This is a genomic window from Caballeronia sp. LZ034LL (assembly GCF_031451215.1).
Lineage (GTDB): Bacteria > Pseudomonadota > Gammaproteobacteria > Burkholderiales > Burkholderiaceae > Caballeronia.
The window spans coordinates 2,493,177-2,550,847 of record NZ_JARUXR010000001.1; the positions used below are offsets into that span (position 1 = coordinate 2,493,177).

The following is a 57,671-nucleotide window of genomic DNA, read 5'->3' on the forward strand; positions in this document are numbered from 1 at the left end:
CTGGAAATACTTCGTGCCTGTCGTCGCGAGACTGTTGATCGAGTTGACCGCGTTGCTGATGTCGGTCGAGTTCTGATCGATCGCCTGGTTCGAAGCGAACAGTTGTGAGCCGTTCACTGCGTCGGTCGAGGTGCCGGAAAGACGTCCCGCCGCGACGTTGGTGATCGTGCGCTCCGCGCCTGGTGCGCCCACCGATACCGTGCTCGCCGCATTCGTGCCCGCGAACGTGTACGTGTTGCCGCCGATCGTCGCGTTCGGCGTGTTCACGACCGCAGCTGTCGTCGAAGCAGAACCAAGGGCGACGTCGTTTGCGTTGGTGGCCTTTGCATTCGCGCCAAGAGCGGTCGTGCCCACAGCAGAACCACTCGCGAATGCGCCCAGCGCCGTCGCGCCGTCTGCCGAGGCCGTCGCGAGGGGGCCATATGCACTTGCCCCGATGCCGCTCGCGCTGGACTGCGTGCCGATCGCCGTCGCGCCCTGTCCCGCAGCCGACGCTTGAGAGCCGTACGCACTCGCACCGGTGCCGCTTGCGCTGGACTGCGTGCCAATCGATGTCGCACCGACATCAGCCGCGTTCGCGGCGAAGCCCACTGCCGTCGCGCCATTGGCTGAAGCGGTCGCCTGACTGCCGTATGCGCTCGCGCCCTGGCTGCTCGCCACTGTGCCCCCGCCCGCAGCCACGGAGTCCGTGCCCGTCGCGGCCGACGCCGGGCCAGTGCTGTTGGCGTGGAAGTAGGTCGAACCGGCGGACGCGAGACTGTTGATCGAGTTGAGCGCGTTGCTGATGTCAGTCGAGTTCTGATTGATCGCCTGATTCGAGGCGAACAGTTGCGAGCCGTTCACCGCGTCGGTCGACGTGCCGGAAAGACGCCCCGCCGCGACGTTCGTGATCGTGCGCTCCGCGCCCGGCGCACCGACCGACACGGTTCTCGTCGCGTTAGTGCCCGCGAACGTGTAGGTGTTGCCGCCGATCGTCGCGCTCGGGGTATTCACGGTGGCCGCTGTCGTCGAACCGGTACCGAGTGCAACGTCGCCGGCATTAATCGCAGTTGCACCTACGCCCAGCGCCAGTGAACCTTGTCCTGCGGCGCTGGCCAGCACACCCATGGCTCCGGAGAGGTCACCGCTCGCATTTGCGCCGGTTCCGATCGCGATCGAACTATTTCCGGTGGCGGTCGACAGCGACCCCAATGCAGTTGCCGAAGCGTTCGATGCTGTGGCGAGGGCGCCATAGGCGACAGCATCATTGCCGTTCGCCGTCGCCAGCGAACCGATCGCGAGCGCGGGTGCCGTTCCCGCGACGTTGCCGCTCGCAATGGACCCTTGACCCATTGCGATCGATGCCGGAGTCAACGCCTGAGCCCCGTTCGATATCGCGACCGTATTCAACCCCGCAGCCGTTGCGTTCGGGCCGAGCGCAACGGCTGACCCCGCGCCAGATGCGATCGCCTGATTCCCGAACGCGATCGAGTTCGGCGCCGACGCTGAAGCGCTCGGTCCGATGGCCGTGGAACTCGCCCCGGCCGAAACCGCGCCCGTACCGATCGCCACCGAGTTGACGCCCGTGGCCGTCGAATCCGCCCCCGTGCTGTTGGCGTGAAAATACTGCGTGCCTGCGGTCGCAAGGCTGTTGATCGAGTTGAGCGCGTTGCTGATGTCAGTCGAGTTCTGATTGATCGCCTGATTCGAGGCGAACAATTGCGAGCCGTTCACCGCGTCGGTCGAGGTGCCGGAAAGACGCCCCGCCGCGACGTTCGTGATCGTGCGCTCCACGCCCGGCACGCCCACGGATACCGTGCTTGTCGCACCCGTGCCGGCGAACGTGTAGGTGTTGCCGCCAATCGTCGCGTTCGGCGTGTTGACGACCGGCGCCGTCGTCGAACCCACGCCGAGCGCGACATCACCGGCGTTGCCGGCCGTCGCGTGCACGCCCAGCGCGATCGCCCCCGCTCCGCTAGCCGTCGCCTGATAACCCAGGACGCCCGACAAATCGCCGCTCGCCGTCGCGCCCGCGCCGAGCGCGGTGGCGCCGATGCCCGTCGCGCTTGCACTGCTTCCCAATGCCATCGCCGCGCTGTTCGACGCCGTAGCGCCAGCGCCATAGGCGACCGCACTGCCGCCATTCGCCGTCGCGTGCGAGCCGATCGCGAGCGCGGGTTGCGCCCCCGCAACGTCGCCACTCGCAAAGGCCTGTTGACCCATCGCCATCGATGTCTGAGTCAATGCCTGCGCCCCCGTCGATATCGCGACCGTGTTCAACCCTGAGGCCGTCGTGTTCAAGCCGAGCGCGATGGCGTTGCCCGCGCCGGACGCGGTAGCTTGACTCCCGAAGGCGATCGAACTCGGCGCCAACGCCGTCGCATTCGGCCCGATCGACGTGGAATTGTTACCGGTCGAAACGGCGCTCGTGCCCAGCGCGAGCGAATTCGTCCCAGCGGCATTCGCGCTGAAACCCATTGCTGCCGAGGTAGCGCCGCTCGCCGTCGCGCCGATGCCGACTGCGGTGGCTTCAAAGCCCGAAGCGGTTGCACTGCCTCCCAGTGCCATCGCCCCGGTGTTCGAAGCCGACGTAGCGGTGCCCAATGCGATCGAACCAAGGCCGCTTGCCGTTGTGTTCGAGCCGATCGCGAGCGCGGGTGCGTTCCCTGCAGCGTCGCCGCTCGCGAAAGTTTTTGGACCGATCGCTATCGAGCCTGTCGTCAGCGCCTGCGCAAGATTCGATATCGCAACGGCATCCCCGCCGGACGCGGTCGCTTGCTTGCCAAGCGCGAGCGAGTTCAGTGCCGATGCCGTCGCGCCATTTCCCAAAGCCACAGCGTCGGTTCCCGATGCAAGCGTATGATTCGTCCCGGTCCCCCCCGCATTGCCCATGGCGATGGCGCCCACACCGCTCGATGTCGAAGCATTGCCAACCGCGATGGCGCCGTTGAAGCCAATAGCCGTCCCGCCATCGACCGAACCGGCATTGGCCGTATCCGCCATCGACAGCACTCCTCCCAGCAGCACCACCACCGCACAAGCCGCTGCAATCTTGCTGCTCGCTTTCTTTCCCCGTGCCTTTGCCGATTCCGCCACCGCGACCCACGTGCCGGTGGTCTCGTTCCACACTGTCCGATATGTCTTATTCATTTGTATGCCTAAGTCTTCAATAATGTTGCTGATACTTCATATCCGCAACGCGAGGTTCTTCAATGTCCAGGCGCTTCCCACCGGAATCACCTGACGCATCAAGCAATCGATGCCAATGCGCCGCGGTCACTGGCGCGCCATGTCGGCATTTCGGCATCACTGATTACGCAAGCTTCCACTCTTGCTTTCGGGCTTCACCCACCCTCCCCCATAGCGACTGCAGCGTTGCGGATCGACGGCGATGTCCAGGAATCCGGTCTGACCGAAACCGGCTTTCCTGGTGATGCCGCCCGTGAAATCACTCGCGTCCTTGGAGCGTCATGTGCGAAGAGACGGCTCGCCACGCGCCGTCGCGGCGCACGAACACGTCGGTGAAAGAGAACAGGAGCGCCGCCGGCTGACCGGACTGACTGAACCGGTTGGTCCCCGTGACGATCGCCGTGTCGCCGTAGGTCCTGACCTTCATGTCCTGCAATTGCTGTGTGGAACCCACGGGCGGCGGCGCTGCGCTCAACGCCGCGGCCTTGTCGCGGCGGCGCCCGTTGCTGAGCGTCTCGACGAACGAAGGGTCGAGAATGCGGTCGAGCGTCGCGATATCCCGGCTCGCGGTGGCCTGCGCCCAGGCGTTCTCGAGCGATTCGAGCGACGCGGAATCGCCCGGCATTTGCGCCATGCATTGCATGCTGGCCAATACGAGCGACATCGAGATAAACCATTTATTGCGCGCGACACAAGGTTTCATGACGTGGACTCCTATACAGCCGTTACTGCGAACAAGCGATAAAAACGCTCGTTCTGGAAATGACCTCGAGATTCGCAATCAAGCTTTCGGCAATAGCTCGCCCGCGCCGCCAAACGAGTGAAATCGTCGGCTGCGTGCGTGCAAGCGCGTTGCGTTCAAAGCGGCGGTCGCGTCACCAGAAGAAAGGGATGCGACGGATGGCAATTCCCCTGAATCGCCATATGATTGGGTATCCGAAATTTATATGCGAATATTTACCTAAGATCCGTTTAGCGTTATCAACGCGGTGGTTTCTCCCCGGGTGTCTTCCGCTTTTATCGCAGCGAAAAGATTCAGCAGGAAACGTCATGGGTCAACATCGTGTTGACCTCGGTTTTCGATGGAGTATTCGGTTGCAAGCGAAGTGCGCAGTGCTCACGCCACATGAGTTGAAACGCACGCTCCATACCCCGTGCAAAGCGCGCGCCATCCATTAATGCAGAACGCTCCATGACCGTTCTAAGTTCAGACCGAAGCTTGCGCAAGCCGCTCAGATCGCGAGCCGCCTCCACCGCCTTTTCAATGAAGCTCTCTTCCGAATCCGCGATCCAATCCGGCATGCTCAGATTGGACAGCAACGCGTGTCCCGCGCGGCTTGCCGGCGTCTGGCCGGTCATCGTGAGAACCGGCACGCCCATCCACAGGGCGTCGAGGCTCGTGGTGTGGCCGTTATATGGAAACGTATCGAGCACGATGTCGATCTCGAGATACGTATCCATATAACGCTCGCGCGGGCGGTAATCGACGAAGTAGAGACGCGATGCCTCGATCCCCGCCGCTTCGAACTTCGCCACCACCTCCTCCCGCGCACGTCCCCAGGCCAGCAGAAGCATCAAGGTTGAGCCTGGAATGCGCCGCATCGCCTCGGCCCAGAGTGCAAAAGTCCGGTCAGTGAGCTTGCACGGATTGTTCAGGCATCCGAACGTGATATGTCCCTTGTCGTCTGCCGGAAGCGCATTCACGTGGTGCGACAGATTAAGCGGCGCGTAGCACCAGAAGGTATCGGGCAGGCGAATCGATGTTTCGCTGTAGCAGTCATCCCGGTTCGAATCGGCCGGATCGAGCCATGGATCGGTGAGCCGATACTCGATTGCGCTGCTTCCCGTCGTCCCCGGATACGCCAGCCAGGCCACCTGAACCGGCGCGGGCTTTCGCGCAAAGAGCTGGGGACGCCCGCCCGCCATGTGCATGGTCAGATCGACCAGAATGTCGATGCGATCGTCCCTGATCTGCCGGGCGAGTTGTTCGTCGTCGAGAGTGTGGGCATCACGCCACGCATCCGCGAGATGCGCGATCTCGTCGGTGATGCGATCACGGATTTCGACGCTCGAATAACAAAAGACCTCGACCGCGCGATGATCGTGATTTCGCAACAGCGGCAGCATGAACAACGACTGGCAATGGTCGCGAAAGTCCGGCGAGACGTAGCCGATGCGCAAGCGCCGTTCGGGTGCCGGATCGTTCCGATACTGCACCGCCGCAGCGGCAAGCGGGGCTTCGAACCGGGCGGCGAAGCGGCGGCCTTCTTCGAGCACGTCGTAACCCGCCTCGCTGACGAAGCTGAGCGCGTAGACCAGATTCGAGTGAGCAATCAGACAGTCCGGATCGATCTCGATGGCGCTGCGAAAGCAGTTCAACGCCTCCCCGATGTTTCCCGAGTTCTTCGCCAGCAACACGGTGCCCAACCCGACGTGCGCAGCAGCGAGACGCGGCTGCAATTCGAGCACCCGGCGCGTGAGCACTTCGGCCTCGTCGAGCTTGCGCAGATTTTTCAGGAAAGCCCCGAAGTTGAAGAGCGCGCCCCAATGATTCGGGTCCACGTCGAGCGCGTGCCGGTACGCGGCTTCAGCGGCTTCGGTGCGGCGCGTCTCCGCCAGAATGTTGGCGAGATTGATCAGCGCGAGCACGAAACGCGGGCTCAATTCGAGCGCGCGACGCAACAGCATTTCCGCTTCTTCGAAACGGCGTTTTTCCGCCAGCAGACTGCCCAGCGCATTCAACGTACCGACATTGTTCGGCGACAGTTGCAGCGACATCCGGAATGTATCGATTGCCTCATTTGAACGTCCGAGCTCGTTCAAGAGCCTTGCAAGCATTTCGCTTGCACCTGCGAATTGCGGATCGGCCCGAAGTGAGTGACGCAGGGCCTGCTCCGCTTCCACTTTTCGACCCGTGTCTTTGAAAAGGGAACCGAGATTGCACAGCGCCTGTGCAAAGCCAGGTCGAATTTCCAGCGCATGACGAAATGCAGATTCGGCATCGTCGAACATTCTTTGCTCGGCCAGTACCGATCCCAGACTATTGAGTGCTTCAGGCCAATTGGGACGCAGCATGATTGCGCGGCGCAGTTGCTCGAGCGCATCGGCGCCATTACCGAGCCTCGAAAGCAATCTGCCGAAATTGAAGCGGTAATCCGCCGAGTTCGGATCGAGCTCGACAGCGCGGTGAAATGCGGCTCTCGCTTGCTCGAGCTGATTCTGTTCCTCGTGCAGCCGCGCGAGATTGGAATACGCGATGGCGAAACCGGGATCGATATCCAGTGCGCGACGCTGCGCACTCATCGCTTCCTCATAGCGCTTCTGTGCTCTCAACGCCAGCCCGAGATCGGATTCTCCAGCCGCGGTTTGAGTAATGGAGAGCGAAACCTGAATAAGCAATTCCGCTTTGGAGGGATCGCCATCCAGCAAATGAAGCACTCCCAGAAGATGATTCGCTTCGCAATGATTCGGTACTTCACTCAGGATGCCTCTGCATCGGATAGCCGACTGCATGCGGTCGCCCGCGCGAAAGCATTCCAATGCAGATTCGAAAGATTGTGAGGTGGCGAGTGCGGTGGCTTGCACGTCGGGCTTCCCTATATTGATTTGTATTGCGATCGCGCAGCGGAACAGCTGGTCCGCCGAATTGCGCTTGCACTAGTGAGGTGCGGGATGCACGCAATGTTACAACAATCAACTTATTGTTAGGAAGACGATTCAAGTCCTATTTAGGCCTTCCCTTCTATTTTCCCTGGACTCAATTGAAACAATGCACTAACCCATTTCATTAAGCTGAATCGTGAGTACGCAACCACTTTTCTGTTTATTCTGAAAACACGCGATTCGGATTTTCAGATTGATGTGTTGCCCATTATCTTGATCAGTCTCGAATTTCACACGAGGTAAGTGAAAGCATATTGGCGAAAGTATTGTTTGAATAACAGGCTTCAAACAGTGAAGTAAATCGGGTTTGTAAAAAGCAGTCGGGCGGCGTGCGCCGCCCGACTGCATTCAGCCTCGCATCATTACCACTGGTAGGAAGCGCCCCCGCCCACCGCCGTTCCTGCGGCACTGACGCCGGCGCCGAGTTTCAGCTTGACGTTCGCCGTCACGCGTGCCGAAGCGCCCAGTGCAGTCGCCTGATAGCCCTTGTAGTTGGCGGTGCCAATACCGACCGCAATGGTCTTGCCGGGATCGACATCCGGAATCATCGACAAGGCCGTCGCCGCTGCCACGCCGGCATAGGCGCCGCGCGCAACGGAACTCACCTGGCTGCCGAGCGCGGTGATCTTTTGATCCGTATAGGCGTTCGCCTGGTTCACGCCCTGCGAGAAGCTCTGGTTCAGCTGGTTCAGATTCACGGCGTCGGTGCCCTGGGTGCCGGCTGCGACGTTCGTGATCTGGCGCTCTTCACCCGCGGAGCCCACCGATACGGTGTTCTCCCGATCCGCGACCGATCTCGCGCCCAGCGCCACCGAATTCGCCGCCGACGCGTTCGCGCCGGAGCCGATCGCCGTCGCGCGCGCTCCGCTGGCGCTGGCAAGCGCGCCCATCGCGGTCGAATGCGTGCCGGTTGCGGCGGCGCCTTCCGTGTCGCGATTACCCTCGGCGGCCATGAACGGATTGTTGGCCGCGTTCGCCACGTTGGTCACGGCGCCGATCACCTCGTTCAGCTGACTCACGTTCACGGCATCGCCGCCATTGACGCCGTACGCCACGTTGTGGATGGCGGTGCCGCCGGTGTGCGTCGCGCTGTCGTAGGCGTCGCCGCTCAACGTGATGCTGCTGGTATCCGGCGTGCCGTCCGCGCGGGTGTCGTATTTCACGGAGGCATTGTTGAGCGCGTTGACGTCGGTCGAGATGTTCGAGACTTCCGTCTGCAGGCTGCTGACTGCCTGATTCGTCGCGTGGAGCTGCGAGCCGTTCACGGCGTCCGTCGAGGTGGCCGAAATGCGGCCGGCCGCCACGTTTGTGATGGTGCGTTCCGCGCCCGCCGAGCCGACGCTCAACGTGCCGACCGGAGCCGAACCCGCGAACGCGTAGTTGATGCCGTTGATGGCGATGCCCGCCGTCGCGACAGCCTCCGACGTGATCGAGTTCGAACCAAGCGCGATGCTGTTGGCATGAGTCGCCGCTGCGCCCTGACCGATGGCGATGGCATCGAGACCGGTGGCCGTCGAATCGTCTCCGGTGCTGTTCGCGTGGAAGTACTTCGTGCCCGTGGCGACGATGGTGTTGATCGAGTTGACCGTATTGCTGATGTCGGCGGTGTTCTGATCGACGGCCTGATTGGTCGCGAAGAGTTGCGAGCCGTTCACGGCATCGGTCGAACTGGCGGAGAGGCGGCCCGCGGCGACATTCGTGATGGTGCGTTCCGCGCCCACCGAACCCACCGACAACGTGCTTTCCGCATGACTGCCCGCGAAGGTGTAGTCCTTGCCGCCGATCGTCGCGCCGGCGGTGTTCTCAACGGCCTCCGTGGTCGAGTTCGAACCGAGCGCGATGTCGTTGGCGTTGGCCGCGACCGCGCCCTGCCCGATTGCGACCGAGTCCAGACCGAGGGCCGTCGAGTCATCTCCCGTGCTGTTCGTGTGGAAATACTTCGTGCCGGTGGCGACGATGGTGTTGATCGAGTTGACCGTGTTGCTGATATCAGCGGTGTTCTGATCCACGGCCCGGTTCGTCGCGAAGAGTTGCGAACCGTTCACGGCATCAGTCGAGCTGGCGGAGAGGCGGCCTGCGGCGACGTTCGTCACGGTGCGTTCCGCGCCCAGCGAACCCACCGACAACGTGCTCTGCGCATTGCTGCCCGCGAACGTGTAGTCCTTGCCGCCGATCGTCGCGCCGGCGGTATTCACCACGTCCGCCGTGATCGAGTTCGACCCGAGCGCGATGTCGTTTGCGTTCGTCGCCACCGCGCCCTGACCGATCGCGACCGCGTCCTGACCCATGGCCGACGAATCCGCGCCCGTGCTGTTCGCGTGGAAGTACTTCGTGCCCGTGGCGACGATGGTGTTGATCGAGTTGACTGCGTTGTTGATGTCGGCGGCGTTCTGGTTGATCGCCTGATCGGCCGCGAAGAGTTGCGAGCCGTTCACGGCATCGGTGGAGCTGGCGGACAGACGGCCGGCGGCGACGTTCGTCACCGTGCGTTCCGCGCCCGCCGAACCCACGGATACCGTGCTCCCCGCGTTGCTGCCCGCGAACACGTAGTCCTTGCCGCCGAGCGTCGCGTTGGCGGTGTTCACCACGTTCGCTGTCGTCGAGTTGGAGCCGAGCGCGATGTCGTTGGCGTTGCTTGCCTTGGCGCCCGACCCCAGCGCGACGGACTTCGCACCGGCCGCGTTGCTGTTGCCGCCGAGCGCTGTCGCGCCGTTGGTCGCCGACGCGCCGTAGCCCATTGCCACGGCGAACTGTCCGTTGACGCCTCCTCCCGTTGCACTGGCATAGCCACCCACAGCGGTATCACCGGTACTTCCGGACTTGGCGTGATTGCCGAATGCCGACGAGAAACTGCCGTTCGCGTTTGCATTCACGCCGACTGCCGTTGCGCCGTCGCTGCCGGTTCCGGTTGCCTTGGCCATGCCGCCGATCGCCAGGTCTCCATTGACTGACGTGCTGGATTGGTATCCGATCGCCACGTTATGACCGCCCAGGGCGGTGGCGCTGGATCCGATCGCGATCGCTTCGGAACCCGACGCCACCGAATCCGCGCCCGTGCTGTTCGTGTGGAAATACTTCGTGCCCGTGGCGACGATGGTGTTGATCGAGTTGACCGCGTTGCTGATGTCGGCGGTGTTCTGGTCGATCGCCTGATCCGCCGCGTAGAGTTGCGAGCCGTTGACGGCATCGGTGGAGGTCGCCGACAAGCGGCCCGCCGCGACGTTCGTCACTGTGCGTTCCGAACCTGCCGAACCCACGGATACCGTGCTTCCCGCATTGCTGCCGGCGAACGTGTAGGCTTTGCCGCCGATGGTCGCGCCGGCCGTGTTCGTGACTGCGGCAGTGGTGGAAAACGCACCCAACGCCACCGAGTTGTTCGTTGACGCGGTGGCTCCATAGCCAAGCGCCTCCGAGAAGCTTCCTGACGAATTCGCATGTTCTCCGATCGCCACGCCGCCATTGTCAGCCGAAACACGCGATGCCACACCGATTGCCACGCCATTCATCCCGCTCGCCGTGGCCACCGCGCCAATCACGGTGTTGTTGCCATACGCAGCGCTGTTTGCATTGGCCGACATGCCGATGGCAATGCTGCGGCCGGTTTGAAAGTCGCCGGCGGACGTCGCGGTCAGCGCCTGCGCGCCCGCGCCGATGGCGATGTTGCTGGGACCGGACGCTCCGCCCGCGCTGGCGCCGTTGCCCATCGCAATCGTGTCCTTCGCATCGGACAACGCACCCTGCCCGATGGCAATCGCATTCGAGCCTGACGCCACCGAATCCGCGCCCGTGCTGTTCGCGTGGAAGTACATCGAACCCGCGCTCTTGACGTTGTTGATCGCGGTGAAAGCGTTGGCGATATCCGTGGTGTTCTGGTTCACGGCCTGATCGGTGGCGAAGATCTGGGAGCCGTTCACGGCATCCGTCGACGTCGCCGACAACTGGCCGGCCGCGACATTCGTCACCGTGCGCTCGGCGCCCGCCGAGCCTACAGATACCGTGCTTCCCGCATTGCTGCCGGCGAACGTATAGGACTTGCCGCCGATCGTCGCACCTGTGGTGCTCACAACAGCCGCCGTGGTGGAATTGGCGCCCAGTGCGACGCTATTGGCGTCGCTTGCTTTGGCGCCGTAGCCGAGCGCCGTTGCGTTGCTTGCGGAGGCCGTCGCTTTCCCCCCGACGGCCGACGTACCGGCGGCCGTTGCGAAGGTGTTCGCGCCGAGCGCAAGCGCGTGCTCGCCTGATGAGGTCGAGTCGTAACCCAGCACGATCGCTGCATTGACGTTGGCCAAGGCATTCACGCCCAGCGCCATGGTGCCGGTCGCGGTGGCTTGCGCATTTCTTCCTATCGCCATGGCGGGATAGGTCATCGCGCCGCTCGTCGTCGCGTTCAAGCCGATCGCGATGTCTCCTGTGTATCCCGCTGTCGCCGCCTGCCCGATGGCAATCGCATTCGTACCCGAGGCCGTCGAATCCGCGCCCGTGCTGTTGGCGTGGAAGTACATCGAACCCGCGCTCTTGACGTTGTTGATCGCGGTGAATGCGTTGGTGATATCCGTCGTGTTCTGATTCACCGCCTGATCGGTGGCGAAGACCTGGGAGCCGTTTACTGCATCCGTCGAAGTCGCCGACAGCCGGCCGGCCGCGACATTCGTCACCGTGCGCTCTGCGCCTGCCGAACCCACGGAGACCGTGCTCCCTGCATTGCTGCCGGCGAACGTATAGGCCTTGCCGCCGATGGTTGCACCGGTGGTGTTGGTGACTGCGTCGGTGGTGGAGAAAGAACCGAGAGCGACCGATTTGTTCATTGATGCGATAGCCCCGTAGCCAAGGGCGGTTGCGAAGGTTCCCGACGACGTCGAATGTTCGCCGATCGTCACGCCGCCATTGTCAGCCGTCACAATCGACTCCAGACCGATGGCCACGCCATTCATTCCGCTAGCCGTGGCAGCCGCGCCGATCACGGTGTTATTGCCGTACACGGCGCTGTTTGCATTGGCCTGCGCACCGATGGCAATACTGCGGCCGGTACGAATGCCATCGTCGCCGTTCGTCGCAGTCAGCGCCTGTGCGCCCGCACCGATGGCGATGCTGCTCTTGCCGGCCGCTCCGCCCGCACTCGCTCCGTTGCCCATCGCGAGCGTGTTCTGGGCATCCGACAATGCGCCCTGCCCGATGGCGACCGCATTCGCACCCGACGCCACCGAATCCGCGCCCGTGCTGTTCGCGTGGAAGTACATCGTGCCCGTGGCAACGACAGCGTTGATCGTGTTGACGGTGTTGCTGATGTCGGTCGTGTTCTGGTTGATCGCCTGATCCGCCGCGTAGAGTTGCGAGCCATTGACGGCATCCGTCGAGTTCGACGACACGCGGCCTGCCGCGACGTTCGTCACCGTGCGCTCGGCGCCCGCCGAACCCACCGAAACAGTGCTAGTCGCGTTGCGGCCGGCATACGTGTAAGCGGTTCCGCCGATGGTCGCGCCGGTAGTGCTCACCGGAGCTTCCGTCGTTGAATTGGCACCCAGCGCAACAGAGCCTTGAATCGACGCATTCGCGCCCTTGCCAATGGCGGTGGCGTTGCCGGCCGATACGGTTGCGAAAGCGCCGAGCGCAGTACTGCCGGCGGGCACGGCATTCGCCGAATCGCCCAACGCAACGCTTGCATTGCCGTACCCCGGATTTCCAACGACGGTGTTCTTGCCAATTGCGACATTGGCATCACCTGAAGCAGACGCGTTCGTTCCGATTGCAATCAAATTGCCGTCGTGGTCGTACGTCGTACCCGTTTCCGCCTGCGCCTGATACCCCAATGCGATCGAGTTAGGCCTGTAGGCATGGCTATCCGTACCAATCGCGATCACGTTGGTCTGCCCGTCCGCATATCTGCCTGCCGTTCCCGCTAACGCACCGTCACCGATCGCGACCGCGCCCGCTCCGTATGCCATCGCGGACTGACCGAACGCCGTAGCCGATGCAGCCGACGCCACGGAGTTCGTTCCGATCGCGATCGCATCTACACCCGAAGCCGTCGAATCCGCCCCCGTGCTGTTGGCGTGGAAATACGTGGTCCCGGCGGACTTCAGGTTATTGATCGACTGGTTCGTCGCGAACAGCTGCGAACCATTCACCGCATCCTGACTCGACGTCGTGAGATCGCCCGCTGCGAGGCCTTTGATCTTGTGCGCCGTTCCCGTGCCGCCCAGCACGTTGTTCGCGCCGTTCATGTACAGGTCGCTCCACGAGTACACACCGTTCTGGCCGTACATCGTCACGTAGCCCTGCTTCACGCCGGTGATGAACGCTGGTTCGCTGGTGGTAAAGCCCGCGCCGTTGTTGGTGAAGAGGCCCCAGCCGTTCTGCACGCCGCCGGAACTCGGCAGCGCACAGTTACTGCTGTTGATGCCGTTGTCCGTGCCGTTCTCGCAGATCTCGAGTCCCGCCGCGCCACCGGCTGCCTCCGCCGGCAGGCTGCCGCCGCCCAGCGCCATCGCCAGCGAGCTCACCGCCGCCGAGATCGCCTTCTGAGTGCGCCTGGTTTTTCCCTTGGCGGTTTCAGGAGCCGCCACCCAGTTCCCGGTAGCCTCAGACCAAACAGTGCGGTGTGCCTTATTCATTTTCTGATCCTTATTGATTTGTCCATGGACACGACGCGGAGAAGGCGACATGAATCACATCGCCCGGATGACGAAGGACCTGTGCTTTGTCTGTTTCCGCTCGCGTGCGGGAACTCGTGTCAGCCGGATCGGATTCCGTCTGGAGTTCGTGCTGGAACATTAAGGTTCAGGACTATTCCCTGAAATGGCACGACTCTTAAAACCTTGCGATACGTAGGCGGCGTCTGATGGCGCTACTGTGGGGTGCGCCCGATTCCGCGAAAGCGGCGGCGCTTTGGGAAGACTGTCAAGAACTGTGCTGGAAGACTGCGATGAGGAAGAAATGAATAACGGACGCCGCAGCGCTCAGAAACCCCGCAGCTAAAAAAAACGCGGCGGAAAAATCCGCCGCGCTCTATACCGCCGTCATGCGCCTGAAGCGCTCAACTCACCTCATCTCACCGCGCCGCCGACGCATCCGCCACCAGCAGCGCCGTCATGTTGACGATCCGCCGCACCGTCGCCGACGAAGTCAGCACATGCACCGGCTGGGCCGCGCCGAGCAAAATCGGCCCGATCGCGATGCCGCTGCCCGCCGCCGTCTTCAGCAGGTTGTAGGAGATGTTCGCGGCATCGATGTTCGGCAGCACCAGCAGATTCGCATCGCCTTCGAGCGTCGATTCCGGCAGCACTTCCTTGCGCAGACGCGCATCCAGCGCGACGTCGCCATGCATCTCGCCGTCCACTTCCAGATCCGGCGCGCGTTCCTTCAGCAGCGCCAGCACGTCGCGCATCTTCTGCGCCGTCGGCGCGTTGCTCGTGCCGAAGTTCGAGTGCGACAGCAGCGCGATCTTCGGCACGATGCCGAAACGCCGCACTTCTTCCGCCGCCATGATCGTGATTTCGGCGAGCTGCTCCGGCGTCGGGTCCACGTTGACGTGGGTATCCACCAGGAAGATCTGCCGGCCCGGCAGCACCAGCGCATTCATCGCCGCATAGACGTTCGCGCCTTCCTTCTTGCCGATCACCTGATCGATGAAGTGCAGATGCCGGTGCGTCGTGCTCACCGTGCCGCAGATCATGCCGTCGGCTTCGCCCTTCTTGACGAGCATCGATCCGATCAGCGTCGTGCGCCGGCGCATCTCCAGCTTGGCCATCTGGTCGCTGATGCCCTTGCGCGCCATCATCTTCGCGTAGGTCTGCCAGAAGTCGCGATAGCGCTCGTCGTGATCCGTATCGACCACCGTGAAGTCCACGCCCGGCGTCAGGCGCAGGCCGAACTTCTGGATGCGCTGCTCGATCACCGCCGGCCGGCCGATCAGAATCGGCTTGGCGATCTTCTCGTCCACCGCGATCTGCACCGCGCGCAGCACGCGCTCTTCCTCGCCCTCGGCGAACACGATGCGCTTCTTCTCCGGCTCCACGCTGCGCGCCAGCTGGAACACCGGCTTCATGGTCGTGCCGCTGTGATACACGAACTGCTGCAAGTGCTGTTCGTAGGCGTCCATGTCCTCGATCGGACGCGTCGCCACGCCGCATTCCATCGCGGCCTTCGCCACCGCCGGCGCGATCTTCACGATCAGGCGTGGGTCGAACGGCTTCGGAATCAGGTATTCCGGACCGAACGAAAGATCCTGGATGCCGTACGCGGTCGCGACGATATCGCTCTGCTCCTGACGCGCCAGTTCCGCAATCGCGTTCACCGCTGCGACTTCCATCTCCTTCGTGATGACGGTCGCGCCGACATCCAGCGCGCCGCGGAAGATGAACGGGAAGCACAGCACGTTGTTGACCTGGTTCGGATAATCGGTGCGGCCCGTGGCCAGCACCGCGTCCGGACGCACTTCCAGCGCGAGTTCCGGCAGGATCTCGGGCGTCGGATTGGCGAGCGCGAGAATCAGCGGCTTCGCGGCCATTCCCTTGACCATGTCCTGCTTGAGCACGCCGCCAGCTGAAAGACCGAGGAACACGTCGGCGCCTTCAATCACTTCGGCCAGCGTGCGCGCGCTGGTTTCGCGTGCGAACAGTTCCTTGTCCGGGTCCATCAGTTCCGTGCGGCCCTTGTAGACCACGCCGGCCAGGTCCGTCACGAAAATGTTCTCGCGCTTCATGCCGAGATCGACGAGCAGGTTCAGGCAGGCCAGCGCCGCCGCGCCCGCGCCGGACGCCACCAGCTTCACTTCGCCGATGTCCTTGCCGACCACTTTCAGGCCGTTGGTGATCGCCGCCGCGACGACGATGGCCGTGCCGTGCTGGTCGTCGTGAAAGACCGGAATCTTCATGCGCTTGCGGCACTCGCGCTCGACGATGAAGCAGTCCGGCGCCTTGATGTCCTCGAGATTGATGCCGCCGAAGGTCGGCTCGAGCGCGGCGATCACGTCAACGAGCTTGTGCGGATCGCTTTCGTTCAGCTCGATGTCGAACACGTCGATGCCGGCGAACTTCTTGAACAGCACGGCCTTGCCTTCCATCACCGGCTTGGACGCGAGCGGTCCGATGTTCCCGAGGCCGAGCACGGCCGTGCCGTTCGACACGACGCCGACGAGGTTGCTGCGCGCGGTGAAGCGCGCGGCGTTCAGCGGATCCTCGACGATGGCCTCACACGCGAACGCGACGCCCGGCGAGTACGCGAGCGCGAGGTCGCGCTGGTTGATCATCTGCTTGGTCGGGGCGATGGCGATCTTCCCCGGGACGGGGAATTCGTGATAGTCGAGCGCTGCTTCGCGCAACTTGGTATTGGCGGGAGTCGTCATAAGGCGGGCCAGTGGTGCGGGATTTAGAATGGAAGTTCGAACGCATTGTAGCGCCAATCAGTGGGCGTTTCGGGCAGCGGCCCGTGCATTTCGGCTACAACTGCCATGACCGGAAAAGGTCTGATCGCCCGGCCAGGCAAGGCTTGCCGCCTGTCGTTCGATTTTTTTGAGACGTGCCGCGGGCGCTTTGAGGCGACGGCGGGCGCGCCTCGCTCCGTTCTTGCAGCGCACAAAAAACCCTTCACGGCAGACCATGCTTTCCGAGTTTTCACTGATCGACCGATACTTTGCCCGCCGCGCGACGGCGCCCGCACCGCGTCATGACGATGCCGCCGCGACGCCACTCGGCATCGGCGACGACTGTGCGCTGATCGCGCCGCCTGCCGGCAGCCAGCTGGCCATTTCGACGGACATGCTGGTGGAAGGCCGCCATTTCTTCGCCGATGTCGATCCGGCCGCGCTGGGGCACAAGGCGCTCGCCGTGAATCTCTCCGACCTGGCCGCGATGGGCGCGCAGCCGCATGCGTTCACGCTGGCGCTGGCCTTGCCGCGCGCCGACGAAGCGTGGCTCGCCGCGTTCAGCGACGGGCTGTTCGCGCTGGCGTCACGGCACGGCTGCGCGCTGGTCGGCGGCGACACCACCAGCGGGCCGCTCAATCTCTGCATCACCGTGTTCGGCGACGTGCCGCACGGCGTGGCCCTGCGCCGCGATGCCGCACGTCCCGGCGACGACATCTGGGTGTCGGGCACGCTTGGCGACGCGCGCGCCGGTCTCGGTCTGCTGCGCGGCGAGTGGCAGGCGCCCGACGACGACGCGGCTGAAAACTGGCGCCGCGCGCTGGAGCGGCCCGAGCCGCGCATCGCGGTGGGGCTGGCGCTGCGAGGCGTGGCGCATGCGGCGCTCGACATCTCCGACGGCCTCGCCGGCGACCTGATGCACATCCTGCGACGCTCGCGGGTGCGCGCCGTCGTCGATGCCGATGCGGTGCCGTGCTCCGACGCGCTGCGTACGATGCCCGATGCCGTGCGCCGCCAGTGCGCGCTTGCCGGCGGCGACGACTACGAGCTCTGCTTCACCGCGCCGCAAGCGGCGCGCGACGCGCTCGCGGCCATCGCGCAGCGTGTGCAGGTGCCGCTGACGCGCATCGGTACAATCGAATGCCCGGTTGGATCCGGAGATGCGCCCGCCCTCGCCTGGCGCGATGCCTCCGGCGCCCCGCTCTCCCTGACGTTGCAAGGCTTCGATCATTTCCATGCAGACTGACCCGACCCTCGCGGGCGAAACCGCGGCGCCGCGCCGCGCCAGCGCGCGCTTCATGCTCACGCACCCGCTGCACATCCTGTCGCTCGGCTTCGGCAGCGGGCTGTCGCCGGTCGCGCCCGGCACCGTCGGCACGTTGTTCGCGTGGCTGTCGTTCGTCGTGCTCAATCCGCACCTGACGGTGGCGGATTGGGGCGCGCTGATCGTCGTGGGCTTTATCGCCGGATGCTGGTTCACCGGCTTTACTGCGACCAAAATGGGCATCGCGGATCCGTCGCCGGTGGTATGGGACGAGATCGTCGCGTTCTGGCTCGTGCTGCTGCTCGTGACGCCCGCCACCTTCACCGGCCAGATGTGGGCGTTCGTCGTGTTCCGCTTCTTCGACATGGTGAAGCCGCCGCCCATCCGCTATTTCGATCGCCATCTGAAAGGCGGCTTCGGCATCATGTTCGATGACCTCGTGGCGGCGTTCTTCACGCTGCTCGTGATCGCGCTGTGGCGCATGACCGTCTGACTTCCCCTTTCACCTTCGGAACCCCGCCATGCCAACCGACACCGTCGTACACCAACTTGCGATCCGCGTCGGCAATGCCCTGCGCGACGAGCGGCTGATGCTCGCCACCGCCGAATCCTGCACCGGCGGCATGGTCGCAGCCGCGATCACGGATATTTCGGGCAGCAGCGCCTGGTTCGAGCGCGGTTTCGTCACCTATTCGAATCTGGCGAAGACGGAAATGATCGGCGTGCCGGCCGGGCTGATCGAGCAGCACGGCGCGGTGAGCGAGCCGGTCGCGAAGGCCATGGCCGAAGGCGCGCTGCGCAACAGCCGCGCGCAGGTTTCGGTGTCGATCACGGGGGTGGCGGGCCCGGCGGGCGGCAGCGAGGCGAAGCCGGTGGGCACGGTGTGCTTCGGCTGGAGCAACCGGCTGCACACGACGGTCGAAACCCTGTTGTTCAAGGGCGACCGCGATCAGGTGCGGACCCAGGCAGCGGCGCACGCGCTGCGCACGCTGCTGGAGTTCATCGATCAGCGCGAGCGTTGAGACACACGTTCATCGTATGAGCAAAGCACGCAGCGACGCGCCCCGTCCCGTCCGTTTCACGCGCGACCAGGTGGCCCGCTGGATGGGTCCCAAGACGTTCGACAAGGCGCTCGGCTACGTCCGCGCCGTCGCCGACATCAGTTGGGAGGGAAACATCCTGCGCGCGCAGGTCAAGGGCACGCAGGCGCGGCCCTACGCGGTCGAAATCTCGCTTCACCAGGAGCCTCCCAAGGGCTATTGCTCGTGTCCCGTCGGCTATGCATGCAAGCATGTCGCGGCGACGCTGCTCGCCTGCCTGGAACGCGAGGACGAAGCTACGCGGAACGGCGTGAGCCATGAAGTCGGGCAATGGCTTGCGCGTTTTCGCGCGAGCGTTCAGGCGACCCGTCTGATGCAGGCGAAAGCGTCGAAACCCGCGACGGGTGCGACACACCAGATTCTCTATGTGCTCACGCTGTCGTCTTCCGCGACAGCCAGTCTCGACCTGACGATACTGAAAGCGCGGCTCGGCGTCGACGGCGGCATTCGCGCAGCCGAACCGTGGTACCCGAACTACGCCGCGTGGAACAGCCCGCCCAAATTCGTGACCTCTGAAGACGACGCCATCGTTCGCGCGCTGCGCTCCGAGCGTCAAGCGGCGAACCGTGGCTACGCATTGTGGGGCGCGCGCGGCGCGACACTCTGGCACATGATGCTGACGACCGGCCGCCTTTACTTCGAAGCGAATCCCGGCGCCATGCAACTGCTCGAGCCGCTGCGAGAAGGCGCAAGCCGCCGCGCGAACATCGAATGGAATCCGCATGGCGACGACATGATCTTCGCATCGCTCGAAACCGAGCCCGAATCCAACGTCGTGCTGCCGACCGAGCCGGCCTGGTACATCGACCTCGTCACGAGCGAAACCGGCGTCATCGACGCCCCGATGCCCGACGCGCTGCTCGCCGATTACTTGTCCATGCCCGCGCTGACCCCGCAGGAAGCGAACGTGGTACGCGCTGCGCTCGCCGAATGCGCGCCTGAACTGCCCGCCCCGCCGGAGGACGGTGACATGGGTATGCGCGTGATCGAGACCGAGCCGGTTCCGGTGCTGACGCTCGACACGCTTCTGCTCGACGCGCCCGGCAGGCTCGACATGCCTCCGACCGAACTCGACCTCGCGCGCCTCGAATTCGACTACGACGGCCTCGTGATCGCGGCGAACAGTCCCGACCTGCTCGTGCGGCTCGCGGGCGGCGAACTGGCCCGCATTGCGCGTCGGCGCGCTGCGGAAGACAGCAGCGTCCAGCGCCTGCTCGACAGCGGGCTGAAGCCGATCTCCGGCGCGCCCGTCAGCCACGACGATTCACCGTATGCGGGCTCCTTCTTCATGCCGGGCCGGGACGCGTGGCCGGGCTTCGTCGGGCAGGACGTGCCCGCGCTGCGTGCAGCGGGCTGGCGCGTGGTGATCGCGCCCAACTCGCGCTTCGACATCGTCGAGATCGACGAAATCGATGCCACCGCGCGCGCCTCCGAAGACGGCTGGTTCGATCTCGAACTGGGCATCATCGTGGAGGCGGAGCGCGTGCGTCTCGAACCGCTGCTCGCCGAACTCTTCGCGCGCGACCGTCGCTGGCTCAATGGTTCGATCGACACGATCGACGACCGCCATGCCATCGAATTCCGCACGCAGACGGGCCGCCGCTTCGAGTTGCGCGCAGCCCGGATCAAGCCGCTCGTGCATGCCCTGCTCGACCTGTTCGACCGTACCGCGTCCGGCGCTGCGGAGCCCTTGCGGCTTTCAGCGCTGGAGGTCGGCCGCCTCTCCGGAGCGAACCTCTTTGGAACGAATGACAAACAGCGTTGGCAATTCGCTGGCGACGCGTCGCTCGTCGAGCTCGCGCGCAAGCTGGGCAGCGCCGCCAGGCCGCGCCGCATCGAGGCCCCGCGCGGCCTGCACACCACGCTGCGCGACTACCAGCGCGACGGCCTCGACTGGATGCAGTTCCTGCGCGAGCACGACCTCGCCGGCGTGCTCGCCGACGACATGGGCCTCGGCAAGACTGTTCAGACGCTCGCTCACATCCTCGTCGAGAAGGAAGCGGGCCGGCTCGCGTGCCCGGCACTGATCGTCGTGCCGACGACGCTCGTCCACAACTGGATCGAAGAAGCGCGGCGTTTCGCGCCCGCGCTGAAAGTGCTGGATCTGCATGGGCCGCGGCGCCATGAGCGTTTTGCGGAAATCGCCGCACACGATTTCGTCGTGACGACGTATCCGCTCGTCTGGCGCGATCAAGACACATTGGCGCAGCACGACTTTCATCTGCTGATCCTCGACGAAGCCCAGCAGGTCAAGAACGCGTCGAGCAAGGCGGCGGGCGCGCTGCGCACCTTGCGCGCCCGGCATCGGCTGTGCGTCACCGGCACGCCGCTCGAGAATCATCTGGGCGAACTCTGGTCGCAATTCGATTTTCTGTTGCCCGGGTTTCTCGGCACGCAGAAGGAGTTCTCCTCCCGCTGGCGCAGGCCGATCGAAAAGCTGAACGACACCACGCGCCGCGCTCTGCTTGCCCGCCGGATCCGACCGTTCATGCTTCGTCGCCGCAAGGACGAAGTCGCGACCGAACTGCCGCCCAAGTCGACGATCGTGCGCCGCGTCGAACTGGAAGGGCCGCAACGCGACCTCTACGAAACCGTGCGCGCCGCGATGCAGAAGAAAGTGCGCGACGCCGTTGCAAAACAGGGCGTCGCGCGCAGCCATATCCTGATGCTCGACGCGTTGCTCAAGCTGCGGCAGGTCTGCTGCGACCCGTCGCTCGTGAAAATGCCCGGCGCGAAGAAGGGTCAAGGTTCGGCGAAGCTCGCCCTGCTGCTGGAGATGCTGCCGAAACTCATTGAAGAGGGACGGCGCGTGCTGGTGTTCTCGCAGTTCACGGGAATGCTCGCGATCATCGCGCATGCGCTCGATCAGGCGGGCCTCGCCCACGTGACGCTGACAGGCGAGAGCGTCGACCGGAAGACGCCGGTGCGGCGTTTCCAGGCGGGCGAGGTACCGATCTTCCTGATCAGCCTGAAGGCGGGCGGCGTGGGCCTGAACCTGACGGCGGCGGACACCGTCATTCATTACGATCCGTGGTGGAATCCGGCCGCCGAGAATCAGGCGACGGATCGCGCGCACCGCATCGGACAGGACAAGCCGGTGTTCGTGTACAAGCTCGTCGCGGCCGGAAGCATCGAAGAAAGGATTCTGGCGATGCAGGAGAGCAAGGCGGCGCTTGCGGCGGGAATCTTGTCGGAAAACACGAGCCTGACGCAGATGTTTTCCGCCGAGGATCTCGAAGCGCTGTTCGAATCTATCCCCGGCGAATGAGGCGTCGCGTTACCGATACTGATTGATGCTGTCGCGCGTCTTCTTCGCCGCATCGGCCGCGGCCTGCGCGTAGTCATCGCCCTTGCCGGCATAGATGATCGCGCGCGACGAGTTGATCAGCATGCCCGCGCCGTTCGCGGTGCGACCGGCGCGCACGGTTGCCTCGACATTGCCGCCCTGCGCGCCGATGCCCGGAATCAGCAGCGGCATGTCGCCGACGATGCCCCGCACCGTTTCGATTTCCTTCGGGAAGGTCGCGCCGACCACGAGCCCGAGCTGCCCGCTCGCGTTCCACTTCTCGGCCGCAAGCCGGGCGACGACCTGATACAGCGGCTGGCCGTCGGTGGTGAGGAATTGCAGGTCGGAGCCGCCCGGATTCGACGTGCGGCACAGCACGATCACGCCCCGGCCTTCGTGTTCGAGATACGGCTGGATGGAATCGAAACCCATGTACGGATTGACCGTCACGGCATCGGCGCGATAGCGCTCGAAGGCTTCCTTCGCGTACTGCTCGGCGGTGCTGCCGATATCGCCGCGCTTCGCATCGAGAATCACGGGAATGCCGGGATGGCGCTCGTGAATGTGCGCGATCAGGGCTTCGAGCTGGTCTTCTGCGCGATGCGCGGCGAAGTAGGCGATCTGCGGCTTGAACGACGACGCATACGGCGCGGTGGCATCGGCGATGGTCTTGCAGAACTCGAAGATCGCGTCGGGGCGGCCGTTGAGCGCGCCGGGAAACTTCGCGGGCTCGGGATCGAGGCCGACGCACAGCAGCGATTGCGTCCGCGACCACGCGGCCTGGAGGGTCTGGAGAAAGGACATGGCGGGAATTTCGTTGAACGTCGATGCGCCGCATTTTAACGTGCGGCGCAGCGCTTCCCCTTCCGCTTCATGGCACGTTCAGCGCGCGGCGGCCGTGCGCGTTCTTGCCTTGGCTCCGGCCCGGGTTTTCGGACGGCCGCGGCGCGTGGCTTCGCCGGTCCGTTCGACGGTGAAGCGGAAGGTCCGTGTCAGCCGTTCGCCCGGTCCGAGCGCGGTCATGCCGTGCGCTTCGGCGCCGCCGGGCAGGTTCACTGCGTTGATCGGGTGATCGACCGGTTCGAAGCAGAAGAAATCCTCGCCGGGCGGCGCGTAGAGCACGTAGTAGTCGGTGTCGGCGGCGATGGTCAGCGACAGCCGACGCTTCGGCCACAGCACGCTGGTGCGGCCGCTCCAGCCGGTGAAGGCGTTGTTCACCATGGCGGTGGGCATCGGATAGGCGACGCCGAATTGCCATGCGGGCGGCGCCGGCACGTGCCGCACGGGAAGCCAGTCGTCGCCGCACAGCCAGAGGCCGCCTGCCGCCGCCGAGAGTTCGGTGTCGGTCTCGCGCATCAGGAACGGATGCAGGCCGAGCCCGAAGGGCAAGGCGGCGTCGCCGGCGTTCTCGATCTCGAGCGTGACGATGAGGCTCGCTTCTTCCAGCGCAACCGTCTGCGCCGCGCGAAAGGCGTACGGCTTGCCGTCGCTGCGATCGAGCGTCAGCCGCACGCGTCCGCCGTCCTTACCGTCCTCACAGTCCGCGCGCCCCTCGTTTTCGACGTCCCACGCGCCGAGCCAGCCGTCGCCGTGCAGCGGCAGCGGTTCGCCGGCGCGGTTGCAGGGCACGTCGATCGCGCGGCCCGAGAACTGGAAGCGCCCGTTGCCAATGCGGTTCGAATACGGCAGGAGCGGATAGCACGCGAGCTGGTTTGGATCGGTGTCGGGTCCGGGCTCGATGCACGGCCGGAAGATCGGCACGAGCGCGCCTTCGTCGCGCCAGTCGAAGCGCGTGATGCCGCCGCCCAGCGCGGGCGCCAGTTCGAGCCGCAGATGCGCATTGGAGAGCGTGATGCAGCCTTCGGTGCGCGTGCCGCCCATGGCGATCACGGCCGTGGCCGGACCCGGCCGGACGGGCGGTTCGGTGGCGGCGGCCAGACGCGAGCGGCGCGCCTGGGCTTGCAGCTGGGACGTCGATGCAGGATTCGGTCTTGGTTCTGTGCGGGCAACAGTCATGACGCGTGCTCCATCGAGAGGCGAAAAACCCGGCGCGGCCGGGACGGGTCGGGCGGTGCGTCATCGCGCGCCGCCTCGAATGCTGATGTCAGGCGCGGCCCGCGAACGCCGTTTCCGCGAGACCGCGCACGCCGGGCGTCGCGACGAACACGCCGCCTGCGTGGGCATCGCGCCGCAGGGCGTCGTCGTCGAGACCGATGCGCGCGCTCGTCACGAACAGCGTGGCGAAATCCGCGCCGCCGAACGCGGTGCAGCTTGGCTGCGTGGTGGGCACGTCGATGCGTGCCGTCTCGCGGCCGTCGGGTCCGTAGCGGACGACGCGCGCGCCGCCCCATTGTGCGTTCCACAGGCCGCCGTCGGCGTCGACGATGGAACCGTCCGGCACGCCGGTCATGTCGGTCAGTTCGACGAACACGCGGTCGCCGGTGAAATCAGGATAGTTGCACGCGCGAATCTGGCGCGTCGGTGAATCGCAGTAGTACAGCGTCTTGCCGTCGGGCGCGAACCCGATGCTGTTCGAGATCGCGCACGCGCCGAGCGGCAGTCGCTCCAGCGAAAGATCCGAGTTGAGCCGATAGAACCCGCCTAAGGCTTGCGCGTCTTCGACGTCGTGCTTGGTGCCGAACACGAAGCGTCCGTCGCGGTCGCAGCGGCCGTCGTTGAGACGGGTGGGCAGACCGGCTTCGACTTCCATGATGGTGTCGATGCGGCCGGTTGCGATCTCGTAGAACGCGAGCCGCGACGCGAGGCCGAGCAGCAGAAAGCGCGAATCGGCACAGGGCGTGAAGCACGCGAGCCGCTCGGGCATGTCGAACGACTCGCTAGAACCGTCGAGCGGATTACAGCGCCATAGCCGGGCGCCTTCGATGTCGGTCCACCAGAAGCGGTGGCTGGCCGCGCACCAGGTTGCGCCTTCGCCGAGGGCGCACTGGCTGTCGATCAGGAGCCGGGCATGGGAGGTGTCCATCAGGCCCAGCCTCCGTCGACGATGATGTCCTGTGCGGTGATCATGGCGCTGTCGTCGGAGGCGAGGAAGAGCGCGGCGCGTGCGAGGTGTTCGGGCAGCAGTTCCCCGCCGATGCATTGGCCTTGCTTGATGGCTTCGCGGCCAGCGTCGTCGAGCCAGAGGCGTTTTTGCTTTTCGGTCATGACCCAGCCTGGCACGAGCGTGTTGACGCGGATGCCGAACTTGCCGAGATCGCGGGCGAGGCCGCGTGTCATGCCTTGCACTGCCGATTTGGCGGTGGTGTAGACGGGGAAGTTGCCTTGCTTGAGCATCCAGCTGACGGAGCCCAGGTTGATGATGGAGCCGCCGCCGAGTTGCTTCATGTCGTCGATGACGGCTTGTGCGGCGAAGAACTGATGACGGATGTTGACGGCGATGCCTGCGTCGTAGGATTCGGGGGTGACGTCCTCGATGGCGTGGCGTTTGTCGTTGGCGGCGTTGTTGACGAGCACGCCGATGGGGCCGAGGGTGCTGCGGACATCGGCGATGCCTTTGCGCAAGGCGTCAATATCGGTGAGATCGACGTTCAGGAACGTCGGGCGGGTTTGGTCTTTTTGCAATGCCGCGCCGAGGCGGTCGGCGAGTGCTTCGCCTGCTTCTGTGTCGATGTCGAAGAAGGCGACTTTCGCGCCTTGGGTGAAGAAGTGTTCGACGAAACCCTCGCCGATGCCGGTCGCGCCACCGGTGATCAGGATTGTTTTGCCTGACAGGCTGGGGTAGGTGGCAAGTTGTCGTTCGGGTTGGGGCATGGTTTTGAGGTCAGTGGTTGGGTTGGGTTGGGTTTGGTTTGCCCCTCGCCGGGGGGTTGGTCTTCGCTTGGCGGTTTGTCTTTCGCCCGCGCTTCCATGGACTTCCCGTTTTCGCGTCGGTCTATAAACACTGCCCCTCCCCGGGGCGGGGGTAACTTTCTTTGCTGCTGCAAAGAAAGTCACCAAAGAAAGCAGCTTTTCTTCCCGCCCAGCGTCACCTAGCGGCACGACACAGAACTGCCTTGCTGGCCCGGCAGTAGAGAGTGCCCTCATAGGCCCCACCGGGCGTGGATCGCGGACCCACTGTGAAATCGCACCCTCAAACAAACTGGTACAGCTCCTCAAAGCTCCGGCGCCGCGCTACGCGCCGCCGTCCGGTCAATCGGGGCTGGGCTGCCCGTGTTTCCTTGCTAAAGCATCCATCTCATAGCTCTTGCCTCCCACCGGTTTCCCTTGCATACCCTCCGGCAGCGCGTAGCGCTTGGCCGGCGCTTTCAATGGCTGCACCAGTTCGTTAAATGGCGCGTTGTCACGGTGGGTCCGCGATCCACGCCCGGTTAGGCCTATGAGGGCACTCTCTACTGCCGGGCCAGAAACGGGGTTCTGTGTCGTGCCGTTAAGTGACGCTGGGCGGTAAAAAAGCTGCTTTCTTTGGTGACTTTCTTTGCAGCAGCAAAGAAAGTTACCCCCGCCCCGGGGAGGGGCAGTGCTAATAGACCGACGCGAAAACGGGAAGTCCATAGAAGCGCAGGCGAAAGTTATAAAACCACGCGAAGGCCAGAGCGAAGAACCCCGCCCCGGGGAGGGGCAGTGCTAGTAGACCGACGCGAATACGGGAAGTCCATAGAAGCGCAAGCAGAGAACCAAGCGCAAGCAGAAGAAAAAACATCAATCCCTGGAACCGCGATTCTTCAACTGATCGAGCAAGACTGCAGCAAGCAAAATCGCCCCTCTCACCAGATACTGATAAAACGCATCGATATTGAGAAGATTCATCACATTCTCAACCGTGCCCATAATGAGCACGCCAATCACGACGCCGGAGATCGTCGCTCTCCCGCCGAGCAGCGACACTCCCCCCAACACACAAGCCGAGATCACATTGAGCTCGAACCCTTGAGCAGCATTCGGCTGCCCCGACGTAATCCGCGATGCGAGAATCACCCCCGCCAGCGCCGTCACCGCACCTTGAATCAAAAAGATCCAAACCCGCGTCCGCTCAACGTTAATCCCCGCAAGCCGCGACGCCTCCGGATTACCGCCAATCGCCAGCGTGTTACGCCCATACACAGTCTGGTTGAGCAATACGCCAAAAACGATGAAACACGCAAGCGTGACCCAGATCGGCAGGGAAATCCCGAACATCGCCAGCCCGCCAAGCGCAATGAACGTATCCGACGACACCCCCACCGCCTGCCCGTGCGACACGATGAAACCCAGTCCTCGCACGATCTCCATCGTGGCCAGCGTCGTAATCAGCGCGTTGATCCGCAAGTACGCAATCACCGCCCCATTGACGAAGCCAATCACCGCGCCCGCCGCCACCGCCGCAACAATCGCAATGGCCGTGTTATCCGTCGCGTTCAACACCATCGCGCACAACACACCCGCAAACGCGATCGTCGAACCCACCGAAAGGTCGAAGTCCCGCGACGCAAGACAGAACATCATCGTGCACGCGACCATGCCGATCTGCGAAATCGACAACGCCAGACCCAGCATGTTCTCGATCGAAAAGAAGTGATCGACCGTCGCCGACATCGTCACGAACATCACGACGAAAATCACGATCAAACTGTATTCCGTGATCTGCTGCCACCACTTCTGCTTGTCACTCTTCTGCGGGATCAGCGTGTTCGCCACCGTCTCGGCCGCCTGCCCCACAATGTTTTCTCTAGCTTCCATGTCTGACTCCTCTCTTGTCCTGTCCGTCGTCGTCCGCCCGGCTCACGCCGCCTGCGCAACGCTGTCCGACTGCGGCAGCGCCAGACTCAGCACCGCCTGTTCATTCGCCTTCTCACGCGGCAGTTCGCCCGCAATGCGCCCCTGCCGCATCACCACGATACGATCCGACACACCCAAGACCTCCGGCAACTCCGACGAAATCATCACGATCGCGCAGCCACGCTCCGCAAGCTGATAGATGACGTTGTAGATCTCATGCTTCGCGCCGACATCGATGCCGCGCGTCGGCTCATCGAGAATCACCACCTTGAGATCCGGCTCCGCCAGCCAGCGCGACAGAATCGCCTTCTGCTGATTGCCGCCCGACAAAAAGCGGATGCGCTGCCGGCGGCTCGGCGTCTTGATCTTCAGCAAGTCGATGAAACGATCCGCCGTCTGCGCTTCCTTCTTGCGGTCGAGAAACAGGCCGCCGCGCAGATAGTGCCGCCGGCACGAGATGTTGATGTTCTCGGCAACCGTCGCCATCGCGACAATGCCCTCTTCCTTGCGGTCCTCCGGACACAGCACGATGCCGTGACGTATCGCCTCGCCGGTGCTGCGCACCTTGATCGGCTGGCCGTCGAGCGCAATCGCGCCATCCTTCTTCTTGTCCGCGCCGTAGACGAGATGCATCAGTTCGCTCCGGCCCGCACCCACCAGCCCGAAGAACCCGACAATCTCGCCACGCTTCACCTCGAAGCTCGCCGGCGCGCTCAAGGCAGCGCCCTGCACGTTCTTCACCGAGAACCGCACGTCGCCGAGCGGGCGCGCGCGGTAGTTGTAGATATCGCTGATCTCGCGGCCGACCATCTCCTGCACCAGCGTGTCGCGCGGCACGTCGGCGAGCGACAGATGCGAGGCGATCTTGCGGCCGTCGCGGAAAATCGTGCACGCGTTGCACAGCTCGTAGATCTCGTCCATGCGGTGCGAGATGTAAATCAGCGCACGGTTGTCAGCCTGGAGATCGCGCACCAGCTTGAACAGCACCTCGGTCTCGCGATGCGAAAGCGAACTGGTCGGCTCATCCAGCGCAATCACGCGCGCATTGCGCAGCAGCGCCTTGCAGATTTCCACCATCTGCCGCTGCGCAATGGAAAGCTTGCGCAGCTTCGCGTTCGGATCGAGATCGACGCCCATCGCCGCGAGCCGTTCGGCCACGTGCTTCCGCGCCGCGCGCTTGTTGACCCAGCCGAGCCGGTTCGGCAGCGCGCCGAGCAACAGGTTCTCGGACACCGTCAGGTCCGGCACGTACTGCAATTCCTGGTGGATCACCGCGATGCCCGAGGCGATCGACGCCGCCGCGCTCGCGAAATGCACTTCCTTTTCATCGATGAGCACGCGCCCCGAATCGGGCTGGTACTCGCCGCCGAGAATCTTGAGCAAGGTCGATTTGCCCGCGCCGTTCTCGCCCATCAAACCGTGAACTTCGCCGGCGTTGACGTCGAACGACACGCCGTCGAGCGCGCGCACGCCTGGAAACACCTTGCCGATACTGTCAAACCGCAGCGTCGCTGACACATCGCCTCCTGATTTCATCGGCGGGCCACGCTCGCGCGGCCCGCTTGCTGCACGAAAGTCTTAGTTCGATGCCAGACCCATTTGCTGACGCACCGACGCAACGTTGTCACGCGTCGCCAGCATGCCGGTGGTGAGCGTCAGCGGCGGCGGCGCCTTGCCGTCCTTGATCCATGCGTACATCAGTTCGGAGGTCTCTTCGCCGTGACGCTTCGGGCTGATGATGACGGTGCCGAAGAAGCCGGTCGGGTTCGGCTTCTTGAACTCGTTCAACGCCGAGTCCGAACCGCCAATGCCGATGCCAATCATGTTGTCCGCCTTGAAGCCCCGGCCTTCCGCCGCGCGCACCGCGCCCAGCACGCCTTCGTCGTTCAGCGCATAGGCCACCCAGTGCTTGAACTGCGGGTTCTTCGTCAGCGCGATGTTGGCCGCGTTGAAGGCGTTCTCGGTGTCGGTCTTCGCCTGCGGCGCCATCACGATGTTGGCCTTCGGGAAACCGGCGGCGACCAGCGCGTCGGTCGCGCCCGAGGTGCGGTCATGCGCGGTCGGCAGCTGTTCGTAAGTCACGTCGATCGCGCCGACATCCTTCATGTCCCAGCCGCGCTTCTTGATCTCGGCGGCAATGCCGTCGCCCACCTGCTTGCCGATGTTGTAAGCCGAAATGCCCATGTGCGGCACGGATTCGATCGGCTTGCCCGAGCCATCGACGAGACGGTCGTCCACGGTCATCATCTTGAGCTTGTCGGCCTTTGCCTTCGCGACGATGCCCGGCCCGAGTTTCACATCGGGCGTGCAGATGATGAAGCCCTGCGCCTTCTGCGCGGCGAGGTTGTCGATCGCGCTCATCACCTTCTCACCGGACGGCGCGCCGATCTTCACCAGCGTGAAGCCCTTCTCCTTCGCGGCCATTTCGGCGAACTTCCACTCGTCCTGGAACCACGGCTCTTCCGGCTGCTTCACGAGGAAGCCGATCTTGACGTCGTCGGCGGCCTGCGCGACCGGCGCCGCGATCATGGAGGCGCTCGTGGCCGTGGCGGCAGCGATCAGCGTGAGGAACAGTCTGCGTTTCATCTTGTGTCTCCTGACTTTGTCCGTTATTTCAAAGATGCCCGCGTGCGGGCGCTACGAAGCTACGAAGGTGTGTGGCCGCTTTTTCTCATGTGTGATGTCGCACAGCGGCCAGTGCGTCATTCGTCTCGATCCGTCTTCTGCATCAGTCGTGATACAGGGCGCTGCGCCCGCCATCCACCGTGATGCAGCTCGCGTTGATGAACGGCGCCTCGTCCGATGCCAGGAACACCGCCGTCATCGCCACTTCGCGCGGCTGGCCGATGCGCTTCATCGGCTGCAGGTCGAGCGTCGCCTGGCGCGCGGCCCGCGGATCGTCCTGCGCATCCCACCAGTCCAGCGTCAGCTGCGTCTCGATGTAACCCGGCGCAATCGCATTTACGCGCACGTTGTTCGGCGCGTACTCGATGCCGAGCGCACGCGTCAGGCCGATCACGCCGTGCTTCGCCACCGGATACGGAAAGCAGCCCGGAATGATCTTGAAACTGTGCGTCGACGCGATGTTCACGATGCTCCCGCGCCCGCGTTCGACCATGCCCGGCAGCACCGCGCGGCAGCCGTTCCAGACGCCGTCGAGATCGACGGCGAAGCAGCGGCGCCAGTCGTCGTCGGTCATGGTGAGCGGATCGCAGAACACGTTGATGCCCGCGTTGTTCACCAGTACGTCGAGCGGACCGAGCCGCGCTTGCGCCTGCTCCACCGCGTTCTTCACCGACGCGCTCTGCGTCACGTCCGTGCGCAGCGCGATCACGCGCGCGTTATTCGTTTCCGCGACGATGCGTTCGGCCGTGGCCTGCGCGGTGTCGATGTCGAGTTCCGCCAGCACCACCGCGGCGCCCTCGCGCGCGAAGGCCAGCGCGATCGCCGCGCCAATGCCGCGTCCCGCGCCGGTGACCATCGCCACCTTGCCGGCGAGGCGGCTCATTTCTTCTCGCCTCCGTGTTCACGTCGCGCCAGCGCCAGTCCGTCGATGAAGGCCTTCGCGTGATGCGCGGTCACCTCGGCGCTCTGACCCGGCTTGTACAGCGCCGAACCCAGACCAAAACCGTTCGCACCGGCCGTCAGGAACGGCCCCATGTTGTCGGGCGAAATGCCGCCGACCGGCACCAGCGGCACCTCTTTCGAGATCACCGCGCGCCAGGCCTTCGTCACGGTCGGATCGAGCTGCTCGGCGGGAAACATCTTCAGCACGTCCGCGCCCGCCTTCAGCGCGAGAAACGCCTCGTTCGGCGTCGCGACGCCCGGCGCGCACGCCATGCCCTGCGCCTTCGCGGCACGGATCACGTCGGCGTCGCTGTGCGGCATCACGATCAGTTCACCGCCCGCCGCCTTCACGTTGTCGACGTAGCTCGGATGCAGCACGGTGCCCGCGCCGACGATCGCGTCGTCCGGCAGCGCCTGGCGGATGGCCGCGATGCTGTCGAACGGCTGCGGCGAATTGAGCGGCACCTCGATGAGGCGAAAGCCCGCCGCATACAGCGCGCGGCCGTGATCGGCGGCTTCGGCCGGCGTGATGCCGCGCAGGATCGCGATCAGCGGACAGGCGGCGAACGCTTTGGCCAGACCGCCGTGCATGCCGTACGGCGCGGGCAGGTTGATGGGAGGCTGCATGTCTCGTGACTCCATCTCAGGCCGCGCGCGACGGCGCGGACACCAGCCCGGCCTGCGCGGCAATTCGGTAAAGACCGCGCTCGGTGGCGTGCGCGACCGTTCGTGCCTCGTGGCAACCGTAGCGCGCCAGTGCGGCGCGATACCGGTCGCACAGCGCGTCGTTGCCGATCAGGCGCAATGTCTTGCCCGCCAGCGCGCCCTGTTCGCGCATCAGCACTTCGTTGAGGCCGCGCAGCTCGTGTCCGATCAGCAAGCCCGACAGATAGTCCGACTGCTGTTCGGCCGTCAACTGGCCGGTGAGGCCGAGCGTGCGTGTGCTGAAGATCGTCGCGAGCACGCCCGGATGACCGGCGTCGCGCGCCGTATCGACGCCGCGCAGGAACGCCGCTTCATCGTGCGTCGCGCTCGGATGCATGGTGCGGCCGAGGATCGTGTGGTCGCGCAGTGCGCCGAAGGTCTCGCCGGTCATGAAGGTATAGAAGCGTTCGATGCGGTCCTGCCCGACGAACGCCCATTTGGCGTGCGTGCCCGGCAGGCCGATCAGCGCGCCGCCCGACGCGCCCAGCGATGGTTCGCTCGCCAGCGCGCCGAAGATCTGGGTTTCCTCGCCGCGCATCACGTTGGGCAGCGTGCCGCGTTCGAGCACGCCGGGCACGACATGCAGCGCGACGCCGCGCGCCGTCTGCACCGTCACGATGCCGCCGACGAGCGCATCCGCGCCGGCCGGCGTTTCGACGTAAGGCGCCTCGACCCAGCCTTGCGCGCTGCCGACCATGCCCGCCGCGATCACCGGCAGCTTCGGATGGGCATCGAGCCACGCGCCGCAGGTGTCCTCGAAGGCCTGGTCGAAGCCGCCTTCGGGCAGTTTCATGATGCCCGCCGACGAGGCGCGCGTGTCGAGCGCGCCGGCATCGCCGCCGAGCAGATAGGCGCGCAGCGAGGTCGTGCCCCAGTCGAGCGCGATGAGTGCGGGTCCGGACGCGGTTGCGCTCATCGCTTGATCCTGCGCGACGGCTGCGGCGCGCGCCAGCCGAGTTCCTCGGAGATCGCGCGCGCTTCGCGCTGCACGACCGGAATCAGTTCTTCCATGCGTTCGTGCGGCATGTACGGAATCGTGCTCGCCACCGACAAGGCCGCGACGATCGACCCGGACGCGTCCCGCACCGGCGCGGCGACGCAGCGGATCGAGGCTTCGTTCTCTTCGAGATCGAAGGTGAAGCCGCCTTGCGCGTAGCGCGTCATGCGCTGCAGGAAGGTGTCGAAGTCGGGGCGGTTGGCGGGCTTGAAGCTGGTTTTCGCCAGCACCCGATGCGACGCGTCGAGCAGCCGCTTCCAGGCGTTCGCTTCGAGGTCGAGCATCATCGCCTTGCCGATCCCCGTCGATGCCAGCGGCATGCGGTGCCCGACGCGCGAACGCATTTCCAGCCCGCGCGTGCCGGGAATCTTGTCGATGTAGAGAACGTCGTCGCCGTCGCGCACGCCGAGGTGAATGGTGTCGTGCGTGTGGTCGGCGAGCGCCTGGAGATGCGGACGCGCGACCGCGGTCAGCGGCATCTGTTCCAGCGCGATCGTGCCCAGTTCGATCAGCTTCGGCCCGAGCAGATAACCGCCCTGCACCTGGCGCAGATAGCGCGCCTGCACCAGCGAACTCACCAGGCGGTGCGTCGTGCTGCGGGTGGTGCCGAGCGCGGCGCCGAACGAGCGCAGATCGCGCGCGCCGTTGGCGGCGGCTTCGAGGATCGCGAGACCGCGCAGCAAGGTTTGCGTTCCGGCCTGCTGCGGCGTGATGTCGACGAGCGCGCTCGGCAGCGCGATTGCGTCCGGATCGGGCGCGTGGCGCGCGGCGCCCGTGCCGTTGCGTTTCAGGTCCGCACCGCTCGTGGGAGCGGTCTGAACGTCAGCGGCGTCGGCGGCGTCGGTTTCGGGATGCTGGAACTGAGTCATGGCGCGGGTCTCCTGGCGGATCACGAAGCGCGGCAAGGGGCGGATGACGGCGTCATCGCGTGGAACGTCAAGGCCGCATGACCCTGCGAGGAAGCGTGTGTGGCGTACGAAACAGCCCGCGAACGCGGGCAGGCGATCGAATGCATGACGTGTCTCCGTTGTTCTTGTCGCGTGCCGGGCGCCGCCTGAGCGGCGGTTCCGTCGACCCGCGCGATGCCGTTTTCCGGCTTCGGTCGGATTGTAGTTCTGGCCGGTTGATTTATTCAATATGTGATCGAGCGACTCACATAATGGGAGTCTAGCGTGCGATCGGACGCTTTTCAAAAACAAAAAAGCCCTGACGAATCAGGGCTTTATCTTGTTTATCGGGTCTCAGCTAAACCTCATTGCGGCAACTCGGCGGCACCCATCCGGCGTGCAATCACGCCCGCCCGCTGCGACAGATACGGCGCGTTGCGGTGGTCATCAAAGTACTTTGGGCGCGGCAGCATGACGGCAAGCCGGGCGCTCTGCCAGGCGGTGAGCTTCGCCGCCGACGTCTTGTAATAGTGCTGGGCCGCCGCTTCCGCGCCGTACACGCCGTTGCCCCACTCGACCGAATTCAGATAGATCTCGAAGATGCGTTCCTTGTCCATCCAGAATTCGAGCATCCAGGTGATGACGAGCTCCTGCGCCTTGCGCACGTAGCTCTTCTCACGCGACAGCAACAGGTTGCGGGCCAGCTGCTGCGAGATGGTCGAACCGCCCGCGACGATCTTGCCGCGTGTCTTGTTCTTTTCCCACGCCTGGAGGATGGCGTCGGTTTCGTAGCCGTTGTTGTTGACGAAATTGGCGTCCTCGGACGCGATGATCGCGCGCTTCAGATTGCGCGAAATCTGGTCGTAGGGAACCCAGGTGCGCTGCAGCGTGACGCCCGGGTGCGTTTTGGCGAGCGTCCATGCGTCGCTGCGCATGAAGGCCGTCGGTCCGGGATTCACGACCGTCCAGATGCCGACCTGCGCGAAGAACCAGATCTGCGTGGCGAAGAATGCGATGCCCAGCACCGAGACGCCGTAGAGAATCCAGCGCGCCGGCCCGAGCCGCACGCCGCGGCGGCTCCGGGTGCTGCCCGATGGCGTACGGCCGCCGACCGGCGCGGTGGTCATCAGGCTTTCGCAGCCAAGGCCAGCGTCTGGCGCAGTTCGCGCAGCACCGCGCCGCCGTCGGGACGCACGCCGCGCCAGACGAAGAACGATTCGGCGGCCTGCTCGACCAGCATGCCGAGCCCGTCCGCCGCGCGCGCGCCGAGCCGCACCGCGTGCTGCATGAAGACGGTGGGCTGCGCGCCGTACATCATGTCGTAGGCGAGCGTGGCCGGGCCGAAGGCGCTGTCGTCGCAGTCGGGCAGCGCGGCATCGAGACTGCCGGCCGTCGCGTTGACGATCACGTCATAGGCGCCGCCCTCGACACTCCCCGCGCCGCCGCCCGAGAAGCGCACGCCGCAATCGGCCGCATTCTGCGCAAACTGGTCGACAAGCTGATGCGCCTTCGCCGCCGTGCGATTGACGATGGTGAGCGCAGCCGGCGCGCGTTCGAAGATCGGCAGCACGACGCCGCGCGCCGCGCCGCCCGCGCCGAGCAGCAGGATGCGCGCGCCCTTCAGGCTCACGCCGAGATTCACTTCGATGTCGCGCACGAGCCCGACGCCGTCGGTGTTGTCGCCGCGCACGCCATCGGGTCCGAACGCGAGCGTGTTCACCGCGCCCGCCGCCGCGGCGCGCGGCGACAGCGAATCGGCCAGCGCGTGCGCTTCGAGCTTGAACGGCACCGTGACGTTCAGGCCACGCCCGCCCGACGCGATGAAGCGCCGCACTTCAGGTTCGAAGCCGCCGAGCGGTCCGAGCATGCGCCCGTATTCGACCGGCTCGCCCGTCTGCGCGGCGAAGCGTGCGTGGATCCACGGCGACTTGCTGTGCTCGACCGGATTGCCGATCACCGCGTAACGATCTTTCATGATCCGCTCGGCTCCGAGGGTTGCGGCGCATTGTCAGGGGCAACGGGCGCATCTGCCGGTGTTTCCGTCGACGCCTCCGCCTGGGCTTCCGCCTCGCTTTGCGCCGAGAGATCGTCGGCTTCGATGATCTCTTCTTCGGCCTCGTCTTCCTCGGCCGGTGCGCTGACGGACGGCGCATCGATCACGTGCAGCAGGCGGCACGACGCCTCGACGGTCAGCTCGTCGGTCGAGACGACTTCCAGCATCACGCGTGTGCCGCGTGCATGCACGCCGAGGCCCGGCACGTGCAGCATCAGCGGAATCTCCTCGAGACGCACGAGGTCGTCCTTGATCACCGACGCCGGCACCTGCTTGCGATTCTCCTGCCTGAGCCAGCGCAGGCACCAGAAATATTCCATGCGGCGCTGATGATCCGCGTAGGCGCTGTAGGTGTCGTCGAAACCTTGCACGACAGCGAACAGATCCGCGTCCTTCGGCTTGAACGGCGCGGCCAGCTTGGCCATCACGCCGTGCTGCACGCAGGCAAGCAGCTGCCATTGATTGACGAGGTCGACATAGCGGCGCAGCGGCGACGTGCTCCATGCATATTGCGCGACGCCCAGCCCTTCGTGCGGCGCGGGCGTCGTCTGCATGCGCGTGCGCTTCGGACCGGGACCGCCGAAGCCGCGCTGCGAACGATAGATGCCCGGCACGCCGTGGTCGTTGAGAAACGCGCCCCACGACGAATTCGCGAGAATCGCCAGTTCCGCGACGATCAGGTCGAGCGGCGACCCCCGGCGGCGCGGCGTGATCGTGATGTGCTCGCCGTCGACATAGAAGTTGAAGTCGTTGTTGCGCTGCACTTCACGACGCAGGCCATAGCCGGCGCGCGCTTCCTGGCGCTTCTCGAACAACGCCTGCGCCAGCGGCCACAGCACCGCGATGTCGTCCTTGTGCGGATACTCGCCCGTACCGGCGGCGAGACTCTCCTCGGTGACGTGCTCGTCGAGATGGTTGTGGCGCAGGTTGCTCTTCACGAACACGCGCTCGGCGCGCGTCTCGGTGGCGACGATCTCCTGCGTCTCGCGATTCACGATGATATACAGCGACAGCGCCGGACGCAGCCCGCCCTCGCCGAGCGTGAAGACCTCGACGACGTTGTCCGGCAGCATCGTGATCTTGTCGCCGGGCATGTAGACGGTGGACAGGCGTCCGCGCGCGATGGCGTCGATGGCGTCGTCGCGCGTGATGCCGAGCGCAGGCGCCGCGATGTGGATACCCACGCGCACGCGGCCATCGGCGAGATGTTCGACGGAGAAGGCATCGTCGATTTCGGTCGTGGTGACGTCGTCGATGGAGAACGCCTGGACGTTCGCTTCCGGCAGATCGTCGGGCAGCGGCGCCGGCTGCACCGCCGGAAAGCCGATGCCATGCGGAAAGTGCTCCGACAGGAAACGCGCTTCGTGCAACGCGCGCGGCGACGCGATGCCGCCGCATTCGAGCATCAGCCGCGCCTGCGAAATGCCGCGCGCGGCGGCGGCCGCCTCAAGCGCCTTGTACTCGCTGGAGTTCTTGTCCGGCTTCGTCAGGAGCCCGATGGCCTTGCCCTTCAGCGCGTCTGGCAGTTTGCCGGCCTTGAGTTCCTCTTCCCAGCCCTGCTGGACGAGCGCCTGCTGCCGCTTGCGCTCGAGCGAGGCGAGCGCCATCTGCAGCTGCTCCTGCGGCGCGCGCTGATACTGACCGCGCCCCTTGCGACGGAAGTAGACCGGCGAGCCATGCATCCGCAGCACGAGCGCGGCGCGTTCGGCGGGACCGAACTTGTCGCCGAAATAATCCGCGCCGAGCGTGGCGAACGGAAATTCCTCGTCGGGCGCGCATTCCCACAGGAAATCGAGATCGATCTCCTGCGCGATCGCGTCGGCCTCCTGCATCAGGTCGCCGGCGGCGGGCTTGTCGAACTCGATCAGCACGTCCTTCGCCCGCACCTTGGCGCGGCGTCCGCCCGGCAACTCGACCTGGAACGCGTCGCCCTGCTTGGACAGCACCGATCCGGCCTTGAAACTACCCGATTCCTCGAAGAAAACGTTCACTCAATACTCTCGTCAGACAGTGGACCGGAACGCAGGCCGATGGGGTTGTGCCCGCGCGCCGGTGGTTGAATGGGTTCGACGCCCGGATTCACGCCGCGGCGGGCGTGGCCAGTGGCGGCGGCGCCTGATCGCAGAACGCGAGCACGTCGGCGAGATGCGCCGGGAAGTCGCTGATCGCATGATCGCCGCCCGGAATCAGCGTGGTGCGCACGCCGGGATAATGGTCGAGCATCGTGCGGTAATCGAGCACTTCGTCGCCCGTCGCCGCGATCAGGAAATAACGTTCAGGCCGCGTGATCCGTTCGACCGCGAGCGCGCGCAGTTCGTCGAGATGACGCGGCAGCACGGTGATGCTGCCGCCGCCGTGCCACAGCGGCTGTTCGCCGAGGAAATGACTCAGGTCGCGCTGCGGCACCACGGCCGGATTCAGCAGCACGGCGCGCCAGCCATGTTTCTCGGCGAGATAGGTGGCGTAGTAGCCGCCGAGCGAACTGCCGACCACCGTCACGTCGCGCGCCGCTTCGTCTGCCACGAGCGATTCCGCCAGTTCGACGGCATCGGACGGCGAGACCGGCAGCGTCGGGCACTGCCATTCGCCGAGCCGCCCGAGTTCCGCGAGGCGCGCATGCATCACGCGCGCCTTGAAGGACTGGGGAGACGAGCGAAAGCCGTGCAGGTAGAGAATCACGCCCGTCCTCCGGCGCCGCGCGCCGAGAGCGCGTCGAGCAGTTTCTGGTGGACGCCGCCGAAGCCGCCGTTGCTCATGACGAGCACGTGGTCGCCGGGACGCGCGGCGGCCGCGACCGCCTTCACCAGCGGTTCGATTTCGTTGAACGCTTGCGCCTTGTCGCCGAGCGGCGCGAGCGCGTCGGCCAGATCCCAGCCGAGCTTGTCGCGGCCTTCGCGGGCGCCGTAGCCGAACACCAGGTCTGCGTTGGCCAGGCTGGCGGGAAGCTGCGCTTTCATCGTGCCGAGCTTCATCGTGTTGGAACGCGGCTCGAGCACGGCCAGGATGCGCGACTCGCCGATGCGCGTGCGCAGTCCGGCGACGGTCGTGTCGATGGCGGTGGGATGATGCGCGAAGTCGTCGTACACGGTGACGCCGTCGATGCTGCCCTTCACTTCCATGCGCCGCTTGACGTTGCGGAAGCTGCCGAGCGACTTCACGGACTGCGCCGCCAGCACGCCGACCGAGCGCGCCGCCGCGATCGCCGCGAGCGCGTTCATGCGGTTGTGCTCGCCCTGCACCTGCCAGTCGACCACGCCCTGACGCTCGCCTTCCCAATACACGGCGAACTGCTCGTCGACGGCCACGCCCTCTCCAGCAGGCAACGCCTCCCAGCCGCCTTGCACGCCGAAGCGCTCGACGCCCGACCAGCAGCCGCGCGTCAGCACGCGTTCGAGCGCCGCTTCGCGTCCGTTCGTCACGATGCGCCCGATGCCGGGCACGGTACGCACGAGATGATGGAATTGCGTTTCGATGGCAGCGAGATCCGGGAAGATGTCGGCGTGATCGAATTCGAGGTTATTGAGTACGGCGGTGCGCGGACGGTAATGCACGAACTTCGAGCGCTTGTCGAAGAACGCCGTGTCGTATTCGTCCGCTTCGATGACGAAGAAGCTCGAATCGGTCAGGCGCGCGGAAATGCCGAAGTTGAGCGGCACGCCGCCGATCAGGAAGCCCGGGTTCATGCCCGCCTCTTCCAGCAGCCAGGCAAGCATGGAACTCGTGGTGGTCTTGCCGTGCGTGCCGGCCACCGCCAGCACCCACTTGCCGTTCAGCACATGTTCGCCGAGCCATTGCGGGCCGGAGGTGTACGGCAGTCCGCGATCGAGGATGGCCTCCATCAGCGGATTGCCACGCGTCACTACATTGCCGATCACGAACAGGTCCGGCTCCAGCGCCAGTTGCTCGACCCCATACCCTTCGATCAACTCGATGCCCTGCGCTTCGAGCTGCGTGCTCATCGGCGGATAGACGCCCGCGTCGCAGCCAGTGACCTTGTGGCCCGCTTCGCGCGCCAGGACGGCGAGTCCGCCCATGAAGGTGCCGCAGATGCCGAGGATGTGGATATGCATAAAGCGTGTCGCGCCGCGCGGGCGATTCAGTGCGGAAAACAGGGAATGGCGCCTGGTTCGAGGCCCTTGCGGGAGCGCGCCGGAGAGAGGCTATTGTAACCGAGCGAACTCCGCCGCCCGGCGTCCATGGCAGAGGTGCCCGGAGCCGGCCAAAATGGCTGCCTGCTGTTATCTAGTATCATTTCGGCATGGTTCGCAAATCACATTTCGATCCGCAGCGCGTGCGCGAGGAAATCGCGATCGCCGCCGCGAGAATGATCGCCGAAGACGGCCTCGACTACGCCACCGCCAAGCGCAAGGCCGCGAAGCAGGTGGTCGGCGAGACGAAGATCGGCGGCGAATTCCTGCCTGATAACGACCAGATCGAAGAGGAAATCCGCGAGTACCAGGCGATTTTCCAGAGCGACAGTCAACCGGCGGTGCTGCGCCGCATGCGCGAAACCGCGCTCGACTGGATGGAACGGCTCAAGCCCTTCGATCCCTATCTGACCGGCGCGGTGCTGAACGGCACGGCAGGCGAACATTCGGATGTCCATCTGCAATGTTTCTGCGACAACCCGAAGGAAGTCGCCATCTACCTGCTGAACAACAACGTGCAGTACGACGTTTCGGAGACGCGGCATTTTGCCGGGCGCGGCTACGTCGAGACGCTCAGCTTCCTGCAGCGCACGCCGGGCGAAGAGCCGGTCGGCGTGCATATCGCGCTGTACGGCCCGGACGATCTGCGCGGCGCGGTGCGCGCCGACGGGCGCGGGCGGCTCGCACGCGCCAATGCCGCCACGGTCCGCTCGCTGCTCGATTCTCCCGATGCGCCGCCGCTCGAAATCGGCGGCTGACACTTTTCCGGACGCTCATGAACACCACACGCATTCTCGCGGCCCTCGTCGTCGCGGTCGCCGCAACGGCCGGCGGCTTGTACGCGGGCCACGTCTTCCACGGCAATGACAGCGAGGCCGCGACGCCTGCCAACAGCAGCGCGAGCGCCGGCAGCCCCGTCGACCAACTCTGGAAGACAGCGCCGCCGGGCGCGGCAGGCACGCCGCAACCCTTGTCGGCGTTCAAGGGCAAGCCGGTGGTCGTCAACTTCTGGGCCTCGTGGTGCGGACCGTGCGTCAAGGAAATGCCGGAACTGTCCGCGCTGCAGCGCGAGTACGAGAAGCAGGGCATCACCTTCATCGGACTGGGCGTCGACAGCGAGAAGAACGTCAACGACTTCCTCAAGAAAGTGCCGGTGGCCTATCCGGTCTACGTCACCGGATTCGGCGGCGCGGATCTTGCGCGCAGCTTCGGCAACAGTGCCGGCGCCCTGCCTTTTACCGTCGTGATCGATGCAAAAGGCACCGTTCGTTCAACAAAATTAGGCGAAGTGGACAGCGCTGAACTCAAACGCACCCTCGACAGTCTGTAAAATTTGACTCGTTGCTGCGCGCGGGTTGCATTAAGTAAGCCGCGAGTTAGGGTACATTACGGCGATCTTGAGCCAAATTCGAGATAAACCGGTGGCGCACGCGGTAATTTGTCCCGCGCCTGATCGTTGGCCCAAACGGTAAAACTAGACAAAATTCTCTAAACGGCGCTAAAGTGCGCCCAATTCCGCACAACCCGAAGCGACGATGACAACTCTGCCGGTGCCGCGTGCTTACCTCGACCTCAGAGCCGTCATCCACATTCCCTTCGGACAGGCGCGCCGGAACAGCGATGCCGCTGTTGCACCGGTTCGCGGCTGAAGCAGTCAGAGCACCCACAAATCAAGTCAAGTACCGGGCAGCCCGGTCTCCAAGTATTGAAAGGGGATTTTTCGATGGACCTTCGTAAACTCAAAACGCTGATCGACCTCGTCTCGGAATCCGGCATCTCGGAGCTGGAAGTGACGGAAGGCGAAGGCAAGGTTCGCATCGTCAAGAACGCCGCGCCCGTGTACATGCAGGCGCCGCAACAGTACGCGCCGCAAGCGCCGATGCCGTCGGGCCAGCACATGGGTGCGGTCAGCGAAGCCGGCGCCCCGGTTGCCGCCGGCGCACCGGCCGCGGCCGTGCAGGGCCACGTCGTGACCTCGCCGATGGTCGGCTCGTTCTACCGCGCACCCTCGCCGGGCGCGGATCCGTTCGTGCAGGTCGGCGATACGGTGAAAGAAGGCCAGACACTGTGCATCATCGAAGCCATGAAGCTCCTGAACGAGATCGAGTCCGACAAGGCCGGCGTCGTGAAGGAAATCCTCGTCGAGAACGGCCAGGCGGTCGAATACGGCCAGCCGCTCTTCGTCATCGGCGACTGATGCGCCGCCGCGCCGGATGCGCCGCTTCTTCGTCGAACGCAGCCTGAACGCGCGCACTTTGCCCATGCCGTCGCCATTGCTGTCCGGCATTGCGTCCAGCGCGCAGACTCGCTCGCGAACCCGTTCGCAGACCTCGTTCGCGCGCGCCGCCGATTGGATCCCCGAGGGCCGCTCGCGCGTGCCCGTTGATGAGCCGACCCACCATGTTTGAAAAAATTCTTATTGCGAACCGCGGCGAAATCGCGCTTCGCATCCAGCGCGCGTGCCGCGAGCTGGGCGTCAAAACCGTTGTCGTCTATTCCGAAGCCGACAAGGAAGCCAAGTACGTCAAGCTCGCCGACGAAGCCGTGTGCATCGGACCGGCGCCGTCGAATCTCTCCTACCTGAACATGCCCGCGCTCATCAGCGCGGCGGAAGTCACCGACGCCGAAGCGATCCATCCCGGCTACGGCTTCCTGTCGGAGAACGCGGATTTTGCGGAGCGCGTCGAGCAGTCGGGCTTCACCTTCATCGGCCCGCGCCCGGAAACGATCCGCATGATGGGCGACAAGGTCACGGCGAAGCAGACCATGATCAAGACCGGCGTGCCGTGCGTGCCGGGTTCGGAAGGCGCATTGCCGGACGATCCGCGCGAGATCGTGAAGATTGCCCGCGTCATCGGCTATCCGGTGATCATCAAGGCGGCCGGCGGCGGCGGCGGACGCGGCATGCGCGTGGTGCATACCGAAGCGGCGCTGGTCAACGCGGTCAACATGACGCGCGAGGAAGCCGGCCGGGCCTTCGGTAATCCGCAGGTCTACATGGAGAAGTTCCTCGAGAACCCGCGCCACATCGAAATCCAGGTGCTGTCAGATTCGTTCCGCAATGCCATCTGGCTGGGCGAGCGCGACTGCTCGATGCAGCGCCGTCACCAGAAGGTGATCGAGGAAGCGCCGGCGCCGGGCATCGCGCGGCGTCTGATCGAACGCATCGGTGACCGCTGCGCCGACGCCTGCAAGAAGATGGGCTATCTCGGCGCGGGCACCTTCGAGTTCCTGTACGAGAACAACGAGTTCTACTTCATCGAGATGAACACGCGCGTGCAGGTCGAGCATCCGGTGACGGAGCTCATCACGGGCGTCGACATCGTGCAGGAGCAGATCCGCATCGCCGCGGGCGAAAAGCTCGCGATCCGCCAGAAGGACATCCAGTTCCGCGGTCATGCCATCGAATGCCGGATCAACGCGGAAGATCCCTTCAAGTTCACGCCGTCGCCGGGACGCATCACGTCGTGGCATACGGCGGGCGGCCCCGGCATTCGCGTCGACTCGCACGCGTACGCCAACTACTTCGTGCCGCCGAACTACGATTCGATGATCGGCAAGCTCATCGCCTACGGCGCGACGCGCGAACAAGCCATCAACCGCATGCGCATCGCGCTGTCGGAGATGGTCGTGGAAGGCATCCAGACCAACATCCCGCTGCATCGCGAGATGATGATCGACGCGAAGTTCGTCGAGGGCGGCACGAGCATCCATTACCTCGAGAACAAACTCGCCGCGCGTCAGGCGGCCGTGGCCGAAGAATCCTGAAGCCCGCAGCAAGAAAACCCGCAAGAGAGTCAGCATGAGTTATCGGGAACTGATCGCCGAACTGGACCGCGAGCACGCGGAAGCGCTGTCGGACGCGCTGCTCGACGTGGGCGCGCTGTCGGTTTCCGTCGAGGACGCCGACGCCGACACGCCCGACGAACAGCCGCTCTTCGGCGAGCCCGGTCTTGTGCCGGAAAAGAGTGCGTGGAAGCGTTCGCGCGTGGTGGCGCTGCTTGCCGAGGACGCCGAACCGGCCGTGCTGCTGGCGGCCGCCGCGAATGAAATCGGGCTGGACGCGACGCCCTCGTTCAGCGTGCGCGACGTCGCCGAGCAGGACTGGGTGCGATTGACGCAGGCGCAGTTCGATCCGATCTCCATCGGCGAGCGCATCTGGGTCGTGCCTTCGTGGCACGATGCACCGGACCCGGACGCGCTCGTGCTCGAACTCGATCCGGGTCTCGCGTTCGGCACCGGCAGCCATCCGACCACGCGCCTGTGCATGGAATGGCTCGAGCAATCGGTCGAGCCCGGACAGTCATTGCTCGACTACGGCTGCGGCTCCGGCATCCTCGCCATTCTTGCGAAGAAATGCGGCGCGGATCCGGTCATCGGCATCGATATCGATCCGCAGGCAGTCGAGTCCGCGCGCCACAACAGCGAGCGCAATCACGCGGCCGTCACCTACGGCCTGCCCGATGAATGTCCGTCCGGCGAATTCGATATCGTCGTCGCGAACATTCTCTCGAACCCGCTCAAGCTGATGGCGTCGATGCTCTCGTCGAAGGTCAGGCCGGGCGGCCGGATCGCGTTGTCGGGCGTGCTCGCGCGCCAGGCCGACGAGGTCGCGGCGGCCTATGCGAAGTGGATCGACATCGGCGTCTGGCGTGAGCACGAAGGGTGGGTATGTCTGGCCGGAACGCGGCGCGAAAGTCATTAAAATAGCGCCATCGTCCACGAACCGGCCGCAAGGCCAACGGCACTTCTTATATGGCGCTGGCAACCCGCTGCCCCCACTGCGAAACCGTCTTCAAGCTCGACCCTCACCTGCTCGCGCCGCATGACGGCCGCGTGCGCTGCGGCCACTGCCAGGAAGTCTTCGACGCCGCGCATCATCGCTTCGAACTGCCCGACGAAACCGCCGCGCCCGCCATTCCGCAGCACGCCGCGATCATCGACGACGAAGCCGCGATCGGCCCGTCCACGCACACGGCTCCCGCCGACCCGCCGCCCGTAGCGGAAACGCCACCGAAGCCCCGGCCGTTCACGCCGCCGCCTGCTGCACCGACTGCACCTGCGGCACCTGCCGCTCCCGTTTCCACGCCCGGAGACGACGAAGACCGCACGGTCTACGCATACACTCCGGCGTCGCCACCGACGTCCACGCCGGCGCCGCGCGACGACGCCACGCAGACCGCATCGGGCGACGCCGCCAACGAACCCTCCGCGGAACCGCAAGAGCCGCCGCGCGTGAAGCAGTTCGTCCGCGCGGGCGCGCCGCAGACACGGCCCGATGCGCCGTTTGCGTCGCCGGTCGAACCGCCTCCGCCGCCGTTCAGGCCGGCCTCATCATCCTTCGATCCGGTCGACGATCGCGCCGAGCCGTTCATCGGTCCAGTGGACAGGCCGCCGGAGACGCCGCCGCCGCGTCCCGCACCGGAACCCGCCGCACCACCCGCCGCGCCCGCCTGGGCCGACGATCCCGAACCGGGTTTCGGCGAAAGGCGCGCCGGCAATGCGCGCGCGGCCAGCGCCAACGAAGCGTTTCCCGCGATGCGCGAGACGATGCATGACCCCATGCGCGACGCGTCCCGCCCGCACGCGGCCGAGCCCGAAGGCGGCACGCGCAGGAAAAGGAGCAAGGGCGGCCGTATCGCTGGAATTGTGCTGGCGGTGCTGCTGGTGCTGCTGCTCGTCGCGCAGCTTGCCTGGTGGCAGCGCGAGACCGTCATGGTGAGCGTGCCCGGCGCACATGCCATTTACGCCGATGTCTGCGATCAGCTCGGCTGCAAGGTTTCGCCGCCGCGCGATATCGACGGACTCCAGATCGAAAGTTCGGGACTGCGCCAGGTGGACGGCCCGCACAAGCTCGAACTGAAACTCTCGCTGCGCAACCGGATGGATGTCGCGCTCGCCTATCCCGCGCTCGAACTCACGCTGCTCGACGACAAAAACAATGTCGCCATCCGCCGCGTGCTCTGGCCGCAGGATTACGCGCGACCGGGTACGATATTCGCCATCGGCCTTCCGCCGCAGAGCGCGCAGCCGGTCGTCGTCCGGCTCGATACCGGCGACGCCGTCGCCGCGAACTACCGGGTTCAGGTCTTTTATCCGTAATGGCGGGCCGGCGCGCGAACGTCCGGCCCCCTGTTCCACATGACGCGCGTCACGGCCTTCGCGGTTCGTGCACGCGTGGTTTTCCCGTCAGCATCTGACAATTCTCTGGAGCGCAACATGAGTCAAGTTACCCTCGGCGGCAATCCCATCGACGTAGGCGGCACGTTCCCGGGCAAGGGCCAGCCGGCCAGCGAGTTCACGCTCGTCGGCACGGATCTCGGCGACGTCAAGCTCGCCAGCTTCGCCGGCAAGCGCAAAGTGCTGAACATCGTGCCGAGCCTCGACACGCCGACCTGCGCCACCTCCACGCGCAAGTTCAACGAAGCCGCCAGCAAGCTGGACAACACGGTGGTCGTGGTGGTGTCGGGCGACCTGCCCTTCGCGATGAAGCGCTTCTGCACGACCGAAGGGCTCGAGAACGTCGTGTCGGCATCGACGTTCCGCGGCCACGAGTTCGCGCAATCCTACGGCGTCGACATCACGAGCGGCCCGCTGCGCGGCCTGACGGCGCGCGCGGTTGTCGTGCTCGACGAAAACAACACGGTGCTGCATTCGCAACTCGTCCCTGAGATCAAGGACGAGCCGAACTACGACGCCGCACTCGCCGCACTGAAGTAACGCTGAAACGCGGGCCGCACCGAGCGGCCCGCGCGCATGCGAGGCGCGATGCCAGGCGCCGTCGCGCCCCGCATGCGCATGCGCTTTCTCTCTTCCGGCTTCCAACAATAAGGACGTTCGCCTTGGCTACGCTCATCTGCGGCTCGCTCGCCTACGACAACATCATGACCTTCCAGGGCCGCTTCGGCGACCACATCCTGCCGGACCAGGTGCACATGCTGAACATCAGCTTCCTGGTGCCGACGATGCGCCGCAACTTCGGCGGCTGCGCGGGCAACATCGCCTATGCGCTGAAGCTGCTGGGCGGCGACGCGAAGATCATGGCCACGCTCGGCGAAGCGGATGCGCAGTTGTACATCGACCGGCTCGACGCGCTCGGTTTGTCGAAGGAATACGTGCGCGTGCTGCCCGACCAGCATTCGGCACAGTGCTTCATCACCACCGACCTCGCGAACAACCAGATCACCGCGTTCCATCCGGGCGCGATGATGGAATCGCACCTCAACCGCGCCGAGGAAGCGCGCGGCGTGTCGCTCGGGATCGTTGCGCCGGACGGGGCACAAGGTATGCGTGAGCATGCCGAAGGGTTTGCCAAAGCGGACGTGCCGTTCGTCTTCGATCCGGGTCAGGGATTGCCTATCCTTGAAGGTGTGGAGCTTTGTCGCATGATTGAACTTGCCACCTACGTGGCGGTCAACGATTACGAAGCCAAGCTGTTGAGCAACAAGACGGGATGGTCGATTGAAGACATCCTGAGCCGCGTCAAGGCGCTCGTGATTACGCGCGGCGAGCACGGCGCACAGATCTATGACGCGGACGGCGTGCTCGAAGTGCCGGCGGTGCAGGCGCGGCAAGTGGTGGATCCCACCGGTTGCGGCGACGCGTTCCGCGGCGGCTTGCTCTACGGCATCGAGAATGCGCTTGGCTGGGAAAAGACCGGGCGCCTCGCAAGCCTGATGGGCGCGCTGAAGATCGAGCATCAGGGGCCGCAGACTTACGCGCCCACGCGCGCCGAGATTGAAGAACGCTATCAGCAGGCATTTGGAAGCAGCCTGTCGTAACTGATTTGGAGCAAGGGTATGAAAACGGTAAGTCGTGTCGTGCTGGCGGCGGCGCTCATCGGCTCAGTGGCGATGACCGGCTGTGCCTATAACAGCAGTTCGCCGGACGTCTATACGTCCTCGCAGGCGCAACGCGAGGAGACGGTCCGCATGGCCACCGTCGAGAGCGTGCGGGGCGTGAAGATCAGCTCGAACAACGGCCAGCCGAGCGGCCTGGGCGCCATCGGCGGCGGCGCGCTGGGCGGCGTCGCGGCGGCGAGTGCGATCGGCGGCGGCAACGGCTCGATCATCGCGGGCATCATCGGCGGCCTGGCGGGCGCGGTCGCGGGCAACGCGGTGGAGAACAACGTGGCCACGAAGAACGGCCTCGAGATCACCGTGCGCCTCGACAACGGCGACCTCCGCGCCATCACGCAGACCGCCAACGGCGAAGTCTTCCAGGCAGGCGAGCGGGTGCGCCTGCTGTCGAGCGGCGGCGTGACACGCGTGACGCACTGAAGCGTGACGCACTGAAGGTACGGCCGAAAGCCCGTCACGCTTCAACAGGACTTACCGGGCGCATGCATCGAACGATGCATGCGCTTTTTCTTTGCCCGCGCACAGCGAGCTTCCCGATGCGACTGGCGTGGCGCAATCACCGCTGCGCGTTCCCGCCATACGAATGAAAAACCCGCCGCCGGGTTGCCCCGGACGGCGGGTTCAGTCCGGGTAGCATTACCCGGACTCAAGGCACATCGCAATGTGCCGGTTTGCTGCCTGCTACGCGAACTTACGGACGGCTGCCCGTCGGGAACGGCCATGCTGCTGCCGGGTTCAACGCCGTCTTGACCGCTGCGGCCGGAGCCGGAGCAGGCGCCGAAACGGTCGTTGCCGTCGTGGCAGGAGCGGCAGCCGTGGTCTTCTTCGCAGCAGCGGCTTTCTTGGCCGGAGCTTTTTTCGCGGGGGCCTTTTTCGCAGCGGGTGCAGCAGCAGGCGCAGGGGCTGCGGTCTTCGCAGCAGCCTTTTTCGCGGGAGCCTTTTTCGCAGCGGCCTTCTTCGCTGCGGCCTTCTTCGCCGGCGCCTTCTTCGCGGCAGCCTTCTTCGCAGGCGCCTTCTTGGCGCCTACTTTCTTGGCTGCGACCTTCTTCGCTGCAGCCTTTTTCGCAGGCGCCTTCTTGGCTGCGACCTTCTTCGCTGCAACCTTCTTCGCTGCGGCCTTCTTCGCCGGCGCCTTCTTGGCTGCGACCTTCTTCGCTGCAACCTTCTTCGCCGCGACCTTCTTCGTTGCGACCTTCTTCGCCGCTACTTTCTTGGCTGCGACTTTCTTGGTTGCGACTTTCTTCGCCGCGACCTTCTTCACAGCGACCTTCTTGGCTGCGACCTTCTTCGCCGGAGCGGCCTTCTTGGCGGTGACTTTCTTTGCTGCAGCCTTTTTAGCGGCGGGTTTTTTCTTGGCAACTGCCATGGTTTTTCTCCTTCAGGTTTTCAGATGAGAGTCAGTTCAAACAACACCCTTCGTCAAAACCCGCTTCCCACGTGTCGCCTTTCTCGACAGCGCACGCTACGAAGCGGATTATTCATCGGCGTACGCTGATCCCACCTGCTTACGCTAATGAATACGGCAAGGCGCGCCGTGCCCCGAGGCACCGCGCGCCAAATTGAGTCAGCACCACGTCTTCGTGGCGCCGGCCATCGCTTGATCGAGCCAGCGGGCCTGCCGCTGGCATATTCCGGGGGGAAGTTTGCCCATCCCTTTGCAGGGAATGCACAACGCCTGTCTTCTGTTCGGGCCGATAATCGGCGCGTTGAATTGCTAGGCGCACATTGCATCAGGCGACCGTTCTCCTAAACCTTGTTGGTCCGGGCGCGCGTGAGCGACACGCTGCTGCCCGGCCATCCCATCGATTTCGTCTGCAACACGTCCTGGATTTTTATTATTCCCAGGTCAGCGCGCCGCCGGTTTGATACTCAATCACGCGTGTCTCGAAGAAGTTGCGTTCCTTCTTCAAGTCGATCATCTCGCTCATCCACGGGAACGGGTTTTCCTCGTTCGGGAAGAGCGGGTCCAGTCCGATCTGCTGGCAACGCCGGTTGCAGATGAACCGCAGATAGCTCTTGAACATCGACGCATTCAGGCCGAGCACCCCGCGCGGCATGGTGTCTTCCGCGTAGCGATATTCAAGTTCCACCGCCTGCTTGAAGAGCTCGCGGATCTCGGCCTTGAATTCGGCGGTCCACAGTTGCGGCTCTTCCAGCTTGATCTGGTTGATGAGGTCGATGCCGAAGTTGCAGTGCATCGACTCGTCGCGAAGGATGTACTGATACTGCTCCGCCGCGCCCGTCATCTTGTTCTGGCGACCCAGCGCCAGAATCTGCGTGAAGCCCACATAGAAGAACAGCCCTTCCATGATGCAGGCGAACACGATCAACGACTTCAGCAATTTCTGGTCCGCTTCCAGCGTGCCGGTCGTGAAGGCCGGATCGGTCAGCGTCTGGATGAACGGAATGAGGAACTCGTCCTTGTCGCGGATCGACTTCACTTCGTGATACGCGTTGAAGATCTCGCTCTCGTCGAGGCCCAGCGATTCGACGATGTACTGGTACGCGTGCGTGTGGATCGCCTCTTCGAATGCCTGGCGCAGCAGGAACTGGCGGCACTCGGGAGCGGTGATGTGACGGTACGTGCCCAGCACGATGTTGTTCGCTGCGAGCGAATCTGCGGTTACGAAGAATCCGAGATTGCGCTTGACGATGCGGCGCTCGTCGTCCGACAGACCGTTCGGGTCTTTCCACAGGGCGATGTCGCGCGACATGTTCACTTCCTGCGGCATCCAGTGGTTCGCGCAGCCGGCGAGATACTTTTCCCACGCCCACTTGTACTTGAACGGCACGAGCTGATTGACGTCGGTCTGGCCGTTGATGATGCGCTTGTCGGCGACATTGACGCGGGCCTCGCTCTGCGCGGCGATGGCGCCGGCGGAAGGCGTGGCGGCTGCGGGCGGAACGAAGCCATCGGAGAAGATGTTGGTCGTGTTCGCTTGCGCAGCTTGATGAGTGGCTTGATGAGCATGCGCAACTTGCGTTGCAGCTTGCGTACCGAAAGTCGTGCCTTGAGCGTTACGCAACGCGTTCGGTTGCGGAGCGCTCGAGGGAGCTACGGCAGTGGTCTCGTCATCCCAGTTGAGCATAAATTCTCACCATCAATTTAGATCGGTTTGTACCATCTTTTTCTGAGCGTTAAAAGAGTTTGCTCATGAAAAATCTCGTTTTCTTGCGATTTGGATTCCACGTTGCTACTTGCAAACAACACTCGGCAGAGCGTGATGTGTTTGAAGCCTGATGCGATATCCGTTCAAACGTGTGTGAAGCGATCCTGATCGAGTGACTTCGACGACCTCGCGAGGTCAGTGCAGCGTGCTTCATGCAGCTTCTCTCGCTGCCTTGAGAGCCTTGCCGTGCAAGGCTTTGCGGCTTGGGTACTCAACGCGGCAGTGTCATGCGGACCGTTGTGCCGCGAGCATCGCGACATGCAGCGCGCCCGATGATCGATGCAGCGAAGCGTCGCTCGCTTCATGCATCGACGATGTCGCTCGACGACACTCGATGCGAAACGAAAGATGCGTGAAGAGCGACTGCTTCGCGAGCTGCCCGAACGATGACTCGCATCACGTGTTCTTGCCACTCACTCGCGCGCTTCGATGACCTCGGTTGCATGTCATCGCAGACCCTTCGCTCCACACCTTCGCTTCGCTCGAAACACGCTCGCGGCAGCCTGCTCATATGCCTTGCAAGACCGCTTCAAGACCGCTCGCGCGCTCCGGATTCGTTGCCGAAGTTTAGCATTCGATGCCTCGCTTCCACAATATCTTGTGCTTGCAAAATCCTTCAACACAACCTATAGCGCGTTAACGCAGCGCCTCGAAACACCGCGAAACCGCGCTGTCAGGCCTTCCCGCCACGCAAGGGATCGAGCAGCGAGCGCAGGTTGTTGTGGTCGATCTCATGCATCAACGCGAGCAGCCTGCCGAGCTTGCCCTCTGGAAAACCCTCACGCGCGAACCATGCGAGATAGTGCGCGGGCAGATCGGCGATGACGCGATCCTTGTACTTGCCATACGGCATCTTCATCGTGATGAGTCGTTGCAGGTCTTCCGGTTCCATCGTGTCCTCACGCATTGAGCAATGTTCTTCGCGCCACGTTGCGCACAGCAATCCTTCAGCGACTGCTCCATATCGGTGCCATAATCGCCGCTCTTGCCGCCAAGAGTTGATCGCGATTCGCCATGCCGCTTGCCGTCAAAGCTTTCGTTGCCCCTCTCATCGTCGCATGCGCGATGTTCATGGAAAGCGTCGACGCCAATGTCATCGTCACCGCGATCCCCGAGATGGCCCGCGCCTTCGGCCGCGATCCCGTCACGCTCAAGGTTGCCGTCACGAGCTACGTGCTCGGCCTCGGCGTCTTCATCCCCATCTGCGGCTGGGTCGCCGACCGCTTCGGCGCGCGGGTCGTGTTCCGCACCGCCATCGGCATCTTCGTCGTCGGCTCGCTGCTGTGCGCGGCATCCACGTCGCTCGGACCGTTCACGGTTGCGCGCTTCATCCAGGGCGTCGGCGGCGCGATGATGGTCCCGGTCGGCCGCATCATCATCTTCCGCTCGGTGCGCCGCTCGGAGTTCATCCGCGCGATGAACTACCTCTCGCTGCCCGCCATGCTCGGGCCCGCCATCGGACCGCTGCTCGGCGGCTTCATCACGACCTACCTGCACTGGCGCCTGATCTTCTTCATCAACATCCCGATCGGCATCCTCGGCATCTGGCTCACGAATCGTCATATCGCCAACTCGCGCGAGGAGCATCCGGGACGACTCGACTGGTTCGGCTTCTTCCTCTCGGGAAGCGCCGGCGTGCTGCTGCTGCTCGGGCTCTCGCTCGTCGGCGGCGAACTGATTCCGCAAGGCACTGCCTGGGCGATGTGCGCCGCCGGCGCGCTGCTGGTGGTGCTGTACTGCATCCACGCGCGCGGCGCCGACAAACCGCTGCTCGACCTGCGCTTCTTCCGTGTGCCGACCTTCCAGGCCAGCGTGCTCGGCGGCTCGATGTTCCGCATCGGTCTCGGCGCCGTGCCGTTCCTGCTGCCGCTCGCGCTGCAGGAAGGCCTCGGCATGACCGCATTCAAGTCCGGCGCGATCACTTGCGCATCGGCGTTCGGCGGCATGTTCATGCGCTCGCTCGCCTCGCGCGTGCTGCATCGCTTCGGCTTCCGGCAGACGCTGTTCTATAACGCGGCGCTGTCGGGCATCGCGATTGCGGCGTGCGGTGCGTTCTTCCCCGGCACGCCCGCGTGGGTCATCTGGGCGGTCGTGCTGCTCGGCGGCTTCTTCCCCGCGTTGCAGTTCACGAGCCTCAACTCGCTTGCCTATGCGGAGATCGAAACGCGCGACGTCGGCCGTGCGACCAGCCTCGCGAGCTTCGTGCAGCAAGTGTCGCTGGGTCTTGGCGTGACGGTCGCGGGCATCACGCTGGAGTTGTCGCAATATCTGAACGGCCATGCCACCGTGCAGTGGTCCGATTTCTGGCCGGCGTTTTTGGTCGTCGGCCTGTTCTCCTTCTTCTCGATGCCGATCACCGCGCGCCTCGCGCACGATGCGGGTACCGAGATCTCGCGGGGTACGCGCGGCTGAGTGCTCGGGAGTTCGACCGGGCGCTGATTGCCTGCGTGGTGCCCGTCGGCGCGACGTTGAGCTTCGCCTGCGTCGCTCTGCCTGCGTGCCCTCCTCCGTCACACCCTTCGCAGCCGACCCATCGCGCCCGCGACAATCCAACCCGCACCGCACCACAAAACAAACGGGCCGGCACCGGAGCGAAACGCTGCTCCGATGCCGGCCCGCCTGACCGGCTCAACCTGCGCTTACTGGCAGGCTTCGCACTCGTCGAAGCCCGGATCGCCCGGACGCATCATGCACACGGGACCGTCCGCTTCCGGCGCCGTCTCGACCGCCTGCGCGCTCGCTGCCGCCGCGTTGAAGCCGCCGTTGCCCGCCGCGGAGGCGCCATTCACGCCGCCGCCAAAGCCGCCGTTCGCACCCGAGGCGCCATGGCCGCCGTTGCCGCCGTTGCCCGACGGCACCGCGTTCAGCGCGCCGTGCGCGACCGTCGACTTCTCGACGTGCGTCGCCGCCATCGTGCGGAGGTAGTACGTGGTCTTGAGGCCGCGAACCCACGCGAGCTTGTAGACCTCGTCGAGCTTCTTGCCTGACGCGCCTGCCATGTAGATGTTGAGCGACTGCGCCTGGTCGATCCACTTCTGACGACGCGACGCCGCTTCGACCAGCCACTTCGGATCGACTTCGAAGGCCGTTGCGTAGATCGCGCGCAGGTCAGCCGGAACGCGGTCGATGCGCGACAGCGTGCCGTCGAAGTACTTCAGATCCGACACCATCACTTCGTCCCACAGCCCGCGCGTCTTCAGGTCGCGGACGAGGTAGTCGTTCACCACCGTGAATTCGCCCGACAGGTTCGACTTCACATACAGGTTCTGGAAGGTCGGCTCGATGCACGCCGACACGCCAATGATGTTCGAGATGGTCGCCGTCGGCGCAATCGCCACGCAGTTCGAGTTGCGCATGCCGTAGGTGGAAATGCGCGAACGCAGTTCCGGCCAGTCCATCGATTCCGACGCATCCACTTCCACGTAGCCGCCACGCGCTTCAGCCAGCAGCTTCAGCGAATCCTGCGGGAGGATGCCGCGATCCCACAGCGAGCCGCGATAGGTCGCGTAACGGCCGCGCTCTTCCGCCAGTTCCGTCGACGCGTAGTAGGCGTAGTAGCAGACGGCTTCCATCGAGCGATCGGCGAACTCCACGGCTTCGTCCGATGCGTACGGCGTGCGCAGCAGATGCAGGCAGTCCTGGAAGCCCATGATGCCCATGCCGACCGGACGATGCTTCAGGTTCGAGTTACGCGCCTTCGGCACCGCGTAGTAGTTGATGTCGATCACGTTGTCGAGCATGCGCATCGCGACGCTGATGGTGCGCTTGAGCTTCGCCTGGTCGAGCGCGTAGCTGCCGTCGGCCTGCTTGACCATGTGCGCGACGAGGTTCACCGAGCCCAGGTTGCAGACGGCGATTTCCGTGTCGCTGGTGTTCAGCGTGATTTCCGTGCACAGGTTCGACGAATGCACGACGCCGACGTGCTGTTGCGGCGAGCGCACATTGCACGGATCCTTGAACGTGATCCACGGATGGCCGGTCTCGAACAGCATGCCCAGCATCTTGCGCCACAGTTGCGCCGCCGGAATCTTCTTGAACAGCTTGAGTTCGCCGCGCGCGGCTTTCTCTTCGTAAGCCGTGTACGCCTTCTCGAAGTCCGCGCCGAACAGGTCGTGCAGGTCCGGGCAGGTGGACGGCGAGAACAGCGTCCAGTCGCCGCCTTCCATGACCCGCTTCATGAACAGGTCGGGAATCCAGTTCGCCGTGTTCATGTCGTGCGTGCGGCGGCGGTCGTCGCCGGTGTTCTTGCGCAGCTCGAGGAATTCCTCGATGTCCAGGTGCCACGTCTCCAGGTACGCGCACACCGCGCCCTTGCGCTTGCCGCCCTGGTTCACGGCCACGGCCGTGTCGTTCACCACCTTGAGGAACGGCACCACGCCCTGCGACTTGCCGTTCGTGCCCTTGATGTGCGAACCGAGCGCGCGCACGCGCGTCCAGTCGTTGCCCAGGCCGCCTGCGAACTTCGAGAGCAGCGCGTTTTCCTTGAGCGCCTCGTAGATGCCGTCGAGGTCGTCGGCGACCGTCGTCAGGTAGCACGACGACAGCTGCGAGCGGTGCGTGCCCGAATTGAACAGCGTCGGCGTGGACGACATGAAGTCGAACGACGACAGCACGTTGTAGAACTCGATGGCGCGCGCTTCGCGGTCGATTTCGTTCAGCGACAGGCCCATCGCGACGCGCATGAAGAATGCCTGCGGCAGTTCGATGCGCGTGCCTTCGACGTGCAGGAAGTAGCGGTCATACAGCGTCTGCAGGCCGAGGTAGCCGAACTGCAGGTCGCGATTCTGGTCGAGCGCGGCGCCGAGGCGCTTCAGGTCGAACTGTTGCAGCTTGTCGTCCAGCAGGCCGGCTTCGATGCCGCGCTTGATGAACTGCGGGAAGTATTCGGCGTAACGCTCGCCCATGTCGGCCTGCGTCACTTCCTCTTGAAGGATTTCGCGGCGGATCGTGTGCAGCAGGATGCGGGCGGTGACCTGGCTGTAGGCCGGGTCCTTCTCGATCATCGTGCGCGCGGCGAGGATCGCGGAGTCGTAGACCTGCGACATCGGCACGCCGTCGTACAGGTTCTTCACCGTTTCCGCGAGGATCGGGTCGGCCGACACGGCGTCGCCCAGGTTCGCGCAGGCGGAGGCGATCAGCGCCTTCAGTGCGTCGAGGTCCAGCGGACGCGTGACGCCGTTGTCGGTCACGTTGATGACGCCGCCTTCATGCGACTGCGCGTTCGGGTTGGCCGAACGTTCCTGCGAACGCTGCTGCGTGCGCTTCTCGCGATACAGCACGTAGGCACGCGCGACGTTGTGCTCGCCGCCGCGCATCAGCGCGAGTTCGACCTGATCCTGGATGTCTTCGATATGGAACGTGCCGCCGTGCGGACGGCTGCGCACGAGCGCGCGCACGACCGCCTGGGTCAGTTGCTCGACGAGCTCGCGCACGCGCGCGGAGGCGGCGCCCTGGCCGCCGTTCACGGCGATGAACGCCTTGGTCACCGCGATCGCGATCTTCGACGGCTCGAACGACACCACGCTTCCGTTGCGACGGATGACCTTGTAGTCGGCGAACGTCGTGTTCGGCGCGAGCGCCTGGGCGCTCACGGGCTGCGCGCCGCCCATCGGCTGGGTGGATGCGCCTTCGAAGGAAGTCGTGGCGGTGTCGGTGGTTTGCATGTGCAAAACTCCTGGTGTTCGAATGGTGCGGATGGTCCGCGGATTTATCACTTATGCCGCGCGTGCGTCATGCGTTGTCATGAGTCGTCATGCGGCGCGCGGTGTTTTGGCGGTAAAGCCGGGCTGTGAATGCAGCAGGCTCTGGAACGCGATTCGCGGCGATGGCGGCCCGCATCGTTCTTGGCGTCCATGCGGTGCCCGCGTTGGCGCGCGGTGTCGGTCGACGCAACTCGCCCCCCCTTGCATGCTTCTTCACGGTGCTGCTTGCTGGCGCTCGATGCCCGCGCGGCCTCTTTCGCAGCGAAACCTGCATTGAAAGAAACCGCCTCGCGCACCGCCCCGGGCCAGCCAAACTTCTTCTACGCCGGAAAGCCAACGGCGCCGGCTCAAGGAGCGGGCGCCGCTTCAACAACACAAGATCTAGTGCAAATTACGTCGGTCGGCACCAAGTATAGTGGGCATCCGCGCAGTCTCAAAAACTTTTTTCTGCTTCATTGGGATTGACTTTTTCCGCCTCAAGCGCGGTAAAGGTATCGCGCGTCTCCGTGCTGCGTCGCAACGAGAAAAATCTTGCTCGATGTCAGCAAGCCGGCTCAGTCGCGCGGCAGGAACGGGAAGAACGAGGGCGGCAACGCGCTGTCATGACGCAGGCGCGGCCAGTCGAAGTGCGGGCCGGGATCGGTCTTGCGTCCCGGCGCGATGTCGGAGTGCCCGGCGAGCGCGTCGATGGGATAGCGCTTCACGAGCAGGCTTACGAGCGGGCCGAGCGCGTCGTATTGCGCGTCCTCGAAGGGCAGGCGGTCGCTGCCCTCCAGCTCGATGCCGATGGAAAAATCATTGCAGCGCTCGCGTCCCCGAAACGACGAGACGCCCGCATGCCACGCGCGTTCGTCGCAGGAAACGAACTGCTGGATCTCACCGTTGCGGCGAATGACGAAGTGCGCCGACACGCGCAGGCCGCGCAGTTGATCGAAGTACGGATGCGCGTCGTGATCGAGCCGGTTGAGGAAGAAGTCGGCGATGGCGTTCGTCGTGAAGTCGTCGGGCGGCAGGCTGATGTTGTGC

The 57,671-nt window shown here is 64.6% G+C and carries 42 protein-coding genes and 1 pseudogene (1 of these 43 only partly in view); 16 read left to right on the plus strand and 27 right to left on the minus strand.

What is annotated here, in order from left to right; translation table 11 throughout:
* The 5 genes from QCE83_RS11460 to QCE83_RS11480 form a co-directional block, all read right to left on the minus strand.
* Positions 1-3,129 (minus strand): ESPR-type extended signal peptide-containing protein (locus QCE83_RS11460; RefSeq protein ID WP_309809786.1); only part of this gene is annotated, 3,129 nt, incomplete at its 3' end.
* 298 nt (positions 3,130-3,427) lie between these two features.
* Positions 3,428-3,832, minus strand: coding sequence for a nuclear transport factor 2 family protein (locus tag QCE83_RS11465; protein ID WP_309809787.1), 405 nt, complete (start codon positions 3,830-3,832; stop codon positions 3,428-3,430).
* Positions 3,833-4,203: 371 nt separating this feature from the next.
* A complete protein-coding gene (locus tag QCE83_RS11470) occupies positions 4,204-6,753 on the minus strand; it encodes a tetratricopeptide repeat protein (RefSeq protein ID WP_309809789.1) in 2,550 nt (849 codons plus the stop codon).
* A gap of 440 nt (positions 6,754-7,193) precedes the next feature.
* Complete coding sequence (locus QCE83_RS11475; protein ID WP_309809791.1) at positions 7,194-13,493, minus strand: YadA-like family protein; 6,300 nt, start codon at positions 13,491-13,493, stop codon at positions 7,194-7,196.
* A gap of 386 nt (positions 13,494-13,879) precedes the next feature.
* Positions 13,880-16,174: an NADP-dependent malic enzyme gene (locus QCE83_RS11480; RefSeq protein ID WP_309809793.1), complete on the minus strand. Its 2,295-nt coding sequence runs from the start codon at positions 16,172-16,174 to the stop codon at positions 13,880-13,882.
* 253 nt (positions 16,175-16,427) lie between these two features.
* Between QCE83_RS11480 and thiL the strand changes: the two genes are divergently transcribed.
* From thiL to QCE83_RS11500, 4 genes are read left to right on the plus strand one after another with little or no spacing between them, the layout of a single operon-like run.
* On the plus strand, positions 16,428-17,438 hold the full coding sequence (gene thiL, locus QCE83_RS11485) for a thiamine-phosphate kinase (RefSeq protein ID WP_309809795.1): 1,011 nt from the start codon (positions 16,428-16,430) through the stop codon (positions 17,436-17,438).
* Positions 17,428-17,949: a phosphatidylglycerophosphatase A gene (locus QCE83_RS11490; RefSeq protein WP_309809799.1), complete on the plus strand. Its 522-nt coding sequence runs from the start codon at positions 17,428-17,430 to the stop codon at positions 17,947-17,949. Before thiL ends, QCE83_RS11490 begins: the two co-directional genes overlap by 11 nt.
* 28 nt (positions 17,950-17,977) lie before the next feature.
* Positions 17,978-18,478 carry a CinA family protein gene (locus QCE83_RS11495; RefSeq protein WP_309809803.1) on the plus strand — a complete coding sequence of 167 codons (501 nt, stop codon included), beginning with the start codon at positions 17,978-17,980 and terminating at the stop codon, positions 18,476-18,478.
* Between the two features lie 16 nt (positions 18,479-18,494).
* Positions 18,495-21,824, plus strand: a complete 3,330-nt coding sequence (locus QCE83_RS11500) for a DEAD/DEAH box helicase (RefSeq protein WP_309809806.1) — start codon at positions 18,495-18,497, stop codon at positions 21,822-21,824.
* Positions 21,825-21,833: 9 nt separating this feature from the next.
* Here QCE83_RS11500 and pyrF read toward each other — a convergent pair whose 3' ends face one another.
* The 16 genes from pyrF to mpl all read right to left on the minus strand — a co-directional run bounded on the left by pyrF (position 21,834) and on the right by mpl (position 39,878).
* Positions 21,834-22,646: an orotidine-5'-phosphate decarboxylase gene (gene pyrF / locus QCE83_RS11505; protein ID WP_309809809.1), complete on the minus strand. Its 813-nt coding sequence runs from the start codon at positions 22,644-22,646 to the stop codon at positions 21,834-21,836.
* A gap of 78 nt (positions 22,647-22,724) precedes the next feature.
* Entirely contained in the window at positions 22,725-23,858 is a 1,134-nt protein-coding gene (locus tag QCE83_RS11510; protein WP_309809812.1) for an aldose 1-epimerase, read from the minus strand.
* Positions 23,859-23,946: 88 nt separating this feature from the next.
* The gene (locus tag QCE83_RS11515; RefSeq protein WP_309809815.1) at positions 23,947-24,825 is read right to left on the minus strand and encodes an SMP-30/gluconolactonase/LRE family protein; all 879 of its coding nucleotides are present in this window, start codon (positions 24,823-24,825) and stop codon (positions 23,947-23,949) included.
* Positions 24,825-25,613: an SDR family oxidoreductase gene (locus QCE83_RS11520; RefSeq protein ID WP_309809819.1), complete on the minus strand. Its 789-nt coding sequence runs from the start codon at positions 25,611-25,613 to the stop codon at positions 24,825-24,827. The genes QCE83_RS11515 and QCE83_RS11520 overlap by 1 nt, the downstream gene beginning before the upstream one ends.
* Positions 25,614-26,501: 888 nt before the next feature.
* Entirely contained in the window at positions 26,502-27,518 is a 1,017-nt protein-coding gene (araH, locus tag QCE83_RS11525) for an L-arabinose ABC transporter permease AraH (protein WP_309809822.1), read from the minus strand.
* Between the two features lie 42 nt (positions 27,519-27,560).
* The gene (gene araG / locus QCE83_RS11530) at positions 27,561-29,075 is read right to left on the minus strand and encodes an L-arabinose ABC transporter ATP-binding protein AraG (protein WP_309809824.1); all 1,515 of its coding nucleotides are present in this window, start codon (positions 29,073-29,075) and stop codon (positions 27,561-27,563) included.
* A 60-nt stretch (positions 29,076-29,135) separates the two neighbouring features.
* A complete protein-coding gene (locus QCE83_RS11535; RefSeq protein WP_309809827.1) occupies positions 29,136-30,143 on the minus strand; it encodes an arabinose ABC transporter substrate-binding protein in 1,008 nt (335 codons plus the stop codon).
* 142 nt (positions 30,144-30,285) lie between these two features.
* Entirely contained in the window at positions 30,286-31,065 is a 780-nt protein-coding gene (locus QCE83_RS11540; protein ID WP_309809830.1) for an SDR family oxidoreductase, read from the minus strand.
* Complete coding sequence (locus QCE83_RS11545) at positions 31,062-31,751, minus strand: 2-dehydro-3-deoxy-6-phosphogalactonate aldolase (RefSeq protein ID WP_309809831.1); 690 nt, start codon at positions 31,749-31,751, stop codon at positions 31,062-31,064. Before QCE83_RS11545 ends, QCE83_RS11540 begins: the two co-directional genes overlap by 4 nt.
* Positions 31,752-31,767: 16 nt before the next feature.
* Entirely contained in the window at positions 31,768-32,745 is a 978-nt protein-coding gene (locus QCE83_RS11550) for a 2-dehydro-3-deoxygalactonokinase (protein WP_309809834.1), read from the minus strand.
* On the minus strand, positions 32,742-33,695 hold the full coding sequence (locus QCE83_RS11555; protein WP_309809837.1) for an IclR family transcriptional regulator: 954 nt from the start codon (positions 33,693-33,695) through the stop codon (positions 32,742-32,744). The genes QCE83_RS11550 and QCE83_RS11555 overlap by 4 nt, the downstream gene beginning before the upstream one ends.
* A 383-nt stretch (positions 33,696-34,078) precedes the next feature.
* Positions 34,079-34,840 (minus strand): monofunctional biosynthetic peptidoglycan transglycosylase, encoded by a 762-nt coding sequence (gene mtgA / locus QCE83_RS11560; protein ID WP_309809839.1) that lies wholly within the window; start codon positions 34,838-34,840, stop codon positions 34,079-34,081.
* The gene (aroE, locus tag QCE83_RS11565) at positions 34,840-35,688 is read right to left on the minus strand and encodes a shikimate dehydrogenase (RefSeq protein WP_309809841.1); all 849 of its coding nucleotides are present in this window, start codon (positions 35,686-35,688) and stop codon (positions 34,840-34,842) included. Before aroE ends, mtgA begins: the two co-directional genes overlap by 1 nt.
* A complete protein-coding gene (locus QCE83_RS11570; protein ID WP_309809844.1) occupies positions 35,685-37,757 on the minus strand; it encodes an RNB domain-containing ribonuclease in 2,073 nt (690 codons plus the stop codon). Before QCE83_RS11570 ends, aroE begins: the two co-directional genes overlap by 4 nt.
* A gap of 88 nt (positions 37,758-37,845) precedes the next feature.
* Positions 37,846-38,445: a YqiA/YcfP family alpha/beta fold hydrolase gene (locus tag QCE83_RS11575; RefSeq protein ID WP_309809846.1), complete on the minus strand. Its 600-nt coding sequence runs from the start codon at positions 38,443-38,445 to the stop codon at positions 37,846-37,848.
* A complete protein-coding gene (gene mpl, locus QCE83_RS11580; RefSeq protein ID WP_404984767.1) occupies positions 38,442-39,878 on the minus strand; it encodes a UDP-N-acetylmuramate:L-alanyl-gamma-D-glutamyl-meso-diaminopimelate ligase in 1,437 nt (478 codons plus the stop codon). The genes QCE83_RS11575 and mpl overlap by 4 nt, the downstream gene beginning before the upstream one ends.
* A 146-nt stretch (positions 39,879-40,024) precedes the next feature.
* On the opposite strand from mpl, the gene QCE83_RS11585 reads away from it, so the two are divergent.
* From QCE83_RS11585 to QCE83_RS11630, 10 genes are all read left to right on the plus strand, one after another.
* Positions 40,025-40,672, plus strand: coding sequence for a UDP-N-acetylmuramate--alanine ligase (locus QCE83_RS11585; RefSeq protein WP_309809853.1), 648 nt, complete (start codon positions 40,025-40,027; stop codon positions 40,670-40,672).
* Positions 40,673-40,689: 17 nt separating this feature from the next.
* On the plus strand, positions 40,690-41,244 hold the full coding sequence (locus QCE83_RS11590) for a TlpA disulfide reductase family protein (RefSeq protein ID WP_309809856.1): 555 nt from the start codon (positions 40,690-40,692) through the stop codon (positions 41,242-41,244).
* A 393-nt stretch (positions 41,245-41,637) separates the two neighbouring features.
* The gene (accB, locus tag QCE83_RS11595) at positions 41,638-42,111 is read left to right on the plus strand and encodes an acetyl-CoA carboxylase biotin carboxyl carrier protein (protein WP_309809857.1); all 474 of its coding nucleotides are present in this window, start codon (positions 41,638-41,640) and stop codon (positions 42,109-42,111) included.
* A gap of 16 nt (positions 42,112-42,127) precedes the next feature.
* Complete coding sequence (locus tag QCE83_RS11600; protein ID WP_309809860.1) at positions 42,128-42,322, plus strand: hypothetical protein; 195 nt, start codon at positions 42,128-42,130, stop codon at positions 42,320-42,322.
* The gene (accC, locus tag QCE83_RS11605) at positions 42,315-43,682 is read left to right on the plus strand and encodes an acetyl-CoA carboxylase biotin carboxylase subunit (protein ID WP_309809863.1); all 1,368 of its coding nucleotides are present in this window, start codon (positions 42,315-42,317) and stop codon (positions 43,680-43,682) included. The genes QCE83_RS11600 and accC overlap by 8 nt, the downstream gene beginning before the upstream one ends.
* A gap of 34 nt (positions 43,683-43,716) precedes the next feature.
* Positions 43,717-44,619 carry a 50S ribosomal protein L11 methyltransferase gene (gene prmA, locus QCE83_RS11610; RefSeq protein WP_309809865.1) on the plus strand — a complete coding sequence of 301 codons (903 nt, stop codon included), beginning with the start codon at positions 43,717-43,719 and terminating at the stop codon, positions 44,617-44,619.
* Between the two features lie 50 nt (positions 44,620-44,669).
* On the plus strand, positions 44,670-46,016 hold the full coding sequence (locus tag QCE83_RS11615) for a zinc-ribbon and DUF3426 domain-containing protein (RefSeq protein ID WP_309809868.1): 1,347 nt from the start codon (positions 44,670-44,672) through the stop codon (positions 46,014-46,016).
* 117 nt (positions 46,017-46,133) lie between these two features.
* Positions 46,134-46,634, plus strand: a complete 501-nt coding sequence (gene tpx, locus QCE83_RS11620; RefSeq protein WP_309809870.1) for a thiol peroxidase — start codon at positions 46,134-46,136, stop codon at positions 46,632-46,634.
* A gap of 122 nt (positions 46,635-46,756) precedes the next feature.
* A complete protein-coding gene (locus QCE83_RS11625; protein WP_309809873.1) occupies positions 46,757-47,695 on the plus strand; it encodes a carbohydrate kinase family protein in 939 nt (312 codons plus the stop codon).
* A gap of 18 nt (positions 47,696-47,713) precedes the next feature.
* On the plus strand, positions 47,714-48,193 hold the full coding sequence (locus QCE83_RS11630) for a hypothetical protein (RefSeq protein ID WP_309809876.1): 480 nt from the start codon (positions 47,714-47,716) through the stop codon (positions 48,191-48,193).
* Between the two features lie 271 nt (positions 48,194-48,464).
* On the opposite strand, the gene QCE83_RS11635 is transcribed toward QCE83_RS11630, so the two are convergent.
* The 4 genes and pseudogenes from QCE83_RS11635 to QCE83_RS11650 form a co-directional block, all read right to left on the minus strand.
* A complete protein-coding gene (locus QCE83_RS11635; protein WP_309809880.1) occupies positions 48,465-49,139 on the minus strand; it encodes a histone H1-like DNA-binding protein in 675 nt (224 codons plus the stop codon).
* Between the two features lie 31 nt (positions 49,140-49,170).
* Positions 49,171-49,504, minus strand: a pseudogene (locus QCE83_RS11640) (hypothetical protein).
* A 104-nt stretch (positions 49,505-49,608) separates the two neighbouring features.
* Entirely contained in the window at positions 49,609-50,862 is a 1,254-nt protein-coding gene (locus tag QCE83_RS11645; protein ID WP_309809883.1) for a ribonucleotide-diphosphate reductase subunit beta, read from the minus strand.
* Between the two features lie 754 nt (positions 50,863-51,616).
* Positions 51,617-51,835, minus strand: coding sequence for a DUF3820 family protein (locus QCE83_RS11650; protein WP_309811677.1), 219 nt, complete (start codon positions 51,833-51,835; stop codon positions 51,617-51,619).
* A 122-nt stretch (positions 51,836-51,957) separates the two neighbouring features.
* Here QCE83_RS11650 and QCE83_RS11655 point away from each other — a divergent pair, with 122 nt between their 5' ends.
* Positions 51,958-53,355 carry an MFS transporter gene (locus QCE83_RS11655; RefSeq protein ID WP_309809887.1) on the plus strand — a complete coding sequence of 466 codons (1,398 nt, stop codon included), beginning with the start codon at positions 51,958-51,960 and terminating at the stop codon, positions 53,353-53,355.
* 227 nt (positions 53,356-53,582) lie between these two features.
* Here the strand turns inward: QCE83_RS11655 and QCE83_RS11660 are convergent, their stop codons facing one another.
* On the minus strand, positions 53,583-56,606 hold the full coding sequence (locus QCE83_RS11660; protein WP_309809890.1) for a ribonucleoside-diphosphate reductase subunit alpha: 3,024 nt from the start codon (positions 56,604-56,606) through the stop codon (positions 53,583-53,585).
* 264 nt (positions 56,607-56,870) lie between these two features.
* Between QCE83_RS11660 and QCE83_RS11665 the strand changes: the two genes are divergently transcribed.
* Positions 56,871-57,110 (plus strand): hypothetical protein, encoded by a 240-nt coding sequence (locus QCE83_RS11665; RefSeq protein ID WP_309809892.1) that lies wholly within the window; start codon positions 56,871-56,873, stop codon positions 57,108-57,110.
* An 89-nt stretch (positions 57,111-57,199) separates the two neighbouring features.
* On the opposite strand, the gene ampD is transcribed toward QCE83_RS11665, so the two are convergent.
* A protein-coding gene (ampD, locus tag QCE83_RS11670) for a 1,6-anhydro-N-acetylmuramyl-L-alanine amidase AmpD (protein WP_309809896.1) crosses the window boundary here: on the minus strand, positions 57,200-57,671 show its 3' portion. It continues 131 nt past the right edge of the window; 472 of the gene's 603 nt are visible here — the last part of the coding sequence; the start codon falls outside the window, past its right edge — the gene reads right to left on this strand; it ends in the stop codon at positions 57,200-57,202.

Coding starts and splice junctions, on each gene's coding strand:
- QCE83_RS11520 (WP_309809819.1), bottom strand. CDS start 25,613: ATGCCCCAACCCGAACGACAACTTGCCACCTACCCCAGCCTGTCAGGC.
- QCE83_RS11465 (WP_309809787.1), bottom strand. CDS start 3,832: ATGTCGCTCGTATTGGCCAGCATGCAATGCATGGCGCAAATGCCGGGC.
- accB (WP_309809857.1), top strand. CDS start 41,638: ATGGACCTTCGTAAACTCAAAACGCTGATCGACCTCGTCTCGGAATCC.
- QCE83_RS11655 (WP_309809887.1), top strand. CDS start 51,958: ATGCCGCTTGCCGTCAAAGCTTTCGTTGCCCCTCTCATCGTCGCATGC.
- QCE83_RS11630 (WP_309809876.1), top strand. CDS start 47,714: ATGAAAACGGTAAGTCGTGTCGTGCTGGCGGCGGCGCTCATCGGCTCA.
- pyrF (WP_309809809.1), bottom strand. CDS start 22,646: ATGTCCTTTCTCCAGACCCTCCAGGCCGCGTGGTCGCGGACGCAATCG.
- QCE83_RS11490 (WP_309809799.1), top strand. CDS start 17,428: ATGCAGACTGACCCGACCCTCGCGGGCGAAACCGCGGCGCCGCGCCGC.
- QCE83_RS11555 (WP_309809837.1), bottom strand. CDS start 33,695: ATGACTCAGTTCCAGCATCCCGAAACCGACGCCGCCGACGCCGCTGAC.
- QCE83_RS11510 (WP_309809812.1), bottom strand. CDS start 23,858: ATGACTGTTGCCCGCACAGAACCAAGACCGAATCCTGCATCGACGTCC.
- thiL (WP_309809795.1), top strand. CDS start 16,428: ATGCTTTCCGAGTTTTCACTGATCGACCGATACTTTGCCCGCCGCGCG.
- accC (WP_309809863.1), top strand. CDS start 42,315: ATGTTTGAAAAAATTCTTATTGCGAACCGCGGCGAAATCGCGCTTCGC.
- QCE83_RS11615 (WP_309809868.1), top strand. CDS start 44,670: ATGGCGCTGGCAACCCGCTGCCCCCACTGCGAAACCGTCTTCAAGCTC.
- aroE (WP_309809841.1), bottom strand. CDS start 35,688: ATGAAAGATCGTTACGCGGTGATCGGCAATCCGGTCGAGCACAGCAAG.
- mtgA (WP_309809839.1), bottom strand. CDS start 34,840: ATGACCACCGCGCCGGTCGGCGGCCGTACGCCATCGGGCAGCACCCGG.
- QCE83_RS11500 (WP_309809806.1), top strand. CDS start 18,495: ATGAGCAAAGCACGCAGCGACGCGCCCCGTCCCGTCCGTTTCACGCGC.
- QCE83_RS11515 (WP_309809815.1), bottom strand. CDS start 24,825: ATGGACACCTCCCATGCCCGGCTCCTGATCGACAGCCAGTGCGCCCTC.
- prmA (WP_309809865.1), top strand. CDS start 43,717: ATGAGTTATCGGGAACTGATCGCCGAACTGGACCGCGAGCACGCGGAA.
- QCE83_RS11475 (WP_309809791.1), bottom strand. CDS start 13,493: ATGTCGCCTTCTCCGCGTCGTGTCCATGGACAAATCAATAAGGATCAG.
- QCE83_RS11645 (WP_309809883.1), bottom strand. CDS start 50,862: ATGCTCAACTGGGATGACGAGACCACTGCCGTAGCTCCCTCGAGCGCT.
- QCE83_RS11590 (WP_309809856.1), top strand. CDS start 40,690: ATGAACACCACACGCATTCTCGCGGCCCTCGTCGTCGCGGTCGCCGCA.
- QCE83_RS11600 (WP_309809860.1), top strand. CDS start 42,128: ATGCGCCGCTTCTTCGTCGAACGCAGCCTGAACGCGCGCACTTTGCCC.
- QCE83_RS11495 (WP_309809803.1), top strand. CDS start 17,978: ATGCCAACCGACACCGTCGTACACCAACTTGCGATCCGCGTCGGCAAT.
- QCE83_RS11550 (WP_309809834.1), bottom strand. CDS start 32,745: ATGAGCGCAACCGCGTCCGGACCCGCACTCATCGCGCTCGACTGGGGC.
- QCE83_RS11480 (WP_309809793.1), bottom strand. CDS start 16,174: ATGACGACTCCCGCCAATACCAAGTTGCGCGAAGCAGCGCTCGACTAT.
- QCE83_RS11660 (WP_309809890.1), bottom strand. CDS start 56,606: ATGCAAACCACCGACACCGCCACGACTTCCTTCGAAGGCGCATCCACC.
- tpx (WP_309809870.1), top strand. CDS start 46,134: ATGAGTCAAGTTACCCTCGGCGGCAATCCCATCGACGTAGGCGGCACG.
- QCE83_RS11650 (WP_309811677.1), bottom strand. CDS start 51,835: ATGGAACCGGAAGACCTGCAACGACTCATCACGATGAAGATGCCGTAT.
- QCE83_RS11585 (WP_309809853.1), top strand. CDS start 40,025: ATGGTTCGCAAATCACATTTCGATCCGCAGCGCGTGCGCGAGGAAATC.
- QCE83_RS11540 (WP_309809830.1), bottom strand. CDS start 31,065: ATGAGCCGCCTCGCCGGCAAGGTGGCGATGGTCACCGGCGCGGGACGC.
- QCE83_RS11545 (WP_309809831.1), bottom strand. CDS start 31,751: ATGCAGCCTCCCATCAACCTGCCCGCGCCGTACGGCATGCACGGCGGT.
- araH (WP_309809822.1), bottom strand. CDS start 27,518: ATGGAAGCTAGAGAAAACATTGTGGGGCAGGCGGCCGAGACGGTGGCG.
- QCE83_RS11535 (WP_309809827.1), bottom strand. CDS start 30,143: ATGAAACGCAGACTGTTCCTCACGCTGATCGCTGCCGCCACGGCCACG.
- QCE83_RS11635 (WP_309809880.1), bottom strand. CDS start 49,139: ATGGCAGTTGCCAAGAAAAAACCCGCCGCTAAAAAGGCTGCAGCAAAG.